36 protein-coding genes, 1 tRNA gene and 1 pseudogene (1 of these 38 only partly in view) are annotated in these 47,067 nt (G+C 35.6%); 16 read left to right on the forward strand and 22 right to left on the reverse strand.

Translation table 11 applies throughout. The annotated features are described in order from the left end of the window. Positions 1-246: the 5' end (the start) of a type IX secretion system outer membrane channel protein PorV gene (gene porV / locus ABJ955_RS03350; protein WP_347373189.1), read on the reverse strand. It extends 915 nt beyond the left edge of the window; 246 of the gene's 1,161 nt are visible here — the first part of the coding sequence; it begins with the start codon at positions 244-246; the stop codon falls past the left edge of the window. Between the two features lie 34 nt (positions 247-280). After that, positions 281-4,147, reverse strand: coding sequence for a type IX secretion system sortase PorU (gene porU / locus ABJ955_RS03355; protein ID WP_347373190.1), 3,867 nt, complete (start codon positions 4,145-4,147; stop codon positions 281-283). Between the two features lie 219 nt (positions 4,148-4,366). Here porU and gldJ point away from each other — a divergent pair, with 219 nt between their 5' ends. Continuing rightward, positions 4,367-6,043 (forward strand): gliding motility lipoprotein GldJ, encoded by a 1,677-nt coding sequence (gene gldJ, locus ABJ955_RS03360; protein WP_347373191.1) that lies wholly within the window; start codon positions 4,367-4,369, stop codon positions 6,041-6,043. Between the two features lie 71 nt (positions 6,044-6,114). Continuing rightward, positions 6,115-7,395: a UDP-N-acetylmuramoyl-tripeptide--D-alanyl-D-alanine ligase gene (murF, locus tag ABJ955_RS03365; RefSeq protein ID WP_347373192.1), complete on the forward strand. Its 1,281-nt coding sequence runs from the start codon at positions 6,115-6,117 to the stop codon at positions 7,393-7,395. A 26-nt stretch (positions 7,396-7,421) separates the two neighbouring features. Here the strand turns inward: murF and ABJ955_RS03370 are convergent, their stop codons facing one another. From ABJ955_RS03370 to ABJ955_RS03420, 11 genes are all read right to left on the reverse strand, one after another. Further along, entirely contained in the window at positions 7,422-8,393 is a 972-nt protein-coding gene (locus ABJ955_RS03370; RefSeq protein WP_347373193.1) for a YitT family protein, read from the reverse strand. A gap of 126 nt (positions 8,394-8,519) precedes the next feature. Beyond that, positions 8,520-8,597: transfer RNA gene (locus ABJ955_RS03375), tRNA-Val, on the reverse strand. 65 nt (positions 8,598-8,662) lie between these two features. Further along, positions 8,663-9,880, reverse strand: a complete 1,218-nt coding sequence (locus tag ABJ955_RS03380; protein WP_347374355.1) for a Mur ligase family protein — start codon at positions 9,878-9,880, stop codon at positions 8,663-8,665. Positions 9,881-9,892: 12 nt separating this feature from the next. Then, entirely contained in the window at positions 9,893-12,391 is a 2,499-nt protein-coding gene (locus ABJ955_RS03385; protein WP_347373194.1) for a T9SS type A sorting domain-containing protein, read from the reverse strand. A gap of 61 nt (positions 12,392-12,452) precedes the next feature. After that, positions 12,453-13,235 (reverse strand): energy transducer TonB, encoded by a 783-nt coding sequence (locus ABJ955_RS03390; protein ID WP_347373195.1) that lies wholly within the window; start codon positions 13,233-13,235, stop codon positions 12,453-12,455. Positions 13,236-13,370: 135 nt separating this feature from the next. Further along, the gene (locus ABJ955_RS03395) at positions 13,371-13,763 is read right to left on the reverse strand and encodes a biopolymer transporter ExbD (RefSeq protein WP_347373196.1); all 393 of its coding nucleotides are present in this window, start codon (positions 13,761-13,763) and stop codon (positions 13,371-13,373) included. Continuing rightward, positions 13,763-14,461, reverse strand: a complete 699-nt coding sequence (locus tag ABJ955_RS03400) for a MotA/TolQ/ExbB proton channel family protein (RefSeq protein ID WP_347373197.1) — start codon at positions 14,459-14,461, stop codon at positions 13,763-13,765. Before ABJ955_RS03400 ends, ABJ955_RS03395 begins: the two co-directional genes overlap by 1 nt. Before the next feature lie 48 nt (positions 14,462-14,509). Next, on the reverse strand, positions 14,510-15,889 hold the full coding sequence (gene nhaD, locus ABJ955_RS03405) for a sodium:proton antiporter NhaD (RefSeq protein ID WP_347373198.1): 1,380 nt from the start codon (positions 15,887-15,889) through the stop codon (positions 14,510-14,512). Between the two features lie 21 nt (positions 15,890-15,910). Beyond that, on the reverse strand, positions 15,911-17,137 hold the full coding sequence (locus tag ABJ955_RS03410; protein WP_347373199.1) for a Glu/Leu/Phe/Val dehydrogenase dimerization domain-containing protein: 1,227 nt from the start codon (positions 17,135-17,137) through the stop codon (positions 15,911-15,913). 147 nt (positions 17,138-17,284) lie between these two features. Continuing rightward, on the reverse strand, positions 17,285-17,839 hold the full coding sequence (locus tag ABJ955_RS03415; protein ID WP_347373200.1) for a hypothetical protein: 555 nt from the start codon (positions 17,837-17,839) through the stop codon (positions 17,285-17,287). Between the two features lie 28 nt (positions 17,840-17,867). Then, positions 17,868-18,926 (reverse strand): anhydro-N-acetylmuramic acid kinase, encoded by a 1,059-nt coding sequence (locus ABJ955_RS03420; RefSeq protein ID WP_347373201.1) that lies wholly within the window; start codon positions 18,924-18,926, stop codon positions 17,868-17,870. A gap of 337 nt (positions 18,927-19,263) precedes the next feature. Here ABJ955_RS03420 and ABJ955_RS03425 point away from each other — a divergent pair, with 337 nt between their 5' ends. Then, complete coding sequence (locus ABJ955_RS03425; protein ID WP_347373202.1) at positions 19,264-20,406, forward strand: acyl-CoA dehydrogenase; 1,143 nt, start codon at positions 19,264-19,266, stop codon at positions 20,404-20,406. Between the two features lie 62 nt (positions 20,407-20,468). Here ABJ955_RS03425 and ABJ955_RS03430 read toward each other — a convergent pair whose 3' ends face one another. Beyond that, positions 20,469-22,352, reverse strand: a complete 1,884-nt coding sequence (locus ABJ955_RS03430) for a putative porin (protein ID WP_347373203.1) — start codon at positions 22,350-22,352, stop codon at positions 20,469-20,471. Positions 22,353-22,502: 150 nt separating this feature from the next. Here ABJ955_RS03430 and ABJ955_RS03435 point away from each other — a divergent pair, with 150 nt between their 5' ends. The 5 genes from ABJ955_RS03435 (at position 22,503) to hemL (ending at position 28,887) form a co-directional block, all read left to right on the forward strand. After that, positions 22,503-23,135, forward strand: a complete 633-nt coding sequence (locus tag ABJ955_RS03435; RefSeq protein ID WP_347374356.1) for a ribonuclease HII — start codon at positions 22,503-22,505, stop codon at positions 23,133-23,135. A gap of 84 nt (positions 23,136-23,219) precedes the next feature. Next, positions 23,220-25,670 (forward strand): hypothetical protein, encoded by a 2,451-nt coding sequence (locus ABJ955_RS03440; RefSeq protein ID WP_347373204.1) that lies wholly within the window; start codon positions 23,220-23,222, stop codon positions 25,668-25,670. Positions 25,671-25,762: 92 nt separating this feature from the next. After that, positions 25,763-26,689, forward strand: coding sequence for a pyridoxal-phosphate dependent enzyme (locus ABJ955_RS03445; protein WP_347373205.1), 927 nt, complete (start codon positions 25,763-25,765; stop codon positions 26,687-26,689). Position 26,690: 1 nt separating this feature from the next. Continuing rightward, positions 26,691-27,527 carry a glucosaminidase domain-containing protein gene (locus tag ABJ955_RS03450; RefSeq protein WP_347373206.1) on the forward strand — a complete coding sequence of 279 codons (837 nt, stop codon included), beginning with the start codon at positions 26,691-26,693 and terminating at the stop codon, positions 27,525-27,527. Positions 27,528-27,600: 73 nt separating this feature from the next. Next, positions 27,601-28,887 (forward strand): glutamate-1-semialdehyde 2,1-aminomutase, encoded by a 1,287-nt coding sequence (gene hemL / locus ABJ955_RS03455; protein ID WP_347373207.1) that lies wholly within the window; start codon positions 27,601-27,603, stop codon positions 28,885-28,887. 57 nt (positions 28,888-28,944) lie between these two features. Here the strand turns inward: hemL and ABJ955_RS03460 are convergent, their stop codons facing one another. The 6 genes from ABJ955_RS03460 to ABJ955_RS03485 form a co-directional block, all read right to left on the reverse strand. After that, positions 28,945-29,292, reverse strand: coding sequence for a hypothetical protein (locus ABJ955_RS03460; RefSeq protein WP_347373208.1), 348 nt, complete (start codon positions 29,290-29,292; stop codon positions 28,945-28,947). A gap of 91 nt (positions 29,293-29,383) precedes the next feature. Continuing rightward, the gene (locus ABJ955_RS03465; RefSeq protein ID WP_347373209.1) at positions 29,384-29,806 is read right to left on the reverse strand and encodes a hypothetical protein; all 423 of its coding nucleotides are present in this window, start codon (positions 29,804-29,806) and stop codon (positions 29,384-29,386) included. A gap of 169 nt (positions 29,807-29,975) precedes the next feature. After that, positions 29,976-32,108, reverse strand: a complete 2,133-nt coding sequence (locus ABJ955_RS03470) for a T9SS type A sorting domain-containing protein (protein WP_347373210.1) — start codon at positions 32,106-32,108, stop codon at positions 29,976-29,978. Positions 32,109-32,349: 241 nt separating this feature from the next. Next, positions 32,350-34,041 carry a lysine--tRNA ligase gene (gene lysS / locus ABJ955_RS03475; RefSeq protein ID WP_347373211.1) on the reverse strand — a complete coding sequence of 564 codons (1,692 nt, stop codon included), beginning with the start codon at positions 34,039-34,041 and terminating at the stop codon, positions 32,350-32,352. Between the two features lie 92 nt (positions 34,042-34,133). Then, a complete protein-coding gene (locus ABJ955_RS03480; RefSeq protein ID WP_347373212.1) occupies positions 34,134-35,033 on the reverse strand; it encodes a thioredoxin family protein in 900 nt (299 codons plus the stop codon). 96 nt (positions 35,034-35,129) lie between these two features. Then, positions 35,130-36,185: a helix-turn-helix transcriptional regulator gene (locus ABJ955_RS03485; protein ID WP_347373213.1), complete on the reverse strand. Its 1,056-nt coding sequence runs from the start codon at positions 36,183-36,185 to the stop codon at positions 35,130-35,132. Positions 36,186-36,282: 97 nt separating this feature from the next. Here ABJ955_RS03485 and ABJ955_RS03490 point away from each other — a divergent pair, with 97 nt between their 5' ends. Genes ABJ955_RS03490 through ABJ955_RS03500 form a run of 3 tightly spaced genes read left to right on the forward strand, consistent with a single transcriptional unit; the run spans position 36,283 to position 37,769 of the window. Further along, a complete protein-coding gene (locus ABJ955_RS03490; RefSeq protein ID WP_347373214.1) occupies positions 36,283-36,441 on the forward strand; it encodes a YqaE/Pmp3 family membrane protein in 159 nt (52 codons plus the stop codon). Between the two features lie 6 nt (positions 36,442-36,447). Further along, the gene (locus ABJ955_RS03495) at positions 36,448-37,176 is read left to right on the forward strand and encodes a hypothetical protein (RefSeq protein ID WP_347373215.1); all 729 of its coding nucleotides are present in this window, start codon (positions 36,448-36,450) and stop codon (positions 37,174-37,176) included. A 59-nt stretch (positions 37,177-37,235) separates the two neighbouring features. Then, on the forward strand, positions 37,236-37,769 hold the full coding sequence (locus tag ABJ955_RS03500; RefSeq protein ID WP_347373216.1) for a hypothetical protein: 534 nt from the start codon (positions 37,236-37,238) through the stop codon (positions 37,767-37,769). A 108-nt stretch (positions 37,770-37,877) separates the two neighbouring features. Here the strand turns inward: ABJ955_RS03500 and ABJ955_RS03505 are convergent, their stop codons facing one another. Continuing rightward, positions 37,878-40,124, reverse strand: a complete 2,247-nt coding sequence (locus ABJ955_RS03505) for a reprolysin-like metallopeptidase (RefSeq protein ID WP_347373217.1) — start codon at positions 40,122-40,124, stop codon at positions 37,878-37,880. A gap of 180 nt (positions 40,125-40,304) precedes the next feature. Between ABJ955_RS03505 and lipB the strand changes: the two genes are divergently transcribed. Beyond that, entirely contained in the window at positions 40,305-41,018 is a 714-nt protein-coding gene (gene lipB / locus ABJ955_RS03510; protein WP_347373218.1) for a lipoyl(octanoyl) transferase LipB, read from the forward strand. Between the two features lie 41 nt (positions 41,019-41,059). On the opposite strand, the gene ABJ955_RS03515 is transcribed toward lipB, so the two are convergent. After that, entirely contained in the window at positions 41,060-41,806 is a 747-nt protein-coding gene (locus ABJ955_RS03515) for a hypothetical protein (protein WP_347373219.1), read from the reverse strand. Positions 41,807-42,169: 363 nt separating this feature from the next. On the opposite strand from ABJ955_RS03515, the gene ABJ955_RS03520 reads away from it, so the two are divergent. From ABJ955_RS03520 to ABJ955_RS03535, 4 genes and pseudogenes are all read left to right on the forward strand, one after another. Beyond that, positions 42,170-42,331 carry a hypothetical protein gene (locus tag ABJ955_RS03520; protein ID WP_347373220.1) on the forward strand — a complete coding sequence of 54 codons (162 nt, stop codon included), beginning with the start codon at positions 42,170-42,172 and terminating at the stop codon, positions 42,329-42,331. A 33-nt stretch (positions 42,332-42,364) separates the two neighbouring features. Further along, a complete protein-coding gene (locus tag ABJ955_RS03525; RefSeq protein WP_347373221.1) occupies positions 42,365-44,017 on the forward strand; it encodes an ATP-binding protein in 1,653 nt (550 codons plus the stop codon). A 3-nt stretch (positions 44,018-44,020) separates the two neighbouring features. Beyond that, on the forward strand, positions 44,021-44,686 hold the full coding sequence (locus tag ABJ955_RS03530) for a response regulator (protein WP_347373222.1): 666 nt from the start codon (positions 44,021-44,023) through the stop codon (positions 44,684-44,686). An 891-nt stretch (positions 44,687-45,577) separates the two neighbouring features. Then, positions 45,578-47,067, forward strand: a pseudogene (locus tag ABJ955_RS03535) (hypothetical protein); the annotation flags it as partial.

Raw genomic sequence — 47,067 nt, forward strand, 5'->3', positions numbered from 1 at the left:
AGTTACCCCAACCCCTTGTTTTGATAGTGAAAAAGCATATTTTGCAGGATTCCATTGTTGCGAAAAAGCATCTGCTGAAGTTACAACCCCCATATCCCCCATACCAGCTGCACGTGGATCAGCAGCTATCAATACAAAAGGAACACCCGTAGTAATCACACGGTTTTCAATCCCTGTATTGTCTTCTTGCGCCATAGATTTAAAAGCAACTAAACCTAATAAAATTGGAATAAATAATTTCTTCATGTTAAATAATTTTGAGCAAATATAATTTTAATTTTTAAAGGATAACGAGTTTCTCGAATTTTTCAACCCGCTGATTTGTTAACGCAGATCTTACTGTAATCTTATAAACATAGACACCTTTTCCGATGCGATCACCAAAATCATCGCGGCCATCCCAAGTGATTTCTCTGCTAAGATAACTGCCAGACGGGGGTAAGCTTGCGTTTTTTGTCCAAACCACTTTCCCGGTAACGGTAAACACCTGGACCTGCACATCTAATGTTTCATCCGGCCTATTATGATTAAACCAAAATTCGGTATAACTAACAAATGGGTTTGGATAATTAAGCACGCGGCTAATTTCTAACTTTTCACTACCGGCAACAATAAATTGTATTTCTGCAGTTGATGAATTATTATAAACATCCCAAGCTTTTAGGGTTAACGTATGCAAACCGTCTTCTAAATCACGGAATTTATAATTTGTTACCCCTTTGGTATAATCATCTACTTCAGCTTGGTAAAATTCATTTAAAAGAAAAGGATTAGACTCATCGCCATCAAGTACCGCAACTATATCATGCCCAATACCACTTGCAGTATTAATACCATTGGGGTCTTCTAGTTTTACGAGTAAAATTGGGGAGTCATCAGTAATTCCACCTGAAACGAAACTTTCATCGTTCATAAAAAGCTTGATATCTGGACCTTCATTATCTTCGGGAGCATCTTCATTTAAACCTCCCACTTTTAAGTCGAGGTTAACACCGGTTTGGTCTTCCAAAATATCATCTCTTTTCGCATAGAGACTTACTCTTCCATTACCAACGGGGATTTGGATATCGCGTGGAACTACAAATTCAAACTCAAAAACGCCATTAGCAATGGAAGCTTGGCCATTAAAAAGACCTTCCCCAAGAGTGGTGAAATCCATATATTTATTGTTATTGTCGTTATCTAGCGTTCTGCGATTTACTTTTTTATCATATATTTTAGCTTCCAAAACACCGTTGTATTCTCCCATTAACGTACCGTTTTGATTTAAAACTTCCCCTTCCAATTTTATTTTACTTAGCGCTTTTAAGGTATCTGTTGCTTGGGCAATAGGCACGCCGTTTAATTTTGTTAAGCGAATACTTTTCTTAGGAAAAGCAAGACGCATAGCTGGGTCTCCAATATAAAAAACAACCCGCCTTAGGGTTCTACCCACCCCCATTGTATTCTTAGAAATTCGCAAGCCTTCAGCCGGAGTATTTGGAGGGTCGTCACTAAACCCAAATAATTGATCTGCCAATAATTCATTAAATGTAACCCCGTCATTTATATAAATCGCCCTGGTGGTTGTAACAAGTGAAATAGCACCGCCTTCCTTATTCTGATAGGTAAGTTCCCCAGCGGTAATTCGTAAGGGGTTATCGAATTTTGTAAACTCGCAAGTAACCGTGATGATACACGGAAGGTTATCTGCATTTTTTAACTCGATTGCAGTTTCTTTAGTATAAATAACTTCCGAAGACAAGCCATCTTCCCCTCCATGACCAAAATAATCTATTATTATCGCCCCAACATCAATAGCACTTTTAATAGCTTCATTCACTTGCGGGTAGCGGTTACCACCAGCTGAAGCTTGTTGTTGGTATGAATCTGAGTGTATTTTTTTTACATTTATAAAAGGCTTTTCGGCTTCTATAACATTCCCAAGCGAATCTAATTTTTTTTCTAATATATCTTCGCTTGCTTTATCTACATCATCAGAAATTAGCACAAAATTATTTCTCCAATTGCCATAAGAAGATTGCGACTCATACCTTATAATTTTATCTACCATTGCATTTGCCAGAGAAACATTATCTACCACAATCCTTCCCATTGCTATATCTAACAAATCGATATCTGTCAAGGCGCTATTACTACCAATGTCATACGTCCTACCTCCAATTGTTCCTTCATCTTCGTCCATATTTCCAAAAAAATCGTCAGACATAAAGGAGTTACTAATACTCGTACCTAGTTGCGTTTGGTAGGTTGGCACTATATTATTGTTATTTGCAAGTCGGTTTTTATAATCAATGGATGCATCGCCCATTATTCCAACATATTTAACACGTTTCTCTACAGAAGAAGCATTGTAATAAACATACCTAATAAAATTTCTAATTGCAGCAATGTCTTGTCTTCCGGAACTAAACTCTTCATAAATTTTATCGGTAGTAACCACCTTTACATTAAGCCCTTGAAGATTTTTATGATAGGTAGCCAAGCGCAATGCTGGTTGGATAAGAAACGGAGCTGTAATAATAATATAATCTACATCTTTAAAATTTCCTGATTGGTCCTTAAAAATAGTTCCCTTTAAATTTTGGTTTTGAACTTGAGCCTGTGCAAGTTTCACTGGAACATAATAGTCATTTGGATTTATTGCTACGTAATTTCGCAACCGCCCCATTGTTTGTTTAAAACTTAATGTAGCCGCATTATTTTCATTTTGTTTTGAAGTAATAAACTGAAAGTCTGTTACATCCCAAACCTGCGAAAACTGTGTAGCATTCGTTATTTGGTATTCTCCCACCCCTGTTATGGTAGCTGCATCATTATACTGAAAAAGCAATTGACCCGTAACGCCGCTCAATTTGCGCTTTGCCCAAATACTAATATAATCTAGATACCCAACACTGGATGGATTACCAGCATTGTTATACTCCAAGTCTACAGTTACAGTTTCTCCATTTGCTGGAATATCGACCGTTAATTGATCCATACCTAATAAGTTTCCATTCCCTAATTTGGCAAAATTAAGTGGGTCCAAACTCGTCCTATTTGCAGACACCGCCATTGAAGTCGTGCTTTCTGAGGTTGCCGCTGCTTTTACCGTAAGTGTAATTGGTTTTCCCGAAACAATATTTGGAAATTCGAAACTAAAGCTTTGTTCATTTTCAATATCAAAACGATTTCCAAACCACTTCCTTCCTACTTTTGAAGGGCTGTATTCATCACTTTCATAAAATTGATAATCATCAAACTCCGTGATATTTATAGTTGTTGCGCCAGAAGGCTCTACCATTGGCACCACTCTTTTCCCTGGAGTCCCACCAACAGTAACATAATAATAAGAATCGTCACTATATGGATTTAGGTTTGAGTCGTTTTCCTTCACATATCCTTCGGTACTAGTTCCATAAAACAAAATGTAGTCTCCACCATCAAAACTACCATCTGCTTCACCTACAACCTGTATTGCATTTTCAGGTAAATCAAAATATTTGGTTTGTCTATTTAATAAAGGAAGTGAGCTTCCACCGTTACCATAAATTTTAATATTTCTAGGGTTAATACCATCTGTATTCATCCCTATATCATTAAGAAACGATTTGTCTAATTTATAAACCCCCGTTTTAGGCACTTTAAATTTAAACCATTGCCCTGTTGCTAAAACTGAATTGGTTAAAGCAGGAGGTGCATTTTTACGCTGAGAACCATAGGTATAGTTAATATCAAAAGAAAGAACTTTTTGATAGGTTCCATTCTTTTTTATGATAGGAGAAATATTGAAAATAGTATAAAGCTCATCCCTCGCCATTGTGCTAGAAATAGAATATTCAAGCTTAGTTGGTAAGTTATTGGGATTTATTTTTTTTAATTCTTCTGAAGAAACAGATCCGTAACGCACATTCGTAACAGTTATGGAGTTTTTATCTGCAAAACCACCGTCTTTCCATTGGGTTGCATAACTCACATTATCTTTATTCAACTGAAGCTTAAGTCTATCTAAAGCTTCTTCATAGGCAGAACCAGAAGATTTTCCACCAGCGAAACTTTTGGATGTGCTGGTTGAAGCACCCCAATTTATAGTTATGCTTTTTGATTGTGCTTTTCCTAAAAAAGGCATCAAAATTAGGGTAAATAAAAATATCGTTTTTCTCATTAGTACCATTAACGCTGCAAATATACACTTAGTATAAGCTAACAATTTAAACTTTTCACCTAAAATGATATTAGGATAATAATTTTAAAACTAATACGTTTGCATACCAGATTGGTCTTAAAATCTTTTAAAACCCTACAATACAATAATAACAAAATATTATTGTGTTTTTATCGTTAATTACTATATTGCGAACCCAATTTTATCATATTTGAATTTATGATGTTAAGAAAAAAACTAGCATTAAAGCTATTTATCACTGTTCTTATAGCCACACTTTTTGTAGGCTGTAACAAATCTAGGGACTATAAAGACAGTTCCCGTGCAACAGGTTGGAAAATGAACGCTAAAGAAGGCGGTTTCCAATACAATCCACAATCCAAAGAACAAGAAACAGGCCCAGGGCTTGTGTTTGTTGAAGGCGGAACTTTCACAATGGGAAAAGTTCAGGATGATCCAATGCACGACTGGAACAATTCCCCGAACCAACAACACGTTCAATCATTCTATTTGGATGAAACCGAAGTTACAAACCTAATGTATCTTGAATACTTAGATTGGCTTAAAAAGGTTTTCCCTCCTTCTGATGAAAATTATAAAAGAATTTATGAAGGCGCTGTTCCCGATACATTAGTTTGGAGAAACCGTTTAGGTTTTAACGAAGTAATGACAAACAACTACTTACGTCACCCTGCCTATGCAGAGTACCCTGTAGTAGGAGTTAGCTGGGTACAAGCAGTAGAGTTTAGCAATTGGAGAACAGACCGCGTTAATGAAATGGTACTAGAGACCGAAGGCATAACCTCTCGTAATGCGCGCTATGAAGTGGAGCCAGGCGAAACTTTCAATACAGAAACATATTTAAACGCGCCAACACTTACCTATGGTGGAAATGACTCCATAACACGCGGAGGAAAACGTTCAGAGTCTATTAAGAAAAGAAGTAAAGACAGCACCAATTTATACATTCAGCGTAAAGATGGATTGCTAATGCCTGCGTATCGTCTTCCAACAGAAGCAGAGTGGGAATATGCAGCACTTGGTTTGGTTGGACTTAGAAACTATAACGTTTACAGAGGAAAGAAAAAATACCCATGGGAAGGTCAATACACCCGCTCAGGGAAAAGAAGATCTCGTGGTGACCAAATGGCTAACTTTAAACAAGGTGATGGTGATTACGGTGGTATAGCTGGTTGGAGTGATGATGGCGCTGATATAACCGCTCAAGTAAAATCGTATGAGCCAAATGATTTTGGTCTATATGATATGGCGGGTAATGTTGCCGAATGGGTAGCAGATGTATATCGCCCCATTGTTGATGACGAATTTAACGACTTCAACTACTATAGAGGAAATGTCTACACCAAAAACGCTATTGGCGAAGATGGAAAAGTAAAAGTAGTTACTATGGACTCAATCGTTTATGACACCTTGAGTAATGGAAAAATCGTAGCACGTAACTTACCTGGAGAAATTCTTCAAGTACCGATTGATGAAAACGAAACTTATTTAAGACCTAATTTTTCGGAAAGTGATAACCGTGATTACAGAGATGGAGACAAACGCTCTTCACGCTACTACCAATCTTTTGCTGACAATGAATCTGAAAGCTCAGATGGATCAAACCGTATGTACAACTCACCTATTCAAAAAGTGAATGCAGACAGCACAGGAACACTAGACCGTCAATACGATAAAACAACAACTAGAACCACACTTGTAAACAATGAAGTTCGCGTCTACAAAGGAGGTTCTTGGAGAGACAGAGATTACTGGTTAGATCCTGCCCAAAGACGTTATTTCCCTCAAGATATGGCATCAGACTATATTGGTTTTAGATGCGCAATGAGCCGCGTAGGTTCTAAATCTAAAAAAGGCAAACGACCAAGAAATTAAAAATTATAAAATCATTAAAAACAACCCTCCATTGCATATAGCTTCGGAGGGTTTTTTAGTATATTTATTTTATGAATATAACATCACTTCACAACTTTTTTCTGGAGAGCTCTGGCATCTGCACAGACACTCGAAAAATATTTAAAAACTGCATATTTTTTGCTTTGAAAGGAGATAATTTCAATGGCAATCTATTTACTCAAGAAGCTATAGAGAAGGGCGCCTTCAAGGTTGTGGTTGATCAAGCTGCTTTTCATAAAAATACAGGTGAAACAGTTTTAGTTGACGATGTTCTACTGGCACTTCAGCAATTGGCGCAGTTTCATAGAACTTCTTTAAAACTTCCTATAATTTCACTTACCGGAAGCAATGGAAAAACAACCACTAAAGAACTTATAAACGCAGTTCTTTCAAAAAAATACAAAACATCTGCCACAAAAGGAAATTTAAACAACCATATTGGAGTTCCATTAACTCTTCTTGACATGAACAAAGACACCGAAATCGGCATCGTGGAAATGGGCGCTAATCATCTTGGGGAGATAAAATTACTAAGCAATATTGCCAAACCCGATTATGGATATATCACTAATTTTGGAAAAGCACACTTAGAAGGGTTTGGAAGCTTAGAAGGTGTCGTTAAAGGAAAAACAGAGTTGTATCAGTTTTTAAAAGCACAAAAAAAGAAAATTTTTGTAAACGCCAACGACCCAAAACAAGTATCAAGCTCTAAGGGGATTGACAGTATCACTTTTGGGACAGACACTGCTGATTTCAACATTCTATTAATTGACAGCTCCCATCACCTACGCCTGTCATTTAACAGCACTGAAATACAAAGTAATTTGGTAGGCGCATACAATTTTGCAAATCTTTCTGCAGCAATTGCAGTTGGCGCATATTTTAAGGTTCCTATAGAAAAAATAAAAGCTGGAATTGAAGAATACATCCCTACAAACAATCGTTCACAGTTAATTACAAAAGGAAGAAACACGATTTTAATGGATGCCTACAATGCAAATCCCACAAGTATGTTGGCGGCATTAGAGAATTTTAAACAGTCAAAAGGTGAAAATAAAATTTTATTTCTTGGCGATATGTTTGAATTAGGAAGCGATGCTGAGATAGAACATCAAAACATAGTAAATTATCTAAATGAAAATTCCTTTGGAAAAGTATTTTTAATTGGAAGTAATTTTTTTAAAACAACCAACCAAGCTTCACACATTCATAGCTTTAAAAACTTTGAGACCTTAAAAAATGAATTAGAAAACCAACCGCCTAACAATGCTACAATTTTAATAAAAGCCTCACGCGGAATGGCTTTAGAGCGAATTTTAGAGCTGCTTTAAAGCTATTTGAAGAAAAGGGGAATAGCCTATTTATCAAACTTTTTAATTGGTTTCTTTTTTATCATCCCTCCCTTGGCATCTTTCACCGAAGTCATAATTACAAACGCATTTTTATCTATTTTATTAATTTCTGCTTTAAGCTTACTCATTTCCAAACGTGTTATCACAGTATAAACCACATCTACAGGCTTACGGGTTTCACCAACGTTTGAAAAGCCTTTTTCAGCTTTAAAAATAGTACAACCTCTTCCTAATTTTTCAATAATTGCGAGGCGGATTTCATCATTTTTTTCAGAAATTATAGTAATCCCCATAAACTCTTCAATACCATCTATTACAAAATCTACTGTTTTTGAAGCTGCGAAATACGTTAGGATTGCATAAAGTGCAATTTCAGTTGAAAGAAAATATGCCGCAGTCATAAATATAATCACGTTAAATATCAAGATCACGTTTCCAACCGTAAGTATTGTTTTTCGGCTTATAAAAATTGCGAGCACCTCAGTTCCGTCTATAATTGCACCACCACGTATCGCCAAACCAATTCCAAGGCCTAAAAACAGACCTCCAAATGCCGCAATTAATATTTTGTCGTCTGTAATCTGCGGATACGGTATAAATGCAACAGCAACGGCTAAAAGAACTATTCCGATAATACTTTTAACAGCAAACCGTTTACCAATCGCAAAATATGCTATTAATAAAAAAGGGAGGTTAATACACACTAATAAAAGTGAAAGCGAAACTCCCGTTAGTTCATTTATCATCAAGGAAATACCCGTTACACCTCCATCAATAAAGGCGCTTGGCATTAAAAATCCTTTTAAGCCAAAGGAAGCTGCTATTATCCCTAAAAGTAAATAGAAAAAATCCCAGAACTCATGTGTGACCTCAACTTCCAAATCTTTTATTTCTTGATCTAAAGAAGCTGCTGGCAGTTTATCTTGCTGATTTTTTTGTCGATTTTTAACAAGGTTAGTAATAATGCTTTTAAACATAGTGCTTTATAATTATTTTAAGGTTGGTCAAAGTTAAACTTATTACAAGTGTTTTATTTAAGAATGGGAAGAAAATAAAAATTTAGGCATAAAAAAAACCGAAGTGAAAACTTCGGTTTTTAAATCTGGTGGGCGATGAGGGGTTCGAACCCCCGACCCCCTCGGTGTAAACGAGGTGCTCTGAACCAGCTGAGCTAATCGCCCTCATTGTTTTGAGGTTGCAAATATAAGTTAGTTTTTAATTCCCACAAACATTTATTTAAAAAAAATTACAAAATTTCAGCCACAACAAAAGTACTTCCTCCAACAAAAACTAAATCATTGGCTGAAGCTGCTTCACTTGCAGCTATATAAGCTCTTTTAACTGAAATATATTCTTCGCCAACCAAACCAAAACCTCTAGCCTTAGTTAGCAACAAGGATGCTTCTAAGCCACGAGGAATACTGGGCTTGCAAAAATAATAAGTTGCATTTTTGGGGAAAAGCGGCAATACCGAATCTAAATCTTTATCATTAACTACCCCCAAGACAATATGCAGTCTTTCAAACCCCTCATTTTTAAGCTGCTCAATCACTAATAGCAACCCTTCTTTATTATGAGCAGTGTCGCAAATAATTCTGGGAGATTCACTTAAATATTGCCAACGCCCCATCAAGCCAGTATTCTTGATAGTATTTAATAAGCCTATTTTAATATTCTCTTCGGAAATCACCCATCCTTTTTCCTGTAAAATGGTCAGAGTTTTTAAAACTGTTTTAATATTTTTTTGCTGATAACTACCTTTCAAATCTGAAATATAGCCTGAAGAGTCGAACATATCTGCAAAAGCGATAATGGTATTCTTTTCAGCAGCAATTTTTTCAAATACAGGTTTCGTTTCTTGATTTGTTTCCCCAATAATTACAGGAATTTTAGGTTTAATTATCCCTCCTTTTTCAGAAGCAATTGCAGCCAAAGTGTTTCCCAAAAACTGAGTGTGGTCTAATCCTATATTTGTAATAACCGAAACTTGAGGAGTGATGATATTGGTACTATCCAGCCTTCCCCCCATACCTACTTCAATTATAGCAATGTCTACTTTTTCTTTTCTAAAAAAATCAAAAGCCAAACCAACCGTCATTTCAAAAAAAGACAGTTTATTTTTTTCAAAAAAAGATTTATGTACGGTAACAAATTCCGAAACGTTTTCTTCCGGAATCATTTTACCGTTAATTTTTATTCGCTCGCGAAAATCTTTTAAGTGGGGCGAAGTATAGAGCCCTGTCTTATAACCGGCTTCTTGAAACACAGACGCCAACATATGGCTCGTACTTCCCTTTCCATTGGTTCCTGCCACGTGAATGCTTTTGAAACTTTTTTCAGGATTTTCAAGATAATTAGCAAGCTGTAAGGTTGCATCCAAATCCGCTTTATAGGCAGATTGACCAACTCTTTGGTACATTGGCAGTTGGGCAAAAAGCCAGTTTATACTTTCAGGATAGTTGATGGTTGAAAATTTTTATTGAACAATTATTTTTTTGGTAGTCTGTTTTTCTCCTTCGGAAATTTTAAAGTAATAAATACCAGGCTGAAGATGCGCTACAGAAACGCTTATTTCATTTTTATTTTCGAAGTTTTCTTGCTTCACAAGCCTTCCCATAGTGTCATAAATAAATAAGGAGGCTTTAGTAGATCCTTTTTTCAAAGAAACTGTAACTAGTTCAGAAGTCGGATTTGGAAATATTTTTACTTCCGAAACAAAAGTAATATCCTTATCATTTAAAATATTAGTAGAAACATCGATTTTATAAGTAGAACGCCCAAAAGTTGCGGCATATAAAAACGCTGATGCTTCGTGAAAAAACAAATCTGTAACGACTACAGAAGGCATATTTTCACCTAAAACATTCCATGTGTCACCTTCATCATTTGTTGCAAAAACACCTACATCGGTACCGATAAAAAGGTTTCCGAAGGTATCCTGCTCGATATCATTAACTGGAATATCTGGAAAGCTCGTAGAAATATCTGTCCATGTAGCGCCGAAATCTATACTTTTATAAACATGACCTATATCGTCTCCAAAGCGATAGCCTGAAAGTGTTATATAAACTGTGTTTTCATTTTCTTTTGATGTTAGCACTTTAGTAATCCATCGGTTTGGGATACCTACAGAAACATCTGTCCAATTAGCACCACCATTTTGTGTTACCCAAGCTTTTCCATCATCTGTTCCTACATAAATAACTTGACTGTTAAATGGTGAGACACTTATAGTCGTTATGGTTCCAAAAGTTAGGTTCCCCGTATGTGGACCATCTGTTAAATCTGGGCTAATAGCGCTCCAACTATTCGCAGCATTGGTTGTTTTATAAAGTCGGTTTGTACCAAAATAAAGCGTTTGTGAATTATTGGGATCAAAAACAATTGGAGTATCCCAATTATTTCTGTCACCGCCGGCGATACCATTTGTAGCATTAGAAAATGAGTTTCCATTATTGGTTGATTTTCCTAACCCCCCATATTGATAAAGCGCGTATATAACATTAGTATTTGTAGGATCTACAAGAGGCTGAAAACCATCACCACCATAAATAATACTCCAATTACTTAAGCCGGCATTTTGGGTTCGACTCGTACTATTGTCCTGAGCCCCACCATATATCTTGCTATCGTTTTGCGCATCTACGTGCATTCTATAAAACTGTGTAATGGGAAGTTTCAAGTCTTTTACCGCAGAAACCCCTCCATTGGAACTGTAATAAAGTCCGCCATCATTTCCTAATAAAACTTCACCCGGAACAGAAGCATTAAACGCCATGGCATGTTGATCAACATGTGCATTTGTAAAAACGTTACTCCAGCTAACACCACCGTTGGTTGACTTTTGCACTTCAAAATCTACATTATAAAGCACGTTTTCATCTGTTGGGTCTATAAAAATACCTCCGAACCACCAATGAAAGCCTACATCATTCAGCTGATTTGAATTTACAGCTACCCAGGTAGCACCACCATCTGTAGTTTTGTAGACCCCTTGAATATTCCCTGCAGCATCCGCATAACGAGCATATAAAACATTTGGATTAGATTGCGATATATCCAAACCTATCCTTCCTTTTTGTGAAGCCAAGCTTGGTAAACCACTAGTAAGCTCAGTCCAATTAGCACCTCCATCAGTAGTTTTATATATACCAGAGGTAATACCACCATACTGTCTATTGTTTGGTCTACGAATACGCTCCCATGTTGCTGCGTATACAATAGCGCCATTTGTGGGGTGAATAGCCATATCTACAACACCTGTAGAATCGCTTACAAACAAAACTTGTTGCCAACTATCGCCTCCGTTATTAGTTTTATAAACTCCACGATTTGTACTTTTTTTAAATAATGGCCCCATTGCGCCTACATAAGCAACATTGTCGTTTCCAGCGTCCAAAACAATTTTCCCAACACTTCCAATATCTGGCAATCCCTTAGATTCCCAGGTAGTGCCACCGTCAATACTTTTATACACCCCATCTCCATCATAAACCAAAGAACCGCCGCCAGCATTAACTTCTCCGGTGCCCACGTAGATAATATCGTTATTGTTTTTTGAAATTTCTATATCCCCTATTGAAAGCATTTCTTGCTCATCAAAAATAGGGGTCCAGGCGTCACCCGAGTTACTAGATTTAAAAATTCCACCTGAAGCAGCACCTACATAGTATACTTCTGGTTGAGTAGACGGTATTTCTATATCCGTAATTCGTCCACCGATGTTTAATGGGCCACTAAATTGCCATACTTCATTTACTTTATTTCTACTTGCATTACTTTTTTTCCATTGAATTGCTTCAGAATATGCTGAAGAATTTATTTGACCGCTAGGATATGCGCGTTGCATAAACATAAGATCGAAAGGGTATTTTTCATTTTTTTCTTCAGAAGTTAAACCCTTTTCTTTTTCTACAGAATTCTTACAACCAATAAAACAAAATAAACTTAAAACAAGGAGGGATATACGATACATAGGGTTAGGTTTGAAGCCTAAAGATACTGAAAAAAGGTAAGTAACTTAGAAAGAAAGTGTGCTAGTCTGAAAGACTGAATTTATAAATAATTTTTCCAATCTGTTTTGCAGGTGCCTTATCGTCTGCATTAAATTTTGTTGCCATTGCGGCACGCTTTGCAGGATCTAAAAGGCATTTGGAGTTGTTTGTTGTCCCTCGTACTCCTGCTGTAGCATTGATAACTTTTCCATTTCTGTCTACCTCTATACTAACCACTACAGTCCCAGCTTCATTACATTCTTGAACAAATTTCTCTTTATTGAGTGCTTTTCTTCCCCCAAGCAAGTAATTACCATCACCGTCTAAGCCTTTACCTGTGCCATAATACGCGCTTGCATTTGGATTGCCGTCTGGATTTCCTTTGTCCCCAGGATTGCTATCGTTGCCTTCGCCACCTTTTGCCGTTCCATCACTTTTTGGACCATTTAAAATACTAGACAGCGCGTCAGTAGTAGATTTGTCAGGTTTTGGGTCTGGTTTTTTAACTTCTTTTTTAGGCACCTCTTTTACAGGAGTTTCCTTTTGTTCTTTTTTAGGCTTTTCCTTTTTTATTACAGGCGCTTCTTCATCATCCTGAGTAACTACCTCCTCTTTTATTTCAGATTTTGGTTGTGAAACAGACTCAGGAGTTGTTTTTTGTGGTGCAGCCTGTATCTTTTCGGTGGGTTGAATTTTTCCACTACCCCTTTCCGTCGTGCCAAAATTAATTGCAATACCTTGCTCCAAAGGTGGATCAAGGTATTTCATTCCTACATAAAACAATAGAATTAGTATGATAACATGCACAATTATCGTGATGATCATACTTTTTCGTTTATGTTCTGTATTTAAAAAATTCAAGGAGTGGCGATTAACACTTATTAATGTTGACTTTTTGGTAAAAATTAGACCTATAAAGAATAATTTTAATACTTAAGAGTTGCTATAATTACGAGTGGTTTAATTAGGTCTAACGGCAAGTACTACCTTAAAATTGTTTCTGTTTGCAACATCCATTACAAAAACAGCATCTTCAATTGGCACACCTTCTTCTGCGCGAAGAATTATTGTAGGTTCTTCTTGGCCTTCAAGCGCCTTTTTAAGTTCACTTTCAATGCTATATTCGCTTACACGCTCTTTATTAACATAATAAGCTCCATCTTTTGTGATGCTTACGGATGCTTTCTGCACATTTGAAGTTTTCCCTTTTGCTTTTGGAAGTATTAAATCTAAGGCATCTGGTGTTATTGCAGGCGAAGTAAGCAGAAAGAATACCAACAACAAAAATACAATGTCTGTCATGGAACTCATACTGAATTCGGCGCTAACTTTATTTCTTCCTCTTAAATTCATTAAGCAGGTTCGTTTAACATGTCTAGAAAATCTACCGCAGTAGCCTCCATTTGGTGTACTACTTTATCTGTTTTCACCACCAAATGGTTGTAGCCCATATAAGCAATAATCCCTACAATTAATCCCGCCACAGTTGTAGTCATCGCGGTATAAATACCTTCAGCTAAAGTTCCCATTTCGGCTTGGCCGCTACTGGTTGCCAGTTGGTGAAACGCCAACACCATTCCAATTACGGTTCCTAAGAAACCTATCATGGGTGCTGCGCCAGCAATGGTAGCTAAAACACTTACGTTTTTTTCTAATTTATAAACTTCCAGACGACCCGCATTTTCAATAGCGGTATTAATATCTTCCAGCGGACTCCCAATTCGGGAAATCCCCTTTTCAGTTAAATGTGAAACAGGAGTATTATTTTGAGCACAAAGAACCTTCGCGGCTTGGATATTACCTTTTGCAACATGGTCACGAATTTGATTCATAAAATTACTATCCATTTTAGAAGCAGCTTTTATAGCGAAAAGCCTTTCAAAATAAATATAGACAGCCACAAAAAGCAGCACAAAAAGAACAGCTATAATTAGTTGTCCTGCTACCCCTCCGTTTAAGAGGAGATCCATAATAGAAAGAGTTTTTTCTTGCGCAATAGGTTCAAGATCTTGTGCAACCTCGGCACCCTCTTGAATAAAGAAGTTTAACATAAATAGCATTTTGTTTTAGTAATTAACGGATTTAGGTTTCAGAAATTGTTAGGCGTTGTGAAATAACACCCTTTCAATTAAAAGGAAAACTCCGGCACCGGCAATAAAGCCAACAAAAGCAAGCCAAGTAATTTTTTTCAAATACCAGATAAAATCAATTCGCTCCATCCCCATTGCAGCAACACCAGCGGCAGAACCTATAATTAGCATACTTCCTCCTGTACCAGCTGAATAGGCTATAAAGTGCCACAACACAGAATCCATTGGCATATCGTACATACCCATAGAGGCAGCAACAAGAGGTACATTATCTATAATTGCAGATAAAACACCCAATAAGATTACCACTACATCTTGATTTGGAATAGCGCCTTGTAAAACTTCAGCAAGATAACGTAGTGTCCCTACTTCTTCGCCATTTACAACCCCATATACAAGACTTTCAAGTCCTGCAACTGCCATTAAAATTCCAAGGAAGAAAAGAATACTAGAAATTTCAATACGTGAAAGTGCCTTATGTGCAGAATAAAGATGTCTTCTTTCTTTGCTAAAATCTTCTTCCGGATGAATATATTCTGAAACCAACCAAACTACACCTAATGCTAACATCATCCCCATATATGGAGGTAAATGCGTTAATGTTTTAAAAACTGGCACAGAAACTATCATTCCTAAGCCTAAAAACAACATTGTTCTACTGCTTAAAAGAACTTCTTCATCTTTATCTTCTGTCGTATCTACTTCAATATTACCTCGAAAAGCTGGCAAATAGGTAGCGATTATAAAAGGCAGTGCAAAACAAACTATAGAAGGGATAACCACATATTCTATAAGCCCTGCAGCAGACACTTTTTTGGCAATCCACAACATGGTTGTAGTTACATCTCCAATCGGCGACCATGCCCCTCCAGCATTTGCAGCAATAACAACCATTGCAGCAAACCAAAGACGGTCTTCTCTTTTATGAATCAATTTTCTTAAAAGGGTGATCAATACAATAGTAGCAGTAAGGTTATCTATAATTGCTGAAAGGAAAAAAGCAAGTATTCCGATAATCCAAAGTAATTTCTTCTTACTTTTTGTACGTACTGCACTTTTTAGAACTTCAAAGCCTCGATGCAAGTCTATTATTTCAACAATGGTCATTGCTCCAATAAGAAAAATAAGAATCTCGGCAGTTTTACCTAAATGATGAAGCAGCGTACCTTCAAAGCCTTCCATTGCGTGTTCGCCTCCGGAAAGAAAATTAAAAGCTTGTTCTTCAGTATTTATAACATCAAACCATCCACTGGTAAAACCAATTGCTAATACAGCCCAAATTAGGGATGCCATAATTAGCGCAGGTACTGTTTTGTCTAATTTTAAAGGATGTTCTAATGTGATAGAAAGATACCCTATAACAAATATTAAAATGATTATTGAAGCCATACTATAGTCGGTTATTAAAAATTATATCAATTGTTTTAATGCAATCTCAAATGCAGTTTTACTTATATTTGACTTCGTACTATTGTTATCGAAGGTGTTTTGGATAGCGTTTTTAATGGTTATAGAAGTATCATTAAATATAGCTTCATCTGTCATTTGCACTTTGCGCTCCATAAAATATGCAAATACACGTGCCATCCCACAGTTACTTATAAAATCGGGAATTAAACTAACACGCTCATCGGTGTATTCCATAATTGGGCCAAAGAAAATTTCTTTATCCGCAAACGGCACATTAGCCCCACAGCTAATTACCTCTAATCCTTTTCCAATCATTGCAGAAATCTGTTCTTTAGTAACCAATCTAGAGGCTGCGCAAGGCGCGAATATTTCTGTTTCAAGATTCCAAATTTTCTCATTAATTTCTTCAAAAGGAATCATGTTTTCAGCTACTAATGTATTGCCATTTTTCTCAAGAAAAAACTTTTTTATTTCTTCAAAAGAAAAACCATCTTTATTGATTATTCCACCTTCACGGTCAATAACCCCGACAACTTTAGCGCCCATTTGCGAGAGGTAATACGCAGCGGCGGCCCCAACATTTCCAAAGCCTTGTACTACAGCACGTTTTCCTTCTACACTACCACCATAAATATCGTAATAATGACGCACTGCTTCCGCAACTCCAAACCCTGTAATCATATCGGCTACAGTATATTTCCTAGAAATATCTGGTGAAAAGTTTAAATTTTCTAACACCTTTATTACTCCTTGACGCAATTGACCAATTCTATTAATTTTATCGGCTTCCGTGGGTGAAAAATGACCGTTAAAAACCCCTTCCTGTGGATGCCAAACACCACTTTGCTCTGTAATTGGAATTACCTCGTGGATTTCATCAACATTTAAATCACCTCCTGTCCCGTAATACGCTTTTAATAGAGGCGATACAGCTTTATACCAGCGTTCTAAAACACCTTTTTTACGCGGATCGGAAGGATCAAAGTTAATACCGCTTTTAGCACCACCAATTGCTGGACCCGAAACCGTAAATTTCACTTCCATTGTTTTGGCAAGAGAAAGCACTTCGTTGGAGTCAAGTCCTTTACGCATACGTGTTCCACCTCCGGCAGCACCGCCACGTAAAGAATTTATTACAGTCCAGCCTTCGGCTTCGGTTTCAGGATCGTTCCAGTGAAAAACTATTTCGGGTTCTTTGTCTTCGTATTTTTTAAGTAATTCTTTCATTTTTATGCGGAGCGTTTTGTTTCTCCTTCGCTAAAGCTTCGGAGTTTGGTGACAAATATAAAAAACTTGTGAGGGGTTTATATTGATTTTATGTAAAATTTATTGGGAGAGTTTAGTAAAACCATAATTATAAAACTAAACGTAGACTTACTTATACTTATTAAGTTCAGTAAGTTCTTCATTTACTTTATTTATCCACCATTTATTACGCGCAATCAAGATCCCATTTTTAGTATCATAATCATAGGTTTTTTGATACTCCCTACATTTTTGCCACAAAACCTCATAAGCTGTCGCATATGAAGAAAATTTTTGCTCACCTTTTTCCTTTAATCCTGAAAATTTCTTTCTAATTTTTCTCGCATACAATTCTGCAATATCGAAATGCAATTGTTCGTGAGACAGTAGTTCGTATGTTTTAATAACAGACCATGATTTATCCTTATAAAATTTTGCTATAACTGTCAAGTTTTCATACCCCTGAATATTATCTTCCCTATCAACTAAAACATTTTCAGGAATAATTTCAATGGAATATGTCGTTAAAGCACTTCCAAAAAGATTTGGATCTATTTCACCTGAAAAATCTTTCCATTCAAGTTGGATATTTTGATTCCAAAGAATTGTATTATTAGACTCATCCGTATTATTTTGAGATAAAATACGTGTTGTATAAAAAAATAAAAACCATAATAATTTCATAACTAAGAATTCAATTGTAACAAATTAACTATTTGTAAACCTTCCCAGAAGAATGGTCTCGTTCTGCTCCAGTTACACTCGCCAGGCAATTAATTGCATTACGTAGTTTTAAAACACCCAAAAGCCCAAAAATCAAGGCTTCCTTATATTCTACAATTTCAGGAGCAGGAATAATTACTGTAACCGCTGCATGCGCTTTTAGTCTTTCTATTAAAAAAGAATTATACGCCCCACCCCCCGTTACTAACACCGATGAATTTACTGAAAATTGTTTCGCTAGTTGCATTGCCACATGCTCTGTAAAGGTGCTTAGTATTGTTTCAGAAGAAATTGCCAAAGCATCTAAAAGTGGAAAAATATTCGCTTTCACCCATTCTAACCCTAATGATTTTGGAGGTTTTTCAGAGTAAAAAGAATGTGAATTGAGTTTGTCGAGTAGGTTTTTATCAACTTTTCCTAAAGCTGCAATCTTTCCGTCTTCGTCAAAATCTTTCCCTAGTTTTTGAGCATACTTATTTAAAACAATATTTACTGGGCAAATATCAAAAGCAATGCGTTCCCCATTTTTTTCATAGGAACAATTTGCAAAACCGCCTAGATTCAAACAATAATCATATCTTGGAAAAAGCAACCGATCCCCAATAGGTACCAATGGCGCTCCTTGCCCTCCAAGCGCAACATCTTGTACTCTAAAATCGCAAACCACCTTTTGTGAGAGCAGTTTAGCAAGCCGCGGTAAGTTGCCAATTTGATATGTGACCCCTTTTTCAGGGCGATGAAAAACAGTATGCCCGTGACTACACACAGCATCAATTTCCTGAATAGCATGTTTTTTTATAAATTTTAAAATTTCTTCCGAAAGCTTTTCGGTGTATTTAAAATCTATGCGTTCAAGACTTTCTTTAGAATAATTGATGGCTTCGCCTAACTCTTTTCTCCAAAAAGAAGAATACGGAATTGTCTCAGCAGCGAGGATTTTAAAGCTCCACTTCTCTTCAAAATAGTTAAACCTAATTTCTGCTAAATCGATTCCATCCAGCGAAGTGCCACTCATTACGCCAATTATATGGTAGGTGCTTTTTTTCAATTATATAAAATATTTGAACTTTAAAGATAGGAAGGTTGAACTTTAAAAACACAAATATCCAGCTCTAAATATCAAATATATTTCAAAAAATAAAAAGCACACTTCCTTCTCTTTTGTTGTAATCTCGCTTAAAGTTTTACTGCTAAAATCTTCCTGTGAGACCAGCAAAATACAAATTACAACAGTCGTCTTTCTAATTGGAATTTCAAATCTGTAAGTGACTTGGAACTTCAAATTTGGCGCTTTTTTCATATTTGGGATTTGTCTATTTGTGATTTGCTTTATTTTTAAAGTACATTTGCAAATCTTAAAACGAATTTTCTTTAAAACAAAACCTATGGATTTCAGTCTATCCGAAGAACAATTAATGATACGCGACGCTGCGCGCGATTTTGCACGTACCGAATTACTTCCGGGCGTTATAGAACGAGATAACCTCCAAAAATTCCCTGCCGAACAAGTTAAAAAAATGGGCGAACTCGGCTTTTTAGGAATGATGGTAGACCCAAAATACGGCGGTGGCGGAATGGACACAGTAAGCTATGTTTTGGTGATGGAAGAGCTTAGTAAAGTTGACGCTTCCTGCTCTGTAATTGTATCCGTAAACAATTCATTGGTTTGTTACGGCCTTCAAGCTTATGGTAATGAAGCGCAAAAACAAAAATACCTAACCAAATTAGCTACTGGCGAAAAACTTGGCGCATTTTGTTTAAGCGAGCCCGAAGCTGGTAGTGATGCTACTTCGCAAAAAACAACTGCAATAGACCAAGGCGATCATTATGTATTAAACGGCACCAAAAACTGGATTACCAATGGAGGTTCTGCAGATTATTATTTAGTGATTGCACAAACAGATAAAGAAAAAAAGCACAAAGGAATCAATGCCTTTATTGTTGAAAAAGGCTGGGAAGGTTTTGAAATTGGTCCAAAAGAAGATAAATTAGGAATCCGCGGAAGCGACACCCATTCTTTAATATTCAATGACGTAAAAGTGCCAAAGGAAAACAGAATTGGCGAAGATGGATTTGGATTCAAATTTGCAATGAAAACGCTTTCTGGAGGGCGTATCGGTATTGCAGCCCAAGCATTAGGAATTGCCGCTGGAGCATACGATTTGGCTCGTGAATACTCAAAAGTTCGAAAAGCTTTTGGAACTGAAATTTGCAACCACCAAGCAATCGCTTTCAAACTTGCAGACATGCACACTTCAATCACCGCTGCCCGCCATTTAGTTATGAAAGCAGCTTGGGATAAAGACCAAGGCAACAATTATGACATGAGCGGCGCAATTGCAAAATTATTTGCTTCACAAACAGCAATGGATGTTAGCGTTGAAGCAGTACAAGTTCACGGCGGAAATGGTTATGTAAAAGAATACCACGTAGAACGCCTAATGCGTGATGCTAAAATTACCCAGATTTATGAAGGCACTTCAGAAATACAGAAAATTGTAATTTCAAGAGGTCTTTTGAAAGACTAGTTTCAATACAGCTGTCTTACTTTAAATAACAAAATATCAAGCCCGTCCATGTGACGGGTTTTTTATAGGAAGAAATTCCAAACCAAACCAAAACGCAAAACAGCATCTCGGTAGGGATAACCAGGAGCTGCAAAATGTTCGTTTTTACTACTAAAAAGTGAGGTGAAATTTTCATAAACGAAGAAAATACGCGTCTGCCTTATCTTCGCGTTAAAGAAAATATCTACCAGTGGAAACCCACCCAATTCTTGGTCATTCTGAACGTAAAATTCAGCCAAAACTGGGTCATATCCATTCATATTGTATTTAGTAAAATACTTAAAAGTAACACCCGTTTGCATAAAAAGTGCCCGTTTAAACCAATGATCTTGATAATAAAGTGAGTTTCGGGTAATAAGTTGTGGCACATTAAAAACCGTTTCCCCACTCAAAACCTGTTGATACATTACTGTATTTTCTAATGCAAAAAGGCCATAAGTAAATTCTTTTTGAGCCTTAATTTTTAAATAATCTACACGTTCAGAAGCTTGTAATGGCGAAGGTGTGCTATCAGTTGCTTTTATCCCGAAGTAGGCATAATCATCAATCCCTGTATAACTAACCGAGGCATTTCCGAAGCGTTTGGTGTTAATTTCAAACTTTAGTTCCTGCGTTTTTATATTGTTTAATTCGTTTTTCCAATTGTAATTTTGGTAATCACTTTGGTACAGTAAAAAATTGAAGTTTGGCGCCACTGAATGCACTGTTATAGATGCTTTTGCATTGTATTCTTCTTTCAAATTATACGAAGCTGCAGCTTGAATGTAATTTCCATCAAAATCGCCTGCTACATTTATTGCGCCTTTTCCAGAAAGTTTGAAGCCGTGGTATTCCTTTTCATAAGCTGCGCCAGCTTCAAAAATGCTTCCTTGTATTCTATTTGGAATTCGCACATCATCCAGCACCAAAACAGAATTATACCCATAATTAAAATCATTATAGCCTGCCCAAGCAGAAAGTTTTCCTATCAGTGAATTGTCAAAATTTGCATATGCTTTTACATTGAAATCCTCCAATTTTGTTTTGGTTTCTAAATTTGTAGTTTCATAGGAAGGTCCAAAAGATTCATAAGGCGCTGTTTGGTTGTATCTAAAAAATTTATCTTCATAACTCAACACATTCCCAATGGTAAGCACAGAATACGCTGTACTATCGCGCTGACTAATTAATTCGTAATAATGATCGCCATAAAATCGAAGTCCTTCCAATTTATTTTCAGCATTTTCAAAATTTACATCCAGCCTTCCGCGATCGTTAAATTCGGGGTCGTCATTTATAAATAACGCTAAAGAATTTTCCGTTAACCCTCCATTTTCTTGATTTAGAATATCCTGGGCCGCAACATGCATACGCGCTAAGTAGCGGTTGTTTTTAGTGCGGTAATTTGAAGTAAAGAGAAAATTTCCGGTACTCGTTAAAATATGTTGGTATTTCCCGAGTGAACGAACACCTTTATACCCAATAGAAAAATTAAACTGTGGCGAAGTATTTACCGTAAAAAAAGCATCCAATTGCTGCCCTTGATTGTATGCGGTTTTAAAATACAATTCTGTAAGGGGAGTTGGCACATTGTAATAATTAACTGCATCAATTTCTTTATAATTAAAATGATGTGCCTGTGCGGCAAAAAGGGGCTTCAAATTAAGCCGATCAAATGAATATGCCAGAGAGTTATAGGTCTGCCCAACATTTGAAAACTGAAGTAACTCAAAATTATCTCTTCGTAAATAATTAAAATTATATTTTTTAGCAATAGAAAGTGTTGTATCCACAAAAGTAGTATCGCGATCTGCTGAACTAATTTTATAAAAATCAATCGGTGGTTTTACCTTTTTTGCATTTGGGTTTTGGGAAAACACAGTTGCCGAAGCACATAAAATAAAAAGGAGCAAAAGTGTTTTTTTCATCTATAAATTAACTTTTAGCAAAGGTATATTTTTTTTGGTTTAATGGGGTATTATCAAAACTCAAACTGCGCATCACTAACTTAAACCTTCTGCGCATTTAACATCTGAAATTTGATGTTTCCTTTAATTTTATTGAATTTTGAACTCTATATGCTAAAGCTAAAAATAAACCAACATCTTCTTGAATGTGGCACTGACGAAGCAGGGCGTGGCTGTTTAGCTGGTCCCGTTACGGCAGCGGCAGTTATTCTTCCTGATAATTTTCAGCATCCTTTTTTGACAGACAGCAAGCAACTTTCAGAGAAAAAACGACTTCAACTAAAAGTTATTATAGAGCAGGAAGCAATTTGCTATAAAGTAGTTCATGTAATGATGGACGAAATTGACAAAATAAACATACTAAACGCATCTCTTTTAGGGATGCATCGAGCCATTGAAGGGCTTTCACAGCCTCCAGAATTTATTGCAATTGACGGCAACCGCTTTAAACCTTATGGAAAAATACCTTATGAATGTGTAATAAAAGGCGACGGTAAATACCTGCATATTGCTGCGGCTTCTATTTTGGCCAAAACATACCGAGACGAGTATATGACTGAGCTACACGAAAAGTTTCCGCAGTATAATTGGAAACAAAACAAAGGCTACCCAACAAAAGCACACCGTGAAGCAATTCGTACCCACGGCAGTACAATGTTTCATAGGAAAAGTTTTAAACTCCTGCCCGAGCAACTGGAATTAGATTTAAAAATTGCTGCTTCTACTATAAATAAGAAGGTTTAATTCGAAATATTCTTGTTGAAAACACGTCAATAAACTATTTCTAAACGTAGTAAAATCATCATTAATCATTGTTATTTTTGTTTTATGGGAAAAATTCAAGGGAAACCGTTAGCGCTTTTACTTTTCGTTTCAATATTGTTAGGAATTTTTGGAGCTTGTGATCAAACACTTCCAAAAACGGGGACTTTGATGGATTTTGTTCCAGAAAATACTTTGGTGGTTTTTAAGATTGCAAATTTTGAAAGCCTACAGGCAGATATTCAGAATAATGCTCTTCTATCAAAGTTTGAAAAATCGCCTCCCTATTTCTTTTTTTCTCAGAAAGCGGCACTTTTACAAAACCTACAGCCTAATTCGCAAAGCCTTTTGTGCATTAACAAACTAAACGACTCACTTTCAGCTTATACTTTTATTACAAAGCAAACAAAGGGGCTTTTTCAATTAGATTCTCTTAAAAATAAAACCATTGAAACCTTAAAGCTTGATAAGCAATCCTTTCAACGGGTAACAATTGGTAATGAAATAGCATACTCCGCCTTAGTTGATAGTGTATTCGTTCTTTCTTCATCACAACAGATTTTGATGGATATTTTAGAGCAAAAAACCGAACGCTCTGAAACCTTTTCAAAAGTTTTTAACCTTCCATCTTCCAATGAATTTACAGCTTTGGTTCGCGGTACTAAAATTGCGCTAAACGATTCTACAAAAATTGATTTTACTTCATGGAGCGCGTTAGATATAGCCATTGCACCAGATACGTTTACGGCAACTGGAATCACTTTGGCTACAGATAGTATTCCACAACTTTTAAATGTTTTTGAAGGGCAAACCCCACAACAAAACGATGCTTCTGAAATAGTCCCTCTTGATGCGCTTGGGGCTGTTAGTTTTACATTTAACGATGCCGAAAAATTCCAAAAAAAATTAAAGGATTTTAGAGGTGACAAAACAGCCACAGCAACCACCGGAATTTTTGGGTCAGTAAGTGAAGTTGGGAGTATTCAGCTAAAAAATGAAACTGCAATTTTTATAAAAAGCATTGATGCTCTTTTAACTGAAGATGCGTTGGCGCGTTATGTTTCGGCAAAAAGTTCGTTTCGTGACATTGAAATTAGCAGTTTTAGTGAACCGCAATTATTTCAAAAAACTTTTTCTCCTTTTATAAATTCTGCAAAGGCTAACTATGTTTTTCAGTTGGAAAATTTCTTTGTATTTATTGAAAATGAGGCAACCGCAGAACAACTTATCAGTGCATTTCAAAACAATGCGACATTAAAAAACAGTGCTTATTTTGAAAATACCGCAACAAATTTAAGTTCCGCTTCTTCCTTACTGCTGTTAAAAATGCAAGGCGAATATGCAACAGCAATTGCAAGATTTTTCAATTCAACAGCTAAAAAAAGCCTGGAGGCTATCTCTTTTAATGAGTTTCCATTGGCAGCCTTACAGTTTAGTTACGACAGAAATTTTGCGCATGTAACTTTCAGTTGCAATACACTTTCTGGAAAAACTCAGACCGTTTCAAGGAATGTTTCAGAAAAATTTAATGTAAAACTTGAAAACCCCGTTTTAGGAATTCCACAAATTTTTAATAATAAAGGCAGTAACGTGCTTGTGCAAGATGTTGGTAATAAATTGCATTTTATTTCTGAAAGTGGAAATATACTTTGGACAAAAAACCTAGGTTCAGGAATACTTGGAGCTATTGAAGTTATAACTATTTCCGGCAATAAATTCATGGCGTTTGCAACAAAAGATGCCTTCCATATCCTGGATCGAAATGGGAAGGACGCAACGTCATTTCCAATAAAATTTAAGGATGCTGTAACCCAGCCACTTTCGGTTTTTGATTATGACAACAACGGCAATTACCGTTTTGTGATTGTGCAGAATAATGGCGTATTAATGTATGATAAAAATGGAAAAACGGTAAAAGGTTTTGGGTTTGATAAAGCTAAAAGTAAGATTGTACAGTCGCCCAAACACATTCGGATGGGAAATAAAGATTATATTGTTATTGCTGAAGAAAGCGGGAAACTCAATATTTTGAGCCGTGTAGGAAAATCGCGTATTTCGGTGTCAAAAAACTTTAATTTTTCAGCAATCCCAATTGCTGAAGAAGACAATACTTTTGTGGTTATTACTAAAGAAAATACCAAAGAACGTATTTCACAAAATGGAAAAATAACTTCCCAGAAATTAGCTGTAGGAAGTAATTATTGGTTTGCAATAAACGGAACTACCAAAGTAACTCTTGATGATAATTTACTTCGTATTAACGGAAAACTAGTGGAGCTTCCACTTGGGCTTTATCACAAACCGCAGCTTTTTAACATCCATAGAAACACCTATATTACGATTACTGAAACCCAAGAAAAAAAGGTCTATGTATTTGATAAAAACGGTACGCTATTAAACGGGTTCCCTGTATATGGCACTTCCATAGCTTCAATGAGCGATGGAAATGAAAAAAACACCTTAGAGTTAACGGTTATTGGCGAATCGAATAGTGTGATTTTATATTCAAAAAATTAACCCCACTTCATTAAAAACATCACTTTTTACAGCAACTAAAGAGTTGAAATAAATTGTTAGCAACAGTTTTACGGAAATTTTAAAAGTTATATATGGAACACTTTCTTTCTTCTTTTGAAACCGTACCAACTTTAGAAATAAATTTACTTGATTTTAATATTTCGGGCTATTCTTTATTTCTAAAGCGTGAAGATTTATTGCATCCGTTTGTTTCTGGAAATAAATATAGAAAGTTAAAATACAACCTACAAGCAGCTAAACTTCAAAACCATCATACAGTACTAACATTTGGTGGCGCATTTTCAAATCATATTGCTGCCGTAGCTGCTGCAGGAAAACAGTTTAATTTTAAAACAATTGGTATAATTCGAGGCGAAGAACTTGCGGACAAAGCTACAGAAAACCCTACGCTTTTGTTCGCCCAAAACTGCGGTATGGACTTGCAATTTATTTCGCGAGAAAAATATAAACGCAAAGAAAATTCAGCATTTATTAAGACTTTAAAAGAAAAATTTGGTGCCTTTTATTTACTCCCTGAAGGCGGAACAAATGATTTGGCTGTAAAGGGCTGCGAAGAGATTCTAACAAAAACCGAAGAAACATGTGCCTATATCTGCACAGCTGTTGGAACCGGCGGAACTATGGCAGGCTTGGTTAAAGCTTCATCCGAAAAGCAAAAAGTATTAGGATTTTCGGCTTTAAAAGGTACGTTTCAAACTTCGGAAATTACCAAATATACTTCCAAAAACAATTTTGAAATTACGGACTCATACTGTTTTGGAGGTTATGGGAAAATAGATCTGAATTTGATACGTTTCATAAACGAGTTTAAAGAAAAAACAAAGATTCCTTTAGACCCAATTTATACTGGAAAAATGATGTTTGGTATTATGGAACTATTGAAAAAAGGGCATTTCAAAGAAAATAGCCGTATTTTTGCAATCCATACTGGAGGGTTACAAGGCATCACTGGGATGAACGAAAAATTAAAAAAGAAAAAACTACCTATAATTGAATAAAATGATTGGCAGAATAACGACACTTCTTCTTATATGTATAATTTGTTTTAGCAGTTGCAAATCAAAAAAAACCGCTGTAAAGCATAAAAAAAAGCACACTACAGAAAGGGTTGTTATCGTAAGACAACCCAATACGGAAACTAATACCAAAGCAGAAGAACCTGAAGTTGTTAAAGTGCCCGTAAACATTCCATACAGTGAACGCATTACAAATTATATTAATGAATTTAGTGGGATTGCAAAAGAAGAAATGTTACAATACGGTATTCCAGCCAGTATAACACTTGCACAAGGAATACTAGAAAGTGGCGCCGGTGCTGGAGAACTTACCATGAAAGCCAACAATCATTTCGGGATAAAATGCCATACAGGTTGGGAAGGTGACCGTGTGTATCATGATGATGATGAACGCGGAGAATGTTTCCGAAAATACAATGACCCAAAATATTCTTATCGCGACCATTCCTTATTTTTAACCCAAAGAAGTCGTTATCAAGATCTTTTCAAACTTAGAAAAGATGATTATAAAGGCTGGGCAAAAGGCCTAAGAAAAGCAGGTTATGCTACAGACCCCAAATACCCTGAAAAACTTATTAGCATCGTGGAGCGCTATAATTTAGATGAATTTGATAATGAAGTTTTAGGTAAAAAAACAAATCGATCTAATTCAAATGATACTAATATCGCTACGTATTCTGTGCAAGCTGGCGACACACTTTACAGTATCTCTCGTCGTTTTAATCTCACAGTAGAAACTTTGAAAAAATACAATGGCCTGAGAGATAACAACATCGCAATTGGTCAAACCTTATACCTTCATCCCCTAAAGAATCAATAGTTTTATAAAATTTGCTTTTTTAGCAATTTCATAGAACACCCTAAAAAAGTATTAAATTTCTTTAAATATTTATATGAATTATCAAAGAAGCAGCGCTCTTTTTCATGAGGCACAAAAAGTTATTCCTGGTGGTGTAAATTCACCTGTAAGAGCATTTAAAGCCGTTGGCGGCACTCCTATTTTTGCTGAAAAAGCAGTGGGAGCCTACTTATATGATGTTGACGGCAACAAACTTATAGATTACATAAACTCATGGGGGCCTATGATTTTAGGTCATGCGTATAAACCTGTGGTAAATGCAGTAATTGAAAAAGCCAAAAAAGGCACTTCCTTTGGAATGCCTACAGAAATTGAAACCGAAATCGCAGCACTAGCTGTTTCGATGGTGCCAAATATTGAGAAAATACGCTTTGTAAACAGTGGCACCGAAGCTTGTATGAGTGCGGTACGTCTAGCTCGGGGGTACACCGGAAAAGACAAGATCATAAAATTTGCAGGCTGCTATCACGGTCATAGTGATTCGTTTTTAATTCAAGCAGGAAGTGGTGCTATAACTTTCGGGGCTCCTAATAGCCCAGGTGTAACCGAAGGCACTGCAAAAGATACTTTGCTTGCTACCTACAACGATTTAAAAAATGTGGAAGCTGTAATTGCTGCCAACAAGAATGAAATAGCTTGTATTATTTTAGAGCCAGTTGCAGGAAACATGGGGTGTATTCCTCCAGCAAATGGTTTTTTGGCAGGTTTACGAAAACTATGTGATGACAACAACATGCTTTTAATTTTTGATGAAGTAATGACTGGCTTTAGACTTGCCCCTGGAGGGGCGCAAGAGCTTTTTGGAGTGAAAGCAGACATTGTAACTTTCGGAAAAGTTATTGGTGGTGGATTACCTGTTGGCGCATTTGCGGCAAATTCAGAAATAATGGATTATTTAGCTCCCCTTGGTCCCGTATACCAAGCAGGCACTTTAAGCGGAAACCCTTTGGCTATGGCTGCAGGCTTGGCAATGCTAAAGGAACTCAACGAAAATAGCGGGGTTTTCGAATCAATTAATAAAAAAACAGCATACCTTCATAAAGGTCTTCAAGAGGCACTTACTTCAGCAAAACTGAAATTTACAATAAATCGTTTGGGATCGATGATCTCAATCCATTTTTCAGAAAAACCTGTTACAGATTTTAATTCTGCTGCAGAAGCAAATAACGATACGTTCAAAAAGTTTTTTCACGGTATGCTTAATGAAGGAATCTACATTGCACCAAGCGCTTTTGAAACGTGGTTTATCTGTGACGCATTGAGTTATGAGGATTTGGATACTACAATTGCAGCTTGCAAAAAAGTTGCAGAGAATTTATAATAAAAAAGGCCCTTTCTAGAAATTAGAAAGGGCTCTTTATAAAAATAATTATAATCACTAATTATTCATTTTTAACCACTTGGTGTATTGTTCAGCAGACAAGGTCTTTTTCATTGCTTCTTTCAACTGTTTATCCAATTTATTTTTTTCAGCAGAAACAGCTGCTTCATTAATGTTTTTACCAGCTATATTTTTTTGGTAACCGACTTCTTTTGCTACAAGTGCTCTAAAAACTGTTCGTCCTTGGTCTCCATTCAACCCTAAGGCTTCAGTTAGTTTGGCCGTTTCTTCTTTAGCTATTACTTCGGGCCTGCTTTTATCCTGTGAAAGTTGCTGAGCCGAGACTGTTTGAATACCAAAAAGCATTGTTACTGCAAGTACAACTATTGTTAGAATATTTTTCATTGTTTTAATATTTAAGGTTACTAATGTAACTATTTTGCTTCATTAAAACAATAATCGCACCAAAAGAGATTTTTTTTACACTTTCTTTAATTTATCTCTTTTTAGATCGCTCTTTTTCACCCTTTCCTTTTCTATGCTTTTGGCTCTGCATACGTTCCCATTTTTTCATCTGCTCTTCCGTGAGTATCTCTTTTATTTTTCGTTGCATAGCGATCCGGCGGTCTAGCATGGCGCTTTTGGCATCGTATTTCTGCTGACTTGTCATTTCTTTAAAATTTTCTGAGCGCGGAGGGGTGCTTTTATCCATTTCCAAGAATAACTCCTTTACCTTACTTTCTTGAGAATTATTCAAATTTAATGCTAAGGTCATTTTTTTAGCTTTTAAAGCTGCTTTTTGTTCGGGAGTAAAATTTTCTTTTACTTCACTACGATGGTCTTTTCTTTTTCCATCTTTATTCTGTGCATTGATAGCAAAAGTTGCTAATGCCATAAAAATTATCAGTACTTTTTTCATAATATTTTTTTTAATGTTCAACATAGCTATGACCTAGAATTTCTAGTTAAGTTTAATTGAAGTTGTTTTTTTTGATTTATAGCTATTTCATTAGAAGCTTAAATAGCATAAAAAAAAAGGAACCGCATAAGCGCGGTTCCTTCACAAAATAAAACAATTAAAAAAATATTTATTTCACTACAAATCTTAAAACAGTATTGTAGTCATCAAATTTCAAAATATACACACCTAAAGCAAGGTCGGTAATATTGATACTATTTTTGTTTGCATCAACAGTTTGTTCCTTCACTTTTTGCCCTAATAAATTATAGATAGCAATTGTGTGTTCCTGTGTTAGGTTTGACAATGAGATAATATCATCTGCTGGGTTTGGATAAATAGCAACATTATATAATGCTTCAGTATCGTTTACTCCTGCAGTTACGCATGGGCCAGGTGCTGTTCCTGCGTTAGTTTCAACCATTGTACAAGCGCCTTCAGCAGAGAAAGTTGATGTAATATTAATTGCGCCACCATCAGCTGGTAAAACTACGCCCACAAATGTATGTGGAGAAGTTAATCCTGCTACAGAAACTGAAGCTGTTCCATCACCCGTTAAATCTAATGTGCCAGTTGCTGGAGGGTTTACAAAAGTTACAGTAACATCAGCTGTAAAATAATCATCACTACCGTCTCCAGGAGTACCATTATCATTACATGGAGAAATATTTGAGGTTTCTATTGCAGAAATATCGCAGGCCGTTGGGTCGCAAATATAAACTGGCAATACATATCCTCTAGCTTCAAATCTATCCGTAAATGCTTCAATTTCAGAACAGGTATACCCCATATCTATAGCGGCTTGTCTTACAGCAATCGCAGCATTCTGTTGGTTGGTAGTACTATTTGTCATCGCTAAGCCTTCCCAAACTGCAGCATCCATTTTTTCTCTTCCAATAATTTCCCATATTTCAAGAAGTACCGTTGCCCAAATTTGTCCATCTGTATGGATGGAGCCCGTAAGTCCACCTGGGTACATTGCACCATAATTGGTGGTTCTCCCTCCCCAAAATGGGTTGTGTCCGTCCCAGCCAAACACCCAAAAATATTGGTTGTCTGTATTATTCCAAAAACCTAAGCTTCTTTTGTATGAATTTGCCCAATAATCTCCAGTTCCTTCGCTTAAACCGTTTACTTGGCTTAGGCTTCCATTGGTCACAAAATCGTGAAGTCCATGGCCCAATTCGTGAAGAATTACGTCCATATCTTCTCCATCATCAACACCACCTTCTCCAAACTGAAGGCTTCCTGCGCTATAAAAAGAATTATCTGCGCCGTTGGCACCATGTGGATCAAAACGAACAACCCCCCCGTTATATATTGAAACTAAAGGTATGCCCAAATCATCATTTATATAACGAAAACTTTTATCGATATGATGGTAACAGTTTGCAGCTTCAAAACCTTGTTCATCGCGTGTAAAATCAAAATCTGATGATGTTTGAAGAAACAAACCTGTTGAAGGAGACCCTAATTCAGCTATTTCTGTATAGGCACCCCTCAATCTGTAATTCGTTCCGTCAAATTCTATATCTACAAGGTTTACAGATGTTCTTGCTGCGTTTAAATCTGCATTGGTCTGATCGTTATTATCTACATAATTCCCACCATACGTACTTCCTGTTTTTGTTAATGGGTCTGGATCAAAAACCATGGCTGTACCGGTTGCTTTTGACAGTGGGCCAACTGGATTTTTTCTCCCTTTTGGGTTTTTCTCATCTCCCGTAGATTTTTCGTAAATAGCAATATCTTTTGTGCTTAAAACGGCTCCCGATTTAGCATCGATAATTGTTTCCCAATTTCCCATTAGGAACTCAGACATTGTTGTTACCCTATACACCAATCTGCTAGCTCCCAACTTGTTATACACATAGAGTTTTACATCTTTTTGTGAAATATAGCCTTCAATATTTAAGGCATTAATTGCTGCATTCAAAGCGTCATTCTCAGAAATTGAAGGACTTGTATCAATGGCTTCAATTGTATTGTTGTAGGTACTGGCGTGATAGGTTACTTGATTGTTATTTGAAACATGTACCGCCACAGAAGAGTCAAAAACCTCTACCCCATTAACAGTATGGTAATATCGAAATGTCTCGCCTGAAGGTCCAGCATGGCTAAATGACATTGCAAAGCTTTGGTTTGTTTTGTTTATGGGCATATTGGCGTCCATCCACGCTTGCGCAACACTTTCTTTGCTTGATTGGGCAAAGAAAAGCTGTGTAAAGCCTATTAATAGCGAAGTGAATAATAGTTTTTTCATGAAAGTTTGATTTATAGTTTGTATATAGATTGTATATAGATTGTATATAGATTGTATATAGATTGTATATAGATTGTATATAGATTGTTAAATGTAGGATTTATCAATTATAAAACAAAAAAAACAATAGAAAACTAATTATAAAAAACAGGAAATGAGCTTATTTGAACTAAAATCATAAAATAAAAAAAAGGAAACTTCATTTTTGAAATTTCCTTTTTTATTAAGATATCTGTTTTTTTTAAAGGATTGAAACCATCAAGTTTTCATCAATTTTCTCAACTTTGGCAGCCTTTGAAGCTGTTAAACCCTTTATAGTTTTATCCCATTTCTTATTACTTAGCCCACTTTGCATTTTTAATTCTTCTAAAGAAACGGGTGAATTTGCTTTTAATAGTGCATAAACCGTTTTCTCATCTTCGGTCATTTCTACCTTTTTCTTTTCTGGTCTCATTTGCGGAAAGAAAAGTACTTCTTGTATGGAGGCGTTGTTGGTTAAAAACATAATTAATCGATCCATCCCGATCCCCATTCCACTGGTAGGAGGCATTCCATATTCCAAAGCACGTAAAAAATCGAAATCTATAAATGCAGTTGCTTCATCATCGCCTCTATCTGCAAGTTTTAATTGGGCTTCAAAACGCTCTCTTTGATCTATAGGGTCGTTTAATTCACTATAAGCATTTGCTATTTCTTTCCCACAAACCATTAATTCAAATCGTTCGGTAAGCTCAGGATTTTCGCGATGTTCTTTACAAAGCGGGCTCATTTCCTTTGGATAATCTGTAATAAAGGTAGGCTGAATAAAATTGCCTTCGCACTTTTCACCGAAAATTTCATCAATCAGTTTTCCTTTCCCCATCGTATCATCTACGGCAATGTTCATTTTTTCAGCAGCTTCACGAATTTCATCTTCTGTTTTTCCAGTAATATCAAAACCCGTAAATTTCTGAATTGCTTCTGCCATCGTCACTCTTGGGTATGGCGCTTTAAAGTCTATTTTGTACTCTCCGAATGTAGTTTCAGTGGTTCCATTTACTTCCATAGCACAGAATTCTAACAATTGCTCGCAGAAATCCATCATCCAGTTGTAATCTTTATAGGAAACATAAATCTCCATAGCAGTAAATTCTGGGTTGTGTGTGCGATCCATCCCTTCGTTTCGGAAGTTTTTAGAGAATTCATACACCCCATCAAAACCACCGACAATCAACCTTTTTAGGTATAATTCATTTGCTATTCGCATATACAACGGAATATCCAAAGAATTGTGGTGTGTTATAAAAGGTCGCGCTGCAGCCCCCCCTGGAATAGGCTGTAAAACAGGTGTTTCTACTTCAAAATAACCGCGATCGTTAAAAAAACTACGCATCGCATTGTAAAGTTTTGTACGCTTTACAAATATTTCTTTTACATGTGGATTTACCACTAAATCTGCGTAACGCTGACGATACCGCTGTTCTGGATCTGTAAAGGCATCGTGCACTTTTCCATCGGCATCAACTCGCGGTTGTGGCAAAGGCTTTAACGCTTTACTTAAAAGAGTAAAATTTTTAACCATAATGGTTTTTTCACCTACTTGCGTATTAAAAAGCTCTCCTTCTATACCTATAAAATCACCTATATCAAGTAATTTCTTATACACTTCGTTATAAAGAGTCTTGTCTTCGCCAGTACAAATTTCATCTCTATTAAAATATACTTGTATCCGTCCGTCGGCATCTTGTAGTTCAGCAAAAGATGCTTTCCCCTGGATTCTACGTGACATCAGTCTTCCTGCAACAATAACTTTTTTTCCTTCTTCAAAATTGCTTTTTATCTTTTTTGAAGTAGTGTCTACAGGATATAAATCTGCGGGATATGGATTAATGCCCATACTGCGCAGTTGGTTTAGTTTTTCTCTTCGGATAATTTCCAGTTCAGAAAGTTGCATAGATTAAGTATAAAAATAAGTTTGCAAAGATAGGGAAATGAAGTGCTAAATGCGAAAAGACTGGATTAGAAAAAAGAATAAAGAAAATAAATCTAGTCGTTAATTTTCTCGAGAGTAGATTCAATTGAAACCTTCACTCTTTTGTTATCGGGTTTTAGCACAAGTGCTTTATTATAATTTTCTAAGGCTTTGTCGAATTGATTTAAATCATAAAATTTATTTGCCAAACTTTCATAGACATAGGCTTCTTTAGGAAATAAAAATGTATTTAAAGCTGCAACAGTAATGGCTTCTTCTTTTCGGCTGGAATAGAACAACACATTAGAATAGGTGTTTAACTCACCCAAGCTCTTGGCTTCTTCCTTAAGCTGTGGCATGAGTTTTTTCATTTTTTTCTGAAACTTTTGTATGCCCATTTCATTTAAAGCATCATTTACAATTGTTACCGCATTATAATTTGGCGTGTAGGCTTTAGTTTGAATGATCTGCACTATATCATCTTCAAAAGTTGTTACGGGATGTTCAACAATTCGGTTAACTTCTTGTCCATTTTTATAAAAAATAAATGTTGGCACACGGTGAATGTTTAGCCCTTCTTGTTCACCGCCGGGACTTTGTTTGTAGAAATTTCGATCAGAATCGACCGCTACAACTGTAAGACGTTCCAAGGGAAAATTTGCTTCATCCAATACTTTATAAAATACAGGCAGTTCTTTTTTGCTATCTCCACACCAAGAACCAAAAAATGCTGTAATTGTATATTGTGGAAGCAATTTTTCTATTTCTGAAATTTTTTCTTTATCTGGTTGATAGGCTTTATAGTTGGTTAAAAACCATTCTGAATAGGTGTTTTCTGAAAGCGCTTGTTTATTTATTTTCCCCAATAACATTGGGCTTTTACCTTCTTGAATACTTTCATTATTAAAAGGCTGCGCATAAGTTGTAATAATAGCTATTGAAAAAGCGAAGGATAATAGGATTACATTTTTCATGATGTTGGTTTTAAAATTAACAGCACGAAGATTTTAAAAATGGATAAGAAAGCTAACAATTAGAGGTTTGAAAAAGGGACTAGACCCCCGTTGAATTTAGTTTGAATACAGGTTTTTCACTTCCTCCCGTGAGTTTACATTAAGTTTTTTGTAGAGGTTATTTATGTGCGATTTTACAGTACTTAAACTTACAAACATCAAAGAAGCGATTTCTTTATTGCTTTTATTTTCAAGAATAAGTTCTAAAACTTTCTTTTCCTGATTGGAAAGCGATTCTTTTAAAGCGACAAAAGTGTTAGCTTTTTGCAACTTCCTATAAAAAAATAAATTTCCTAAAATTGATATTCCAGCAATTACGCCAAGCAGAAAAAACCACCATGGAAATCCATCGGGTTTAATTGCTGCTACCAAATATTTATCTGAAGTAAGTTCTGCTCTATATTGCTCTGTATAGTTACTGTTTGGGTATTTTTCAATGAGGCGCTGAAGTAAATCATCGTAATACGTATTTGTCTTTAGGTCTTCTAAATAATAAGAATGTAGGGGTTGCGTCCTATCAGAAAAAAAAGCATAACTATAAAGTTCCGCTAAGGGCTCTTGCAATTGCTCGCCATATTGTTGTAAAATACCAAACCATTTTTTTGAATTAATCCTTCTATTTGCTTCACTACGGTAGGTTCCAAAAGCAAAACGCATATCGTGTTTTAATGAATCTATCTTTAAAAAAGCAGTTGCTTTTTCATTTTTGGAAACTACACGACAGAACATTTCTTCATCAAATGAAAAAGGAAGTGACAGGGTGTTATTATTATTTGCAATAAAAACAATTTCTTTACTATTGGCACAATGCCCAGTAAAATGAGTGGTGTTTTGGTCGTTTTCACTACATAAATCTACATGGATTCTATAAATTCTGTTCTCCAAAGGCAAATTATCGCCTGAAAAAGAAAAGAAACCTGTAACATCCGGAGTGGTTTTATTAAGAATTTGCTCAGGATACACCCCGGATATTTTTCGGTAATCATCAACTACTGAAAGATAAACCAAGCCTTTGGTTGACGCTGCATCTACATATCCTGAAAATTGATATTGCGCTTCGCAAACCGTGATTGCAAAAAAGAAAAAAAACGGAATAATTTTTTTAATGCTCATATAAAAATAAACGACTAAGGTATTAAACCTTATTCTTGTAACAAAAGGAAAATTGATTTGACCAATAGCTAAGTTATTAATCGTAAATTTGTTTGTAATGAGTATCTGGAGAGTCCTATTAGCAATTATTTTCCCGCCACTTGCTGTTATTGGTAAGGGTTGTGGCTCCATATTAATCGTTTTTATCCTTACTATTTGTGGTTGGATTCCTGGAGTAATTGCTGCATTAATCATCTTAAACAATCCTAAAAACTAAACCCCAATGAAAAAAATATTAATTCTAATTACAGTAACCATAGTAGCTATAGGTTGTCAGTTTAACGAAACCATGGTGATGAATGATGATGGCACTGGCGTAATAAGTGTAGAGGCAAATTTAAGTGAAATGATGGCCTTTGGAGGCTCCACATTTATTGATTCTTCAACTATAAAAATGGATACTATTATACGTATGAAACAGTTTTTGGAAGAAAAAAAAGACAGTATTTCCAAGCTTTCTATGAACGAACAAAGAAAGTTAAAAAAACTTGAAAACTTTAATTTTCATATGCTTATGAATTCAGAAACTTCTGAGTTGGTTTATAAAATAACTACAGAATTCACGGATGTTAATGAAGCAAATGATATTATGAATGGTTTGGAGCAATCTTCAAATTTAATGCCCAACAAAGACGCTGAAGACTCCAAAAAAGATTCCCCAGAAGTTGTTGGAGTTGCATATTCATATAAGAATGGTGTTTTTAAACGCGATGCTTTTATCAAGGACAAAAAAGGACATCAACAGCAAGTAGATAGTTTAAAAAAGACTGAAATGTTTATGGGTGGTTCCAATTATACCCTGAATTATACATTTCCGAGGAAAATAAAAAAAACATCTAATCCGCAAGCTACTTTTTCGGAAGACAAAAAAACTGTTATCTTACAGAAACCATTTATTGAATATTTTAAAAATCCAGATGTACTGGATTTGGAAGTAGAATTAGAAGATTAATTTATTTATACCACTGAAAGTCTACTAATTACTGTTCATTAATTAAAAATTTATAAAGTATGAAAGCATTATTTATTCTAGTTTCCTTATGTATGGTAAATGCCTGTAAAACACAGACAGACACTGTAATTACAACCAACAACACGAACATGGAACAGATAAAAAATAAAACTACAGGCTGTCCAGAGGAAGGTACATGCAGTGTAGCTGCACATAAAAACCAGCGTTTGGCTATTAAAGATGATGGCACTGGCGCTTTATATCCAGAAATGACCACTGGCAACAATATAATTGTAGCCTTTACCTATGCCGTTAAAGGCCCAGAAGGCACTGCAGACGGCGATTATTCTGAAACTATTCACTTTGAAATCCCTTCAGACACCCAGCGATTGAGCAAAGAGAACGCTGCTCTTGCAGATGTTAATTTACTTTTTGGGAGACATTGCTTTTGTAGAGATGGAGGTTATTTCCCTGTTACTGACGGAAAACTTATGGTTGAAAAAACTGATACGCTTATTACTTTTGACCTTCAGTTTAGAACAGACAAGACATCTCAGACTATTTCACATATTAGGAATACAGTAACGCTTTAGTACATTTAGCAGAAAGTTGCTCATTCTTTTCTTCTTACTAATTCTAAAAAATAAAAGAGGCGTTCCATTAATGGAACGCCTCTTTTTTATATTTATTTCTAAACTAAATTAGTTCTTAATAACCTTCTTAGTTGTTACTTTAGTTCCGTTTTTAACAACAAGGAAGTACATTCCGCTTTCAACATAACCGTAGTCAAGTTGCTTGCTAAAAGTGCTTGATGCTGTAACATCATCAAAAGTAAATTGGTTGATTGCTCTACCTCTTAAATCATACAAAGAAACTTCGATATTATCATTTGAAGCTGGTTTGAATGAAAGGTTGAACGTTCCATTTGAAGGGTTTGGATAAACCGCAAAGTTCTCAAAAGTAAACTCGCCAACACCAACAACACCATCAACAGTTATTACCGCGTCGTTAAGATCGTAAAAAATATTGTTTGATGACTTAATCATTAATCTACCTGTGGTAGTATTAAGGTTTGGCACATTTACTACAGCACTACCATTGTTTGGTACATTTGCAGCAACCATAACTGGGTACGTTAATCCCCCATCAGTAGAGAACATAATGTCTACATTCGGGCTATTTACTGGAGCAACATCTGTTCCTGCAACATCCCAAGTTACTGTTGCCGTAGATTGTGTAGTCCATGTAGTAGGGGTTGCTTGTGATGTTACTACAAAAGGACCAGCAGTTCCATCAACAGTAACAAACATATTATCACTTGCTGTAGCTCCTCCTGCTAATGCGTTATCACGAACTGTATATCTAAATCGCAATGATCTTCCTACAGTTGGCACCACTTCCCAAGTACTCTTTGTTTGGTTATTTAATACTGTGGCTAAAGCTGGCATATATCTTTCTGGGTCTGGTAATGGATCAATCGATCTAAATAAAGGCCCGAAGACAGAAGTGCTTTGCGGTGGCATTGAACCGATTTGATTATCCATTTGTTCCCAACAGTGCGAAAGCACATTAGCTCCATCCGGGTCTGTTGCAGCCCCCTTTAATATAAAAGGTGTTCCTTTTGGAATTACAACATCTGGCCCCGCATCTGCTGTTGGAGGTAAGTTTCCTGTAGCTGTTTGTGTAGCACATTGGCTACTTCCACTTTTAACATTAGACCACATTTGCTGAATACTAATTGCAGTAAAGTAATCATCACTACGTGACTGAACGTTTGGAGAGCAAATTCCTGCATACGCCATAATTGTAGATCCACTTCCAGGTTCCATTGCAGTTGAATCTGTTCTGTTACCGCCACAAGAATTGTTAAAAGTGTGCGTTGCACCAAATTGGTGTCCCATTTCGTGAGCCACATAATCAATATCATAAAAATCACCAACTGGGCTATTTGTACCAGTAACCCCTCTAGCTTTAGATGCAGTACAAGGAACTCTTAATTGAGCTAAACCACCTGCGCCAGTACTAAAAGTATGACCTATATCGTAATTAGCGGAACCAATTTCTGCATCAATTACTGTTTGACTTTGATTAATTAAAGTCCCTGCGTTGTTGTTAGTAAATGGATCTGTACTGCTATTAAGGAAAATAATATCTTCTTGATTTGCAACTAAAACCATAGTTACAGCAAGATCTCTTTCATAAACACCGTTTACACGTGTCATGGTAGTATTCATTGCTTCAAGAACAGCAGCCTTCTTAACAGCGTCAGTTGCTGTTGTTGGAATTCCTTGACGGTTTAAGTGAAATAAAGCATACTCCCCTGTACAAGCAACAGCAGCTCTAAAAGTTCTTAACATCCCATCATTAGCATTTTTATTTTCAGATAAAATTACTGGAGCTTCATCGTCGTCATTTAAACATTCAAATCCGTTAGGATCAGATGGCAATGAGCTGATGTTGTAGCTAATATAAAAGTTTTTATCCTGAGTATAAGGATCAATATAAATTGTTGAAAATTTAGGAGAAGAAATCATCGCATTCAAGCCTATGTTAGAAACACTAAAACGTGCAATTGCTGAAGGATCATCAATTCCTTGCGCCACATAAGAACGAATGTTTGGGTGTTTAGCTTGTAGCGCAGGCTCCATTACGGAAGCTTCAAAAACTTGAAATTTCTGAACTTCTCCATTATTGGTAGGCAAGTCAACAATAACATTGCTTTTTCCAGCATTTCTAGCAGGAGCATCAGCTAAAATAGCAATTAAAGCAGCACTATTTAGCTCAAACAGGTTATATTCCTGTGGCATGGTATTTCTATCGGCTTTTTGTCTGTGTTGCGTTTCTAGGTTCGACGTTTTCGTCCATAACGCATTTGTCTGTGCATTTATCCCAAAGCAAAAGAGCATAAAGGATAAAACCAGCATTTGTTTTAAAGTACTTTTTTTCATTGTAGTCGTGATTATTATGAATGTTTAGAGGTGTAAATATAATACCCTTTAGGGAATTTAAGGAATAATTAAGAGACTAACTTACAGTTTTAAGGTAAAATTTCACAAAATTCAAGAAAATGAAGACTGAAAATATATTTTATTGATAGTTTTACCCTCAATTTTAAAAAAAACAACACATTGAATAAGTCTCTCGAAATTATAAACTTAGCCCTAAAGGACTACAAAGAAACTTGGGAGTTTCAGGAATCACTTTTTCAAAATATTCTTCAAATTAAGAGTACCAATAGAAAAGAAAACACTTCGCAAGAAACCCCTAATTATCTTCTTTTTGTAGAACATCCACATGTATATACACTTGGAAAAAGTGGACACTTAGAAAATTTGCTTATATCTAAAGAAAAGCTAAAAGAAATTGACGCAAAATTTTATAAAATAAATCGCGGTGGCGATATAACCTACCATGGGCCCGGGCAAGTTGTGGGCTATCCAATTATAGATTTAGAAAACTTTTTTACAGACATTCATAAATACCTCCGTTTACTCGAGGAAATGATTATTCTTACGCTGGCAGAATACGGATTAAAAGCAGAACGCAGCACTGGCGAAACCGGCGTTTGGCTTGATGTAGGCACGCCTTTTGCTCGAAAAATATGCGCCATGGGCGTTCGTGCAAGCCGCTGGGTTACCATGCATGGATTTGCCTTAAATGTAAATACAGATTTAGGGTATTTTGACCATATGATTCCCTGTGGAATTAAAGACAAAGCAGTTACTTCATTAAATGTAGAACTTGGAAAGGCAAGTGTCTCAATGAAAGAAGTTGAAGAAAAATTATTAAAACATTTTCTTGCACTTTTTGAAGCAAAAATAAAACCTACTAAAACAGTTTAAACCCTTTATTTCTATTCTTATTTTTTAACAATACGAAATCCTTATTCAACCAAAGCCTTTATGCTTGAAAAAGATTTGCAGATATGTTTCTTTACCATATACTTTGTTATAGGCTTTAAAGTTTTTCCCGTTTCTGGGTGCAATCCATAACTTGAAAAATACTCTAATTCTTTATCTTTATTTTTACCATACCATATTTTAACAGCCCCATCACCATTGAAAAATGTACTTTCACAATTGGGAAACAGTTTTTTAAAACCCCTTATCCTTTCTTCTTTGTATAGCTTAAGAACACCGTCTTTAATTTTTTCTGAATCAAATGCAACCTCTACAAAATGGGTTTCATTCCATTCCATCCAGCGCTGTTTATTAAAATAGTTATATCCCAAAAAACAAATGATTCCTACAATAAAAACGATTGAAAAAGATTTAATCCATTTACTATTTTTCTTTACCCAATTTCCAGTTTTAGTTTGACCCCTATGCTTTGTGGTTAAAGCCTTTTCTTCTAATTCATTTTTCAACAAGTAGTCTTTGTAATCCATATACCCTAAATATTTAGCTAAAGCCACTATAACTTGTGGCTGGGGGATTTCAATATCGTTATCTACTTTAGAAACCGCCTCTTTATAAAAATCTCTTAAGCTTCGATCTCCATATACAAAGCTTTCCGAAATAATAGCAGAAAGCTCCTTTGCGATTTTATTTAAAGAAGGAGACTTAACACCTTCTAATATTAAATTCTCTCGCGTTTTTTCAAACGCTTTTAGAAGTAAATCTTTATGCATATACATTTATTTTTCAGTATTTCAAAACTACATAATTACGAATTGAAAACTGTTGGAATTTTTTTTCCAAAGGCTTTCCAATGACTTTCCAAACTTTCCTCTACAACCTCCATTTATTTGTCCTGTGTTGCAATGCCGCCTTAGGTGTAATAAGGTTTACAAAACATTTCAACTTTTATACTGGAGCCGCAATGTATGGGTATTGGCCATTTTGAGAAGTATCTAAGAGACTATACTTCTGCGCGCTACACTTCTCAAAGACCGAAGGATGTTCCTTCAAAATTAACGTATTGCCAAAACATCAAAAACTCTAGAAGCTTTCTGGAGGGCCATACTAGTGTTCAAATTTAAAATGAAATTAAAATGAAAAAAATAATATTTATACTATTTACCGGATTTCTATACACAGGTTTTTTTTCTTGCACACCTCAAGCTATTAGCGAAGTCGTAAAAGATACGCACGCATGCTGTGGTGATTATGGAAACATCCCACCACCACCCCCGCCAGGAAATACTGGCGGCTGATAATTATTTCGCAATTTGTAGTATTTTAGAGGAATGAAAAACCTACCGCTTTCATTCCTCTTTTTTATACCTTTTGTTGCTTTTGTTACAGCAGCTTCCCATAGCCAAACCCAGCCTGACAGTGCGAGGTTTTACTATAACCTTATCGTTAATCCTCAAAAAAGTATTGACATCCCAAAGGGCATTAAATATTACCAACTTCAAAAAGAAAAACATTTAAAGGAAGGCAATACCTATCAAGCTATTCAAGATATACGTTTAATAGCTATCGGTCAAAATACACTTGGGGATCTTTATGAAACTGAAACGGCATTTGTAGAAGCATTAACCCTAATTGATACTGCTGCAGAAAGTGATACTTTATCACAATCGCGTGTAGGCTTATACAATCAACTAGGAAACATCTATCGTTTTCAATATAATTATGAAAAATCTATAAAAGCTTTTGACAATGCGTTGCGGTTTTCAAAAAAACAAACCGACAGCATTACTATAATTAACAATAAGGCGAATGTTTTTAAAGATTCACAAGATTACGAGAGCGCTTTAAAACAACTAAACCTAGCCAAATCTAAAAATAATATATCGCAAGACTCTCTTTTACTCGCGTTGGTCTTAGACAATCTAGGCAGCGTACAAGCTAAGCTTAAAATCCCTGACGCCCTTGAAAATCTCAAAAAAGCACAAAAAATCAGAGCACAAGAAAACAATCTTACGGGGCTGTATGCAAGCTATAAAAACCTGACGCTCTATTATTTTGATAAGAAGGAAAAAGAGCAAGCTACAAAATATGCTAACAAAGCATATCAGACTGCCAATACCATTAATATTGCTTCCTTTGTCCAAGACGCACTTTCACTTTTCGTGATAATTGGCGAAGATGAAAAAATGATTGCCTATAAAAATCTTTCTGATAGTATGGCTAAAGAAAAGCAACTGGCAGAAAATAAAAATGCTTTTATTAAGTATAATGTAGCGAATGAACGAAAAAAAACTGCCGCCGCTTTATTGAATGAAGAAAAGCAAAAAACCCATAAAATACTTTTTCTTACAATTGGGCTTCTTGTTTTTATTTCATCAATATTTATCTACTTCATCAGTAAGTCAAAACACAAAAAAGAAAAGCTGGAACAAATCCATATTACCGAATCTAGAATTTCAAAAAAAGTACACGATGAAGTTGCAAATGACGTCTACCACCTTATGGCAAAAGTGCAAGGAAATGTCACTGAAAATGAAGAACTTTTGGACGATTTGGAAAAGATTTACAACAGAACCCGTGATATTTCAAAAGAAAATAGTGCAATTGAAATTCAGGAAAACTTTAGTCTGCAATTGAATGATTTATTGCTTAATTATCAAAACGAAAAGGTGAAAATTGTAACTCATAACATTTCAAAAATTGAATGGAAATATCTTTCTAGCATCAAAAAAACAACTATTTATAGGGTTTTACAAGAATTAATGACCAATATGAAAAAACATAGTAACGCCTCTATGGTAGTCGTTTCTTTTCAACAAAACAATAAAAAAACACTAATTGAATATACTGATAATGGAAAAGGCTGCGAGTTAAAAAACAAAAATGGGCTTCAAAATACGGAAAACCGTATTCAAGCATTAAATGGAACTATTATTTTTGATTCAAAACCCACTAAGGGATTTAAAGCAAAAATTACATTATAGCGTATGTTTAAAAAAGTTTTAATTTCAGAAGATATGGACAGTATTAGCAACGGCGTAGCTACTGTTCTTGAAGCGTTGCAAATAACTACTTTTCAAAAAGTACAGTATTGTGACGACGCATATATAAAGATTAAGAAAGCAGCGCAGGATCAGGCTCCTTTTGATTTATTGATAACCGATCTTTCGTTTAAGGCAGACCATAGAACGCAGAAATACCCGTCTGGAGAAATACTTGTAAAAGCATTAAAACAAGAACACCCTAATTTAAAAACAATCGTTTATTCAGTAGAAGATCGTCCCGCAAAAATACGCACTGTATTGACTGAATGTAAGACCGAAGCCTATGTTTGTAAAGGAAGAAATGGTTTAAAAGATTTAACCGAAGCGATTCATGCCGTGTATAACGGACAACGGTATATATCGCCACAACTAGTAAATACCTACAAGCAAAGCCCCCCTTCAGAAATTGATGACTACGATATTGAACTCATGAAATTGCTCGCCAATGGTTTATCGCAAGAAGAAATGAGTATTCATTTTAAAAACAACGACATAAAACCAAGCAGCATTAGCAGCATAGAAAAACGAATTGTTAAGCTTAGAAATCATTTTAATGCCAATAATTCAATTCAGCTTATTTCTATAGTTAAAGACCTAGGAATTATTTAAAAATAAACTATTGCTTGCATTTAATTCGGATAAATACCAAATAAAACCTCTTAATAAGGAAAACCGTAAAACTAAACCTTCAAAGCATACTATCTTAGCTATGAATTTAGTCGAGGTAAATTTCTGGGGAGAAAAATAGGGGCTAAACTAAACCTCTTACAGCATGCTGTAGGAGGTTTTTTTATAAAAAATTCATCCTTATACTAAAGCAAGTATAATCTTTAACAAAAAAAACACCAATACTTCACCCTCTTTTTTTTACAAATTAAATGCATAAAATTTACCACTTTCAATTTAGTATTAGGTATTTCAAGTTTTTACTAAAACACATTTAATAACTAAATTGTTCAAGCTTATTTATTTTTATCACAAAAAATCAACAGTTTTATGTTATTGGTGTTTTAACATTTCGTTAACTATGTTAGATTTTGAATATTTTTTCAAGAAGTTCTTTATCACATTTCTATCCCATAGACTGTATAAAATAAATTTAAAATTATTTATTTAACCAAGTTGCTGATTTTCTGTGTTTTACATCGCCGTAAATTTCTTAATTTTTCTTAGATATCCAAAGTCTCAATTTTTAGCTAATTCTTCATAAAGATTCTCATTTTGAGACATTTTAACATTTCTTTTTGGTTTTTTTTAGTACTTTTGAACCGTGTAAAATGCATTACATCGATTAAATAATTAAAACAACCCATTTAAATGTACAAAAACGAGATGACACTAAATTTCAGATACTTATATCAACACTCTCTCTTTTAAATTTTAAAAAAATTACCAGTATTATCTTTTCAAGCTTTTATTTTGAAATAACAAAAGATAAAAAATTTCGATTCCCTAATTGATGAACACCTTATAACTCATTGAAAAAATAAATTTTCTATTATGAAAAAATCACTACCCCCACAGAGGTATTACGGGCTACTTAAACCCTTCATATTGCTGTTTTTTTTCCTTTTAACTACACATACCGCTTTATCACAAAACAAAGTGATTGCAACCAGTGTAATTTCTAGCTCACATGTAGACAATCCTAATAATGCAATTGCAGAAAACGGACTTTCGGCAACATTAAACTCCTATGGAGGGATTATTGGTGGCGCCCTTGCTTATAGTGGAGAATTAGAACTTCAGTATCCAGGCTTGGTTCCAGCAAACACTACTTCCTTTGTAAAAATAGACATAGATGAAGACTTGCTTAATTCATTACTTGGAGGAAGCTTAGGTAACTTACTGGCAGACATATTAGAAACTGTTATTCTTGGAAATCACTATTTCAATATTGAGGCGCGTAACGGAAATACCACAGTGTTTTCAGGATCTTCAATTACGCCATTCTCAGACGGAAGGCTTAGAGTTGTTCAGGATAAAAATGGAGATTTTTATGTTGCAATAACCCCAGACCAAGCATACAATAGAATTTATATAGAAGATAGAACCGATGCGTTACTTTTAGGAAGAAGAAACAGTATGGAGGTATATCATGCATTCTATTTTGATAACAACCAATGTGAATTAGACCCTCTTTATACAGATTATGACGGTACTGGAATTACTTTAGACCTTCTTAAAATTGGTGGAGCTGGAGTTACAGACCCACATTTAGTGTTAGACAATGATTTAGACACTCACTCTGAAATAAGCTTAGGAATACTTAGCGTTTTAGCATCTATGCAACAAAATGTGTATTTCCCTACAACATATGCACCAACAGACGAATTTTCTGTAACATTAAGTACTGATCCAGCCCTGGTAACACTTGGCCTGTTAAACAATGTAAATGTTAGTGCTTATAACGGTCCTACATTGGTTTATTCAACCGACCTTTCTTCAGTATTAAATTTAGATTTGCTTACACTATTACAAAATGGCGATAAAGCAACAATAGTATTTGAACCAGGCTTAGCTTTTGATAGAGTCGTAATAAGCCTTTCTTCCTTATTAGGTGTAAATATTGACCAAAGACTTAATGTATATGACATCTCAGTTGTAGGTCCTGATGCACCAACAACAAATGATGATACACAAGAATTCTGTGCGGCAGACGCACCAACAGTAGCAGATCTTGATGTAAATGAAACTACAGTAGTATGGTATGATGCGCCAACCGGTGGAAATTTATACGATCCTACAGATCCATTAGTAGACAATACAAGCTATTATGGCGCTCAAATATTAAATGGTTGTGAAAGTTTATTAAGACTTGAAATTCAAGTAACGATCAACGATACTGCTACGCCAACAACAACAGATGATACACAAGAATTCTGTGCCGTAGAAGCACCAACAGTAGCTGATATTCAAGTTAACGAAACGGATATTACTTGGTATGATGCGCCAACAGGCGGAAATGCGTACAACGCAACCGATCTTTT

Origin of the sequence: Aequorivita sp. Q41 (assembly GCF_039831855.1) — a bacterium.
Taxonomy (GTDB): domain Bacteria; phylum Bacteroidota; class Bacteroidia; order Flavobacteriales; family Flavobacteriaceae; genus Aequorivita.

Coding starts and splice junctions, on each gene's coding strand:
- ABJ955_RS03495 (WP_347373215.1), top strand. CDS start 36,448: ATGAAAAAAATATTAATTCTAATTACAGTAACCATAGTAGCTATAGGT.
- ABJ955_RS03390 (WP_347373195.1), bottom strand. CDS start 13,235: ATGATCATCACGATAATTGTGCATGTTATCATACTAATTCTATTGTTT.
- ABJ955_RS03385 (WP_347373194.1), bottom strand. CDS start 12,391: ATGTATCGTATATCCCTCCTTGTTTTAAGTTTATTTTGTTTTATTGGT.
- ABJ955_RS03440 (WP_347373204.1), top strand. CDS start 23,220: ATGGGAAAAATTCAAGGGAAACCGTTAGCGCTTTTACTTTTCGTTTCA.
- ABJ955_RS03465 (WP_347373209.1), bottom strand. CDS start 29,806: ATGAAAAAAGTACTGATAATTTTTATGGCATTAGCAACTTTTGCTATC.
- ABJ955_RS03425 (WP_347373202.1), top strand. CDS start 19,264: ATGGATTTCAGTCTATCCGAAGAACAATTAATGATACGCGACGCTGCG.
- ABJ955_RS03400 (WP_347373197.1), bottom strand. CDS start 14,461: ATGTTAAACTTCTTTATTCAAGAGGGTGCCGAGGTTGCACAAGATCTT.
- ABJ955_RS03505 (WP_347373217.1), bottom strand. CDS start 40,124: ATGAAAAAAAGTACTTTAAAACAAATGCTGGTTTTATCCTTTATGCTC.
- ABJ955_RS03520 (WP_347373220.1), top strand. CDS start 42,170: ATGAAAAAAATAATATTTATACTATTTACCGGATTTCTATACACAGGT.
- ABJ955_RS03500 (WP_347373216.1), top strand. CDS start 37,236: ATGAAAGCATTATTTATTCTAGTTTCCTTATGTATGGTAAATGCCTGT.
- ABJ955_RS03480 (WP_347373212.1), bottom strand. CDS start 35,033: ATGAAAAATGTAATCCTATTATCCTTCGCTTTTTCAATAGCTATTATT.
- ABJ955_RS03445 (WP_347373205.1), top strand. CDS start 25,763: ATGGAACACTTTCTTTCTTCTTTTGAAACCGTACCAACTTTAGAAATA.
- ABJ955_RS03395 (WP_347373196.1), bottom strand. CDS start 13,763: ATGAATTTAAGAGGAAGAAATAAAGTTAGCGCCGAATTCAGTATGAGT.
- ABJ955_RS03485 (WP_347373213.1), bottom strand. CDS start 36,185: ATGAGCATTAAAAAAATTATTCCGTTTTTTTTCTTTTTTGCAATCACG.
- ABJ955_RS03515 (WP_347373219.1), bottom strand. CDS start 41,806: ATGCATAAAGATTTACTTCTAAAAGCGTTTGAAAAAACGCGAGAGAAT.
- ABJ955_RS03530 (WP_347373222.1), top strand. CDS start 44,021: ATGTTTAAAAAAGTTTTAATTTCAGAAGATATGGACAGTATTAGCAAC.
- ABJ955_RS03415 (WP_347373200.1), bottom strand. CDS start 17,839: ATGAAATTATTATGGTTTTTATTTTTTTATACAACACGTATTTTATCT.
- ABJ955_RS03525 (WP_347373221.1), top strand. CDS start 42,365: ATGAAAAACCTACCGCTTTCATTCCTCTTTTTTATACCTTTTGTTGCT.
- ABJ955_RS03450 (WP_347373206.1), top strand. CDS start 26,691: ATGATTGGCAGAATAACGACACTTCTTCTTATATGTATAATTTGTTTT.
- gldJ (WP_347373191.1), top strand. CDS start 4,367: ATGATGTTAAGAAAAAAACTAGCATTAAAGCTATTTATCACTGTTCTT.
- ABJ955_RS03410 (WP_347373199.1), bottom strand. CDS start 17,137: ATGAAAGAATTACTTAAAAAATACGAAGACAAAGAACCCGAAATAGTT.
- ABJ955_RS03370 (WP_347373193.1), bottom strand. CDS start 8,393: ATGTTTAAAAGCATTATTACTAACCTTGTTAAAAATCGACAAAAAAAT.
- ABJ955_RS03460 (WP_347373208.1), bottom strand. CDS start 29,292: ATGAAAAATATTCTAACAATAGTTGTACTTGCAGTAACAATGCTTTTT.
- murF (WP_347373192.1), top strand. CDS start 6,115: ATGAATATAACATCACTTCACAACTTTTTTCTGGAGAGCTCTGGCATC.
- porU (WP_347373190.1), bottom strand. CDS start 4,147: ATGAGAAAAACGATATTTTTATTTACCCTAATTTTGATGCCTTTTTTA.
- ABJ955_RS03470 (WP_347373210.1), bottom strand. CDS start 32,108: ATGAAAAAACTATTATTCACTTCGCTATTAATAGGCTTTACACAGCTT.
- ABJ955_RS03430 (WP_347373203.1), bottom strand. CDS start 22,352: ATGAAAAAAACACTTTTGCTCCTTTTTATTTTATGTGCTTCGGCAACT.
- hemL (WP_347373207.1), top strand. CDS start 27,601: ATGAATTATCAAAGAAGCAGCGCTCTTTTTCATGAGGCACAAAAAGTT.
- ABJ955_RS03490 (WP_347373214.1), top strand. CDS start 36,283: ATGAGTATCTGGAGAGTCCTATTAGCAATTATTTTCCCGCCACTTGCT.
- ABJ955_RS03435 (WP_347374356.1), top strand. CDS start 22,503: ATGCTAAAGCTAAAAATAAACCAACATCTTCTTGAATGTGGCACTGAC.
- nhaD (WP_347373198.1), bottom strand. CDS start 15,889: ATGGCTTCAATAATCATTTTAATATTTGTTATAGGGTATCTTTCTATC.
- lysS (WP_347373211.1), bottom strand. CDS start 34,041: ATGCAACTTTCTGAACTGGAAATTATCCGAAGAGAAAAACTAAACCAA.